Below are 56,667 nucleotides of genomic sequence, written 5' to 3' on the forward strand. Positions count from 1 at the left end.
CTGTCAGCCCCAACCACGTTGAGCACCGGGTTCGAGTAGGCCGGCGGGTCGAGATCATTGCGGGGAGTGGATGAGCTTCGCGCTACCGGAAAGCGCTCTTCGGGGGCATGTAATTTGGACATGGCTGAACTCCTTGGCTGGGGCCTTGACGGCTATGGGACAAGGAAATCAGACGCTTGAAAGGGATAGGCGTCTAGCTGTCAAAGATGACAGTGGCGACGAGAGGTAATACAGCGAGCAAAAGCGCCGTTAATACAATGTCCGCACATTCACATTTCTTCTTACATATTTTTCACGTTTTATTCACAAGCCGAGACGTAGTGTGAAGCCTCATCCGTTACAAACGTTGCATATCAAGCCCGCCGCCCCAGCGGGCTTTTTTTTGCCTGCCTTTTGGTGCTGGAAAACGCCCCGCTTTTGTAGGAGCGAGCTTGCTCGCGAAGAACGTAATGACGGCGCGGTTAACCAGAATGCCCGCGTTATCGTTGACGTTATTCGCGAGCAAGCTCGTTCCTACAGGGGTTTGAGGATTGGCTTCAGCGTGTGGCTTGTTCGCGAATGGCGCGCTGGGTATCCAGCACCTTCGCCAACGCCGTTTCAGCCTCTGCACTCTGCTGCGGCACTCGGATCGCTGCCGACACCAAGGTAATCAGCTTGGCCATCACCTCGGCATCCGTGGCGGGGCGGCCCAGGCTCATGGAGTTCATCAGCAAGCGCAGTTCGGTGCCGGCCATGACCCCGGAGATGGCCTTGAGTGCAAATTGCAGGCGCACCCCCAGTTCATTACGTGGCAAATCCGGCAAGGCCAGGGCGAAGGCTTCGAAGAACCGCTGGAACACCGGCTGGTAATGGACCTTGAGGTATTCCTGAATGAACGGCGACGTGTCGCTGTAGACCCGGCCCAGGAAGCGGATGAACGAACGCCCTTCCCCGCTGGCTGGGTCGCTGCGCTCCAGGCCCATGGCCGGGGCAAACAGCACGCCCAGTAGCGTGTCGCAGTCCAGTGGGCCATCGGATTCGGCTTCACAGCGCGCCAGCAGTTCCAGGCGCTGCTCGTTGAGCGGCTCCAGGCGCTGCATCAGCAGGGTTTTCATCAGGGAGTCCTTGTCCCCGAAGTGGTAGTTCACCGCCGCCAGGTTGACCTGGGCGCGTTCGGTTATCTGCCGTAGCAACACGGCGTCATAGCCGTACTTGATAAAAAGAGCCTCTGTCGCATCCAGCAGTCGAGTCTTGGTAACGTTTGGAGCGCTGAGTTTCTTCGCGACCATATGGATTCCACGGCGGAAATATTGTTTTAAAAAATAATTTGATTTTTTATACCGGGGCGGCCCGTCGAAAGCAAGTAGTGACACTCCGCCATATCTTCCAAAGCCTGTATAACCGGGCTTTTGAGACCAGGCATGGGATTTTTGTGAGCCACACACAGGTGACGGCGAAATCGCTTCGAGAGAGAAAACCGCTCTACCTCCGTGGCTGGCGAAGCGTCAGGAAGGCAGTTACTATTCAAACAATATTTTAAAAACAAGAAATAAAACCAGTCCGTGACGCGTACAGGCAGCTTCCGAACTTGTTACAAGGGTTTTCGGGGAGCAAGTCGGCACCGTCGAGACTGCAGGCGTAGTCATGATGACACAGACCCCCGCGCAACCCGGCTTGATTTCCCTGCAAGGCATCGGCAAGCGCTATCAGCTCGCCGGGCAAGAGTTGAACATTCTCAATGACGTGTGCCTGTCCATCGCCAGCGGTGACAGCTGCGGTATCCTCGGTGCCTCCGGCTCCGGCAAAAGCACCCTGCTCAACATCCTCGGCCTGCTGGACCTGCCCAACTGCGGCCAATACCACTTTGCCGGCCACGATATTTTCAACGCCACCCCCGATGAGCTGGCGGCGATCCGCAACCAGCAGATCGGCTTCGTGTTCCAGAGCTTCAACCTGCTGCCCCGCCTAAGTGCCCTGGACAACGTCGCACTGCCCTTGAGTTATCGCGGCGTGTCGCGGCATGAATCGGTGGAACACGCCCAGCGCATGCTCGCACAAGTCGGCCTCGCCGAACGCGCCCACCACCGCCCCGCCGACCTCTCCGGCGGCCAGCGCCAGCGCGTGGCCATTGCTCGCGCCCTGGTAGGCAACCCCTCGGTGATTTTGGCCGACGAACCCACCGGCAACCTCGACAGCACCACCGCCCAAGAGATCATGGACCTGCTGTTGAACCTCAATCGTGAACAACAGGTGACGCTGATCATCGTCACCCACGACCCCCACATTGCCGACCGCCTGGAGCGCAAGATCCTGGTGCGCAATGGCGTGGTGCGTGAGGCCGGGCGCCCATGAGCCTGCGGGTCGAGCAGAGCCTCAGCCAACTGCTGCATGAAGCGTTTATCAGCCTGCGTACCTTGGGCAAGCGCTCGATTCTGGCGCTCCTGGGGATCGTCATCGGCAGTTCCTCGGTGGTGGCGCTGATCAATATCGGCCACAACGCGGCGGTGGATGCGGCGATGATTTTCAAGGACATGGGTACCGACACCCTCATCGCCCAGTTCCCGCCCAAGGGCAGCAGCAACGTGCCGATGCGCACCCAGCTCGACCTCGACGCGGTGCGGCAGGCAGTGCCAGGCATTGCCCATATCGGCGCGCTCAGCCTGTTCAGCGGGCCCATTGTGTTTCATGGGCGGACCGCCAATGCCAACTTTGTCGGCAGTACTGCGGGCATCCAGGACGCCATGCGCCTGGCGCTGGGTGAGGGGCGCTTCCTGTCACCCTTCGATGCCAACGAAACCTACGGAGTGATCGGCGACCAACTCGCCCAGGCCCTTGGCGCGCCAGGTGACCCGCTGCAACTGGGCGACCGTGTGCGTATCAACGATTATCTGTTTCTGGTGGTGGGCATCCTGCGCAACCAGCCCAGGGCCATGCTGATGCCGGTGCAAGCCAACGAATCGTTGTTTATTCCCGCCGAGGGCATGCGCCGCATCTACGCCAACCCGCAGATCAACAACCTGATCATTCGCGCAGCGCCGGGACAGGACATGGAACGTATCGCCAAGGATGCCGCCGCCGCGCTGCAACCCCAGCTCACCGACCATAGCGTCGACATCACAGTGCCCCAGCAAATGATCGATGGCATGACCCGCCAAAGCCGCACCTTCGCCTATCTGCTGCTGGCCCTCGGCGCAATCTCACTGGTGGGCGGCGGTGTCGGGGTGATGAACGTGATGCTGATGAACGTCTCGGAACGCCGCCGTGAGATCGGCATCCGCATGGCCTTGGGCGCACGCCAGCGGGACATCCGTAATCTGTTTTTGCTCGAAGCGGTCACCCTCACCGCCGTGGGGGCCCTGTGCGGCGCAGTTCTGGGCATGACTGCCGCCTGGGTGTATGCGTGGCTGTCGGGCTGGGCGTTTTCCCTGGCGGTGGCCGCGCTGCCCCTGGGCGTGGGCAGCACGTTGCTGGTGGGGTTGTTCTTTGGCATTTATCCGGCGGTGTCGGCCTCACGCTTGCAGCCGGTTGAGGCCCTGCGCGATGAATAAGTACCTGGCACTGCTCATGCTGATCAGCCTGCCGGGCATGGCCGCCGATGTGGTGATCACCCCTCAGGCCCCCAGCACTACCCGCAGCGGCTACGAGCGTAGCGTCTCGCTGAACGCCCAAGCTACTACCATGACCCTGGGGGACGCGGTGTACCTGGGCCTGCGTAATAACCCGGCGATCCGCAGCGCCTACTTGCAACGGGTGGCGCAGAAGTTCGACCTGCGCGTGGCCGAAGACGTGTTCAACCCCAAACTCACCCTCAACAGCTACTACCGCAGCACCCGCGGCTCCCAAGACAATGCGCGCAACGCCAACGTCGCGCCCACCAGCAGCCTGCTCGGCGAATACGGCACGCGCTTGAGCATGGCCTGGACCCAGCAGTTGAACAACGCCAACCGCGCCGGCCGCTACCGCAGCGACGGCCTGGACCTGGCGATCATCCAACCGCTGATGCGCGGGGCCGGTTGGGATGCCACCACCGCACCGCTGCGCCTGTCGCGCCTGGCCGAGCAGGCCAACCGCCTGAACCTCAAAGCCACCGTGGCGCAGACCATCAGCCAGATCATCGCCACCTACCGCGAATTGTTGCGCGCTCAGGAACAGTTGGTGATCGTCCAGGAAGCGCTCAAACGCTCCACTACTTTACTGGAGGTGAACAAAGCGCTGATCAGCGCCGGGCGCATGGCCGAGTTCGAGATCGTCCAGACCGAAGCCGATATCGCCACCCAGCAATTAGGCGTGGAAGAAGCGCGCAACCAACTCGACACCAGCCGCCTGGCGTTGCTGCGCCTGCTGGCCCTGGACCTGTCGACACCGGTGCGTGCCACCGAGGCGCTGGAAGCCACCCCCCTGGAGATCGACAAACGCCAGGCCTTCAACCTCGCGCAAAACCAGCAACCGGAATACCTCGCCGCCCTGCTCGGCAGCCAGCAGGCCGACCTCAACCTGGTGATCGCCAAGGACTCCGGGCGCTGGCAAGTGGACCTGGTCGCCGGCGCCAACCAGGTGCGCGCCGCCACCGACAACGACGACGGCCATAACAATAACCGCACCTGGGACAGTTACGCCGGAGTGCAAGTGCAGATCCCCATCGGCGATATCAGCACGCGCCAGGCCGAAGTGCGTGCGCGGGTGAATGTGGAGGATCAGGAAATCCGCATTACCGACGCTCGTCAGGAACTGGAGCGTAACGTCAACAATGTGGTGCGTGACCTCGGCACCCGCTGGCGCCAATATGAAATCTCCAAGCGCGCCGTGGAGTTGTCCAGACGCAAGATCGAGATCGAGCGGGAAAAGCTCAGCGCCGGGCGCTCCACCAACTTTCAGGTGCTGAGCTTCGAGACCGACCTGCGCAACGCCGAAAATGCCCAGCTCAATGCGCTGATCGCTTATTTGAACGCCCAGACCCAGCTCGATCTGACCCTGGGCATGACGCTGGAAAGTTGGGAAATTGCCCTCAATGACTACTAACAGAAAATCCCTGCTGGCCGTTGCCTTGATCCTGCTGTTGGCCGGCGCGGCCGCCGGCCTGCTCAGTCAACGCAGCGGGGCTGAGCAAGCGGCTACAGGCGAACAATGGCTGGCCGTAAAGCCCGACCCATTGGTGCACCAGATCGGCCTGGTGGGCAAGATCGAGCCTGACACCACCGTCGTCCTGACAGCACCGTTCGACGGCAATGTGCTGGCCAACCTGGTCGAACAAGGCCAGCGCGTCGAGGCCGGCCAGGTCCTGTTGCGCATGGACCCGGCGACGCTTGAAATACAGCTGCGCGACGCCCTCTCCGCGCAACTCAAGGCCCGGCGTACCGTGCAGGAAATGCAGGACTGGGGCAGCAGCCCCACCGTCAGCCGCGCCCGTCGCAGTTTACGCACCGCTGAAATGACCGCAGGCAACACCCAACGCAAACTCACCGAGAGCGAAAACCTGTTCAAGCGCGGCATCATCCCGCGCAACGAACTGGATGACCTCAAACAGCAAACCCAGCAACAGCAATTGGACTTGGTGGCGGCGCGCAGTGAGCTGCAACAAGCCCTGGACCAAGGCCAGGGCGAATACCGGCAGATCGCCGAGATGGAGCTGACCAATGCCACGGTGAAGTACCAAGCCTTGCAAACACTGCTCGAAGGCAAGGAGGTCAAGGCGCCCTTCTCCGGCATCGTAGTACCGGCGCCCGGCAACACCAATACCGCTCAAGGTGGCGGCAATAACAACGCGCCGGTGCAGGCCGGCAGCAAGGTCAGCCAGGGCCAGGTGCTGTTCGGCCTGGCCAATATCGAACGCTTGAAAATCGTCGCCAAAGTCTCAGAGCTGGATATCAACCAGTTGCGTCAGGGTCAGGCCGTTGAAGTCATGGGCGATGGCTTTGATGGCGAGCGGCTGTCGGGTTCAGTCAGTGTGGTCAGCGGCCTGGCCATCGCCAGCGACAGCCAGGGCAGCGCGCAGTTTCCGGTGACCTTGTCGATCCCCACCCTGACGCCCCAGCAGTTGCAGCGGGTGCGTCTGGGCATGAGTGCGCGGTTGACGATTGTCACTTATAACAATGACCAGGCGATCGTGATTCCCAGCCAGGCGATCCAGGCGGACATGACGGTGGAGTATCGGGCGGCGATGGATAAACCGGTGCAGCGGGTGAAAGTGACCCCTGGGCAATCGACGCCGCAGGGGGTTGAGGTGTTTGGGCTGACATCCGGGTTTGTGAAAATCTCAAGATAAAAGGAGAACACAATGTGGGAGCGGGCTTGCCCGCGAAAGCGGTGTGTCAGTCACTGCATCTGTTACTGCACTAGCGCTTTTGCAGGCAAGCCAGCTCCCACATTCAGCGCTGTACCAGCCTGGCGGCCAGCGTCTTGGCCTGCAGGGCCACATCGGTCACCGCCGTGCTCTCCCACCACTTGCCCCGCAACGGCGGCCCCATGGCGAACAGTCGCTGGCTGACCTGGCCGCGAGCATCCAGCACCGCCCCCGTTGCATCCGCCGCAATCCCCAGCGCCAGCGGCCCAGGCTGGACCAACCCACGCTTGAGCAGTTGCTGCGGTAAAGGCCGGGCCACCCGGCGCCAGTCGTATTCGATGCCGCTGGAATTGATCAGCGCAGCGCCCAACACCTGGGTGATCACATCCTCGCCACGGTAACGCACCGCAATGGCAACTCCCTCTTGCGACGGCACCAAGCCCTTGAACGACGCCGCCTGAATCCGCAATCGCCCTTGCTCCTGCAACCGCGCCACCAACTGCGCGCTCAAGGGCGGCGAACGGTGGTGATGGCTTTCCCACCAAGGCCGTACATGCCGCACGAACTGGCGCTTGTGAGCCTCACTGGCCTGGCTCCACAGGCGTGCTATGTGCGCGCGCACCGTGTCCAGCGGTGCCTGCCAGTCAATGCCTTGCCTCAGCGCGAGCTGGCATTGGCGTCGCACCTCACGCAGCAATTGTCGGGGGCTGCTCAGGCTGTGGTCAGCGGCGAGGAAGTCGTCCCAGCTCGGCGGTTGCCGGCGTACATGGGGCAACAAGCCGTGGCGCGAAAAAACCTCGATAGGTCCGCGATGCCCGGCTTGTTCCAGGGAGACTACTGCATCGACCATGGTCAGGCCGGAGCCGATGATCAGTACGGTCGATTGTGGGTCGAGACGAGCCATCGCGGGGACATCCCAAGGGTCCAACGCGGCGGCATTCAATCCTGTGGACTCGGTCTGCGGAGTGCGCGCCGCCGCAAACATGCCGGTGGCCAATACCGCACAGGCGCCGCGCAGTTGCTCGCCAGTATCGAGGGTCAACAACGCCGAGGTGGGGTCGACTTGCAGGTCTACCCCTTCGGCGCGGATGTGCTCGACGATCGAGGTGGACACTGCCTTGGCTTGCGCCAGACGCTTCTGGGCGTACAGGCCGAAAAGCCCCCGCGGCGGGAACAGTTCGCTGATGGGCACATGCTGTTGGTACGACTCGGGCCATCCGCCGGCGCTGATGTAGTCGGTGAGCCATTGGGTCAGGTCGTCGGCGTTGTCCGGGTCAACGCTCATGCGCGCCGCATTGCCGTTTAGCGTATGGCCCAATTCGACCGCGCTGTAGGCTTCGCCGCGCCCCAGTTCCGCACGGGGTTCGACTATCAGGATGCGCCGCGTGCCCGGCAGGCGCAGCAGTTGCACGGCCAGCATCGTGCCGCTCAGGCCACCACCGATGATCAGTACGTCTGCAACGCGGGTGGATTCACTCATGCCAGTTCGCCCTTATTGTTGCTCAAATCACCACATTTCGAACAAACCGTACCGCCGCGCTCCCATCATTGCGATAAGCATGGGGCTGGTGGCTGGCGAACATAAAGAACTCTCCAGCCTCGATGACAGTTTCCTGATCACCTATCACCAGCGTCAGGCTGCCCTCGAACACAAACAGTTGCTCGCTCCACCCTTCCAAATCAGGGTCCGGGCAATAACGATCACCAGGCTCAAGCCGCCACTCCCACAATTCGACTTCACGCCGTGCCGTGGCCTTGGCCAGCAACACTGCCTTACTGCCGACAATCTCGCCCGCCCAGGCCAGCTCGTTGATACGGCTGTGGTCCCGCACATCCGGCGCCTGGATCAGGTCACTGAACGCCACGTCCAACGCTTCGGCGACACGGTCCAGGGTCGACAGGCTGACGTTCTTCTCCCCCGCCTCAATCGCCACCAGCATACGCCGGCTGACTCCGGACTTTTCCGAGAGCGCGGTCTGGCTCAAGTCGGCGGCATGGCGCAGGCGACGAACGTTCTGGCTGACGTGCTGCAGGACCGAAGCCCGTTGCGGATTTTCTTTGTGCACTATATTGCTCAATAGGTGGGTGTGCGCAGTATACTGCCCAGCGTGCGGCGCATTGTGCGGTCCGTGCTTTCCCCTTGCAAGACCGAGCCGCCATGACCGCCCCGAACTCCCCTTCGCGTTTCAACCGTTTCAGTAAAGCCGAATGCATCCTGGTGGTGATCACCATGATCTGGGGCGGCACCTTTTTACTGGTGCAGCACGCCATGACCGTCAGCGGGCCGATGTTCTTTGTCGGCCTGCGCTTCGCAGCCGCGACGATTGTGGTGGGGTTCTTTTCCTTGCGCACCCTGCGCGACCTGACCCTGTTCGAATTGAAGGCCGGAGTGTTTATCGGGGTGGCGATCATGTTCGGCTACGGTTTGCAGACCATTGGCCTGCAAACCATCTTGAGCAGCCAATCGGCGTTTATCACCGCCTTGTATGTGCCGTTCGTACCGCTGTTGCAGTGGCTGGTGCTGGGCCGTCGCCCCGGCTTGATGCCCAGCATCGGCATCATGTTGGCGTTTGCCGGGTTGATGCTGTTGACCGGCCCGGCGGGGGCCTCGCTGAATTTCAGCGCGGGTGAAATCGCCACCTTGATCGGTGCAGTGGCCATAGCGGCCGAGATCATTTTGATCAGCGCATTTGCCGGCCAAGTGGATATTCGTCGGGTGACCGTTGTGCAATTGGCCACGGCTTCAGTGCTGTCGTTCATGATGGTGGTGCCGATGGGCGAGGCGTTACCCGGCTTTTCGTGGTTGCTGCTGTTCAGCGCCGTAGGCCTGGGTTTGACCAGTGCGGTGATCCAGGTGGCAATGAACTGGGCCCAGCAAAGTGTTTCGCCAACGCGGGCGACGTTGATTTATGCCGGTGAGCCGGTGTGGGCAGGCGTTGTGGGGCGGATCGCCGGGGAACGGTTCCCGCCAATCGCGATGCTGGGTGCGGTGTTGATTGTGCTGGCGGTGATTGTGAGTGAGTTGAAGACCAAGGGGCAAAAGGCCGTTGAGCTGGCAGATGCCTTGGAACAGGAGCGTCAGGGCTAACCTGGGAACGCTGGGGTGCCAGGTCTATGGTCATCGCGGGCAAGCCCGGCTCCCAGAGGGTCGGCATTTCAGTTCAGAGGGAGGTTGAAACAGTGCCAAATGGGAGGTTTCAGCCTACTTTGTAGGATCCTGCCACATCTTGCCGTTTGGTGATCATGAAAGCGGCACGTATGATGCATCCCAAACTCCCGCAGATTAGAAGCCTATGTCCCTGATAGTTCTACTGCTTCTGCCTTTTATCGGCAGCTGTCTGGCGGCCTTGCTGCCGCATAACGCACGCAACACCGAATCCCTGTTGGCCGGCCTTGTGGCGCTGGTCGGTACTATTCAAGTCGCCCTGCTCTACCCCCAGATCGCCCACGGTGGCGTGATCCGCGAAGAATTCATGTGGTTGCCCAGCCTGGGGCTGAACTTCGTGTTGCGCATGGATGGGTTTGCCTGGCTGTTCTCGATGCTGGTGCTGGGCATCGGCACGCTGGTGTCGCTGTATGCGCGCTACTACATGTCGCCGGACGACCCGGTGCCGCGTTTCTTTGCGTTTTTCCTGGCGTTCATGGGCGCCATGCTGGGTTTGGTGATCTCCGGCAACCTGATCCAGATCGTATTCTTCTGGGAACTGACCAGCCTGTTCTCGTTCCTGCTGATCGGCTATTGGCACCACCGTGCCGATGCGCGACGCGGGGCGTATATGGCGCTGATGGTCACCGGCGCCGGCGGGCTGTGCCTGTTGGCGGGGGTGATGCTGCTGGGGCATATCGTCGGCAGCTATGACCTGGACCAGGTGCTGGCGGCGGGCGATCAGATTCGCGCGCATTCGCTGTACCCGGTCATGCTCGCCTTGGTGCTGATCGGCGCCTTGAGCAAAAGCGCGCAGTTCCCCTTCCATTTCTGGCTGCCCCACGCCATGGCGGCGCCAACGCCGGTTTCGGCCTACCTGCACTCGGCGACGATGGTGAAGGCCGGCGTGTTCCTGCTGGCCCGCCTGTGGCCGTCGCTTTCCGGCAGCGAAGAATGGTTCTGGATCGTCGGCGGTGCCGGCGCCCTCACGCTCCTCCTCGGCGCTTACTGCGCCATGTTTCAAAACGATCTCAAGGGCCTGCTGGCCTATTCCACCATCAGCCATCTCGGGCTGATCACCCTGCTGCTGGGCCTTAACAGCCCGCTGGCCGCTGTTGCCGCTGTATTCCATATTCTCAACCACGCCACCTTCAAGGCTTCGCTGTTCATGGCCGCGGGCATCATCGACCACGAAAGCGGCACGCGGGATATCCGCAAGCTCAGCGGGCTGGTGCGCCTGATCCCGTTTACCGCGACCCTGGCGATGGTCGCCAGCGCGTCCATGGCCGGGGTGCCGTTGCTCAATGGCTTCCTGTCCAAAGAGATGTTCTTTGCCGAAACCGTGTTTATCTCGTCGACTCAGTGGGTGGAAATCGCCCTGCCGCTGATCGCGACCATTGCCGGTACATTCAGCGTGGCCTATGCCCTGCGTTTTACCGTGGATGTGTTCTTCGGCCCGCCCGCCACCGACTTGCCACACACGCCCCACGAGCCGCCGCGCTGGATGCGTGCACCGGTCGAGCTGTTGGTGTTCACCTGCCTGCTGGTGGGGATTTTCCCGGCCCAGGTGGTCGGTTCGATCCTCGCCGCTGCCGCCCTGCCGGTGGTGGGCGGTACGCTACCGGAATATAGCCTGGCGATCTGGCACGGCTGGAACGCACCGATGATCATGAGCCTGGTGGCGATGACCGGCGGCGTGGTGCTGTACCTGCTGCTGCGCAAGCAACTCAAGCGTGGCCGCTTCGAATACCCGCCGCTGATCGGCTACTTCAACGGCAAGCGCGGGTTCGAGCGCTGCCTGGTGGTGATGATGCGCGGCGTGCGCCGGATCGAGAAACGCATCAGCACCAAGCGCCTGCAAACCCAGTTGTTCCTGTTGGTGCTGCTGGCGGTGATCGGCGCAATGATCCCGATGATCAACAGTGGCCTCAGTTGGGGCGACCGCCCGAAAATCCCGGGCTCCATCGTCTTCGTCACCCTGTGGTTGCTGGCGATTGCCTGCGCACTGGGTGCCGCCTGGCAAGCCAAGTACCACCGGCTGGCGGCCCTGACCATGGTCAGCGTGTGCGGCCTGATGACCTGCGTCACCTTCGTGTGGTTCTCGGCGCCGGACCTGGCCCTCACCCAATTGGTGGTGGAAGTGGTCACTACCGTGTTGATCCTGCTTGGCCTGCGCTGGCTGCCACGGCGTATCGAGGAAGTTTGGCCATTGCCCAACACCTTGCGCAAGGCGCGAATTCGCCGGGTGCGTGACTTGCTGCTGTCCACCGTAGTCGGCGGCGGCATGGCGCTGTTGTCCTACGCGATGCTGACCCGCCAGACGCCCAACGATATCTCCTCGTTCTACTTAAGCCGTGCCCTGCCCGAAGGCGGCGGCAGCAATGTGGTGAATGTGATGCTGGTGGATTTCCGTGGCTTCGACACCTTGGGCGAAATCACCGTACTCGGCGCCGTGGCGTTGACTGTTTACGCCCTGCTGCGCCGCTTCCGCCCGTCCAAGGAAAGCATGCAGTTGCCGGCGCAACAGCGCCAATTGGCACCGGACGTGGCCACCGACCTGGTCAACCCGCGCCAGGCCAGCGACACCGCCCTGGGCTTCATGATGGTACCGGCGGTGCTGGTGCGCCTGCTGCTGCCGATTGCGCTGGTGGTGTCGTTCTACCTGTTCATGCGTGGCCACAACCAACCGGGTGGTGGTTTCGTCGCCGGGCTGGTGATGTCGGTGGCGTTTATCCTGCAATACATGGTTGCCGGCACCCAGTGGGTCGAGGCGCAGATGAGCCTGCGGCCGATGCGTTGGATGGGCTTCGGCCTGCTGTCGGCCACCTTGACCGGGCTGGGTGCGCTGTTCGCCGGGTACCCGTTCCTCACTACGCATACCTGGCATTTCAGCCTGCCGTTACTGGGCGATATTCATATCGCCAGTGCGCTGTTCTTTGACGTCGGCGTGTACGCCATGGTCGTGGGCTCGACCCTGTTGATGCTCACCGCCCTCGGCCACCAGTCGGTGCGCGCGCATAAACCGAGCAACCAGCCCAAAGTGGTTGCTGCAACCGAAGGAGCCGCCTGATGGAAGAAGTCATCGCAATAGCCATTGGGGTCCTGGCGGCCTCCGGCGTCTGGTTGATCCTGCGGCCACGGACGTTCCAGGTGGTCATGGGTTTGTGCCTGCTGTCCTACGGGGTCAACCTGTTCATCTTCAGCATGGGCAGCCTGTTTATCGGCAAGGAGCCGATCATCAAGGACGGCGTGCCCCAAGACCTGCTCAACTACACCGACCCACTGCCCCAGGCCCTGGTGCTCACGGCCATCGTGATCAGCTTCGCCATGACCGCGTTGTTCCTGGTGGTGCTGCTGGCATCCCGCGGCCTCACCGGCACTGACCATGTAGACGGCCGGGAGCCCAAGGAATGACGTGGATGAATCAACTGATCGTCGCGCCGATCCTGCTGCCGCTGCTCACCGCCGGGCTGATGCTGATGCTGGGCGAGAAACGCCGCCCGCTCAAAGCCCAGATCAATCTGTGCTCCAGCATCGTCGGCCTGGGCGTGGCCATCCTGCTCTTGTACTGGACGCAACAAGGCGGCCCCGGCTCCATTGGCGTGTACCTGCCGGGCAACTGGCAGGTGCCGTTCGGCATCGTGTTGGTGGTGGACCAACTGTCGGCGATGATGCTGGTGCTGACCGGAGTTATCGGCGTCAGCGCGCTGCTGTTCGCCATGGCCCGCTGGGACCGTGCGGGCACCAGCTTCCATGCCCTGTTCCAGATCCAACTGATGGGGCTGTATGGCGCCTTCCTCACCGCCGACCTGTTCAACCTGTTCGTGTTCTTCGAAGTGCTGCTGGCCGCCTCCTACGGCCTGATGCTGCACGGTTCCGGCCGCGCGCGGGTATCGTCGGGGCTGCATTACATTGCGATCAACCTGCTGGCGTCGTCGCTGTTCCTGATTGGCGCGGCGATGATCTACGGCGTCACCGGCACGCTGAACTTTGCCGACCTGGCGTTGAAGATCCCGCTGGTGCCGGAGGCGGATCGCGGCCTGTTGCATGCCGGTGCGGCGATCCTGGCTACGGCGTTCCTGGCCAAGGCCGGCATGTGGCCGCTGAACTTCTGGCTGGCGCCCGCCTATTCCTCGGCCAGCGCGCCGGTGGCGGCAATGTTCGCGATCATGACCAAGGTCGGCGTGTACACCGTGCTGCGCCTGTGGACCCTGCTGTTCTCCGGCCAGGCCGGCGCCTCGGCGCTGTTTGGCGGGGATTGGCTGGTGTATGGCGGCATGGCGACCATCATTTGCGCGGCACTGGCGATGGTGGCGGCGCAGCGCCTGGAGCGCATGGCCAGCCTGAGTATCCTGGTGTCGGCCGGGATCCTGCTGTCAGCGGTAGGGTTTGCCCAGCCGAGCCTGACCGCGGGGGCGCTGTTCTATCTGGTCAGCTCCACCCTGGCACTGAGTGCATTGTTTTTGCTGGCGGAGTTGATCGAGCGTTCGCGTTCGGCCAACGACCTGCCGCTGGATGAGGAGATTGATGCGCTGCCCAAAGCCATGGAATCGCTGCATCCGCGCCCGGGTGTGAACCTGGACGATGAGCAAAAAGCGGTGATCGGCCAGGTCATCCCTTGGACCATGGCCTTCCTGGGCCTGAGCTTTATCGCGTGCGCGCTGCTGATTATCGGCATGCCGCCGCTGTCCGGGTTTATCGGCAAGCTCAGCCTGTTGAGTGCGCTGATCAACCCACTGGGCCTGGGCAACGCCGTGGACGAGTCCATCCGCCCGGCGGCCTGGGGCCTGGTGGCGCTGCTGATTCTCTCTGGCCTGGCCTCGCTCATCGCTTTCGCCCGCCTCGGCATCCAGCGCTTCTGGACCCCGGAAGAACGCCCATCACCGCTGCTGCGCCGCTACGAGTGTGTGCCGATCTTCCTGCTGCTGGGGTTGAGCATCGCGCTGACCTTCAAGGCCGAGGCGCTGATGCGCTACACCCAGGCCACCGCCCAAAGCCTGAACAACCCGGAACACTACGTGATGGCAGTGCTCGCGACCCGGCCAGTGCCCAGCCCTGAAGCCAAGGCCGCCGCCCTGGAGGTGCAGCCATGAAACGTCTGTTCCCGGCTCCCTGGCTGTCGTTGGCGTTGTGGGTATTGTGGCTGGTGCTGAACTTGTCGATCAGCCCCGGCAACCTGCTGCTAGGCGCACTGCTGGGCTTTCTTGCGCCGCTGATGATGGCGCCGCTGCGCCCGCTGCCGATCCGCATCCGTCGCCCTGGGGTGATCATCCGCCTGTTTTTCCGGGTCGGCCTTGACGTAATCATCTCCAACCTGCACGTCGCCTGGGGCGTACTCACTTGCGGCTCACGCCCACCGCGCTCGCGCTTTATCAAGATCCCCCTGGACCTGCGCGACGCCAACGGCCTGGCGGTGCTGGCGATGATCACCAGCGTGACCCCCGGCACCGTCTGGTCGGAACTGGCCCTGGACCGCAGCATCCTGCTGCTGCACGTTTTCGACCTGGATGACGAAGCCTCGTTTATCCAGCAATTCAAGCACGCCTACGAACGGCCCCTGATGGAGATCTTCGAATGAGCGCCCTGCTCGCCAATGCGATCCTGTTCAGCCTGTTCCTGTTCTCCCTGGCCATGGTGCTGACCCTGGTGCGCCTGTTCAAAGGCCCCTCGGCCCAGGACCGGGTACTGGCGCTGGACTACCTGTACATCCTGGCGATGCTGATGATGCTGACCCTGGGTATTCGCTATGCCAGCGACACTTACTTTGAAGCAGCGCTATTGATCGCGCTGTTCGGCTTCGTCGGCTCGTTCGCCCTGGCCAAATTCCTGCTGCGTGGGGAGGTGATTGAATGATGCCGTTATGGGTTGAGATTATCGTGGCGGCGTTGCTGTTGCTCAGCAGCCTGTTTGCCTTGATTGGCGCGATTGGCTTGCTGCGGATGAAAGAATTTTTCCAACGCATGCACCCGCCGGCACTGGCCTCGACGTTGGGGGCCTGGAGCGTGGCGTTGGCGTCGATCATCTACTTTTCAACGCTCAAATCCGGGCCGGTGTTGCACGGCTGGTTGATTCCGATTTTGCTCGCGATCACCGTGCCGGTCACCACACTGCTGCTGGCGCGAACGGCGCTGTTCCGCAAACGCATGGCCGGTGATGACGTCCCCGCCGAAGTCAGCAGCCGCCGCTGATGTTTTTGTAGGAGCGCAGATCGTTCCCACGCTCTGCGTGGTAACGCCGCTCAGGACGCTCCGCGTCCGCCCCACTCGGGCGAGCGGGCGACGCGGAGCGTCTCGGTATGCATTCCCACGCAGAGCGTGGGAACGAGAGTGCAAAAAAACGCCCCGAACCAGTCGGGGCGTTTTTTATTCAGCGTGCAGCTTTCAACGGTCAGTCAGCCAACCGCCACGTCGTCCCACCCTTGCCGTCTTCCAACACCACACCCATCGCGGTCAGTTGGTCGCGGATACGGTCGGATTCCGCCCAGTCTTTATTGGTGCGAGCCGCCAGACGCGCCTGGATCAGTGCATCTACCTCAGCGGCATCCACACGCCCTTCGGCACCCGCTTGCAGGAAGTCATCGGCTTCCATCTGCAACACGCCCAGCACGCTGGCCAGTTCTTTAAGGCGCGCCGCCAGGCCCGCCGCTGCGTCGATATCGGTCTCGCGCAAGCGGTTGATCTCGCGCACCATCTCGAACAGCACGGCGCAGGCTTCCGGGGTGCCGAAGTCGTCGTTCATCACTTCGGTGAAACGTGCCACGAAGGCTTCGCCGCCTGCAGGTGCCACCGCGGGCAGGCCTTTCAACGCGTGATAGAAACGCTCCAAAGCGCCCTTGGCGTCCTTGAGGTTGTCTTCGGAGTAGTTGATGGCGCTGCGGTAGTGGCTCGACACCAGCAGGTAACGCACCACTTCCGGGTGGTACTTTTCCAGCACGTCGCGGATGGTGAAGAAGTTGTTCAAGGACTTGGACATCTTCTCGCCATTGATGCGGATCATGCCGCAGTGCATCCAGGCGTTGGCGTAGGTCTTGCCGGTGGCGGCTTCGCTCTGGGCGATTTCGTTTTCGTGGTGCGGGAACTCAAGGTCGCTGCCGCCGCCATGAATGTCGAAGGTCTCGCCCAGGCAGCAGGTGGACATCACCGAGCATTCGATGTGCCAGCCCGGACGCCCGGCGCCCCACGGCGACTCCCAGCTCGGCTCGCCCGGCTTGGTACCTTTCCACAGTACGAAGTCGAGCGGGTCCTGCTTGGCTTCGTCGACTTCGATCCGCGCGCCGATGCGCAGGTCTTCGATCTTCTTGCGCGACAGCTTGCCGTAGCCCATGAACTTGGCGACGCGGTAGTACACGTCGCCGTTGCCTGGGGCGTAGGCGTAGCCCTTGTCGATCAAGGTCTGGATCATCGCGTGCATGCCCGGGATGTGGTCCGTGGCACGCGGTTCCATGTCCGGCTTGAGGATGTTGAGGCGCGCCTCGTCCTCGTGCATGGCGGCGATCATGCGCTCGGTCAGCGCATCGAACGACTCGCCGTTTTCGTTGGCACGGTTGATGATCTTGTCGTCGATGTCGGTGATGTTGCGCACGTACGTCAAGTCATAGCCACTGAAACGCAACCAGCGGGTCACCAGGTCGAAGGCAACCATGCTGCGGCCGTGGCCGATGTGGCAGTAGTCGTACACGGTCATGCCGCACACGTACATGCGCACCTTGTTGCCGTCCAGCGGCTTGAAGATTTCTTTGGTCTTGCTGAGCGTGTTGTAGATCGTTAGCACGATGTTTCCCTTAAATCACTGGCCCCACGAATCTCGCAAGGTCACGGTACGGTTGAATACCGGAGCACCAGGTTTCGAGTCCTTGATATCCGCGCAGAAGTAGCCTTCGCGTTCGAACTGGAAACGGTCTTCCGGCTGTGCGTCGCCAAGCGATGGCTCGGCACGACAACCAGTGAGTACTTGCAGGGAGTCAGGGTTGATGTTGTCGAGGAAACTCGCGCTGTCTTCCGCCTTCTCAGGGTTCGGCGAGCGGAACAGACGATCGTACAGGCGCACTTCGCACTCGATGCTGGCAGCGGCCGGTACCCAGTGGACCACACCCTTGACCTTGCGGCCTTCAGGGTTCTTGCCCAGGGTGTCCGGATCGTACGAGCAACGCAGTTCAACGATGTTGCCATCGGCGTCCTTGATCGCTTCGTCCGCACGGATCACGTAGCTGCCGCGCAGGCGCACTTCGCCATTCGGCTCCAGGCGCTTGTAGCCCTTGGGCGGCTCTTCCATGAAGTCGTCACGGTCGATGTAGATTTCGCGGGCGAATGGCAATTTGCGCACGCCCAGCTCTTCTTTCTGCGGGTGGCGCGGCAGTTCGAGGTTCTCGACCTGGCCTTCCGGGTAGTTGGTGATCACGACTTTCAACGGACGCAGCACGCACATGGCGCGCGGTGCATTGGCATCCAGGTCCTGACGGATGCTGAATTCGAGCATGCCGAAATCGACCACGCCGTCGGAGCGGTTGGTGCCGACCATGTCGCAGAAGTTGCGGATCGACGCCGGGGTGTAGCCACGGCGACGGAAGCCCGACAGGGTGGACATGCGCGGGTCGTCCCAGCCATGCACGTGTTTTTCATCCACCAGTTGCTTGAGCTTGCGCTTGCTGGTGATGGTGTAGTTCAGGTTTAGGCGGCTGAACTCGTACTGACGCGGGTGCGCCGGAACCGGCAGACTGTCCAGGAACCATTCGTACAGCGGGCGATGGCTTTCGAACTCCAGGGTGCAGATGGAGTGGGTGATGCCTTCGATGGCGTCCGACTGACCGTGGGTGAAGTCGTAGTTCGGGTAGATGCACCACTTGTCACCGGTCTGGTGGTGATGGGCATGGCGGATGCGGTACATGATCGGGTCACGCAGGTTCATGTTCGGCGAGGCCATGTCGATCTTGGCGCGCAGCACGCGGGCGCCGTCCGGGAATTCGCCGGCGCGCATACGGTTGAACCAGTCCAGGTTCTCTTCTACCGAACGGTCGCGGAACGGGCTGTTCTTACCCGGCTCGGTCAGCGTGCCACGGTATTCCTTGGCCTGCTCCGGGGTCAGGTCGTCCACATAAGCCTTGCCGGCCTTGATCAGCTCGACGGCCCAGTCGAACAACTGGTCGAAATACTTGGAGGCATAGCGCACTTCACCGGACCATTCGAAGCCCAGCCACTTGATGTCGCTTTCGATGGCGTCGATGTATTCCTGGTCTTCCTTGGCCGGGTTGGTGTCGTCGAAACGCAGGTGCGTGACGCCACCGAACTCCTGGGCCAGGCCGAAGTTCACACAGATCGACTTGGCGTGGCCGATGTGCAGGTAGCCGTTGGGCTCTGGCGGGAAACGGGTGACAATCTGCGTGTGCTTGCCCGAATCCAGGTCCGCCTGGATGATCGGGCGCAGGAAATTGACCGGGACGGCAGGTCCGGCCTTGGTATTCGAGGTAGGGTCGACAGTGGGCTTGCTCATAGGATCCTTGAACAGACAGGTGCATGGCCAGGTGGGGCCAGATAAAACAAAGGGCTCATAATAGCCGAAGCAGTCAAGACACATACAGAGCGCGGCCAATTAATTGCCCGGGCGGTAAAAAACCACCTCGAAATTCCCGCAGGGCACGCTAAACTGCGCGCCTTGGCCGTCGTTTAGCCAGACAGGTAAGGTGCCCAGGCGCCCACACCCACGAATTCCCTGAAAAGAGTAGTGAACATGACTCAAGTCAAACTGACCACCAACCACGGTGACATCGTCATCGAGCTGAACGCCGAGAAAGCGCCGATCACCGTCGCCAACTTCATTGAATACGTGAAAGCCGGCCACTACGAAAACACCGTTTTCCACCGTGTCATCGGCAACTTCATGATCCAGGGCGGCGGTTTCGAGCCTGGCATGAAAGAGAAGAAAGACAAGCGTCCAAGCATCCAGAACGAAGCGGACAATGGCCTTTCCAACGACAAGTACACCGTCGCCATGGCCCGTACCATGGAGCCGCATTCGGCCTCCGCGCAGTTCTTCATCAACGTCGCCGACAACGCCTTCCTGAACCACAGCGGCAAGAACGTGCAGGGTTGGGGCTACGCGGTGTTCGGTAAAGTCACCCAAGGCACTGACGTTGTCGACAAGATCAAAGGCGTATCCACCACCTCCAAGGCCGGTCACCAGGACGTTCCAGCCGAAGACGTGATCGTCGAGAAAGCCGAGATCATCGAAGCGTGATATTGCTGATTTCAGACTTGCATCTGGAAGAGGAACGCCCGGACATTACCCGGGCGTTTCTGGATCTGCTCCATGGCCGCGCCCGTGGTGCCCAGGCGCTGTACATTCTGGGGGACTTCTTCGAAGCCTGGATTGGCGACGATGGCATGACCCCCTTCCAGCGTTCCATCTGCGCGGCTCTACGCGAGCTGAGCGACAGCGGCACCCCGATTTTCATCATGCACGGCAACCGTGATTTCCTGATCGGCAAGGCGTTCTGCAAAGCGGCAGGCGCTACCTTGCTCAAGGACCCGACGGTCGTGCAGTTGTATGGCGAGCCTGTGCTGTTGATGCACGGCGACAGCCTCTGCACCCGCGACCTCGGCTATATGAAGCTGCGGCGCATCCTGCGTAACCCGGTTGTACTGTTTATCCTGCGCCACCTGCCCTTGGGCACCCGCCACAAGCTAGCGCGCAAATTGCGCAGTGAGAGCAGCGCCCAGGTGCGCATGAAGGCCAACGACATTGTCGATGTCACCCCTGAAGAAGTGCCACGGGTGATGCAGCAGTTCGGCGTGCGCACCCTGGTCCACGGCCATACCCACCGCCCCGCCATCCATAAGCTGCAGATCGGCGACCAGGCGGCCAAGCGCATTGTGCTGGGGGACTGGGACAAGCAAGGCTGGGCGTTGCAGGTGGAGGAGCAAGGCTTTCAACTGGCGGCGTTTGATTTCGTCAACCCGCAGCTCGCGCTGCCTGGCGCCTGAATCTCTGCCACAACAACGATCAACCTGTGGGAGCTGGCTTGCCTGCGATAGCATCACCTCGGTGCATCTGATACACCTAGGTGTCTGCATCGCAGGCAAGCCAGCTCCCACACTTGATTGCATTCCAACTTTTGCGGATCAGTGCCCCGATGCCGCCGGCCCGGCCTTTGCGGTAAACGGCGGCTTGGCCAGCCACACCAGCAACATCAAGCCCATGAACATCCACCCTAGCAACGTGAAGTAATCCACGGTGGACATCATGTACGCCTGGCTGGTGAGAATCTGGTCCAGTTGGGTATAGGCCTTCTGCCCTGCCCCACCCAGCGCCTGCAACGCATCGCGGGTGGTCGAGTCGTAGACGGTCATGTTCTCGCTCATGTAGGCATGGTGCTGGTCGGCCCGGCGGATCCAGATCCAGGTGGTCAGCGACGCCGCGAAACTGCCGCCTAATGTACGCAGGAAGGTCGCCAGCCCCGCGCCGTCGGCAATCTGGTGCGGCGGCAGGTCGGACATCAGAATGCTCAAGGTCGGCATGAAGAACAGCGCCACGCCGATGCCCATGAACAGCTGCACCATGGCGATGTGGGTAAAGTCCACTTCGTTGGTGAAACCGGCGCGCATGAAGCAGCTCAAGCCAATCGCCAGGAATGCCAGGCCCGCCAGCAGGCGCAGGTCAAACTTGTGCGCGTACTTGCCCACGAATGGCGACATCAGCACCGGCAAAATGCCGATGGGCGCCACTGCCAACCCGGCCCAGGTGGCGGTGTAGCCCATCTGGGTTTGCAGCCACTGCGGCAGGATCAGGTTGATGCCGAAAAAGCCCGCATAACCAAGGATCAACACAATGGTGCCGATCCGGAAGTTACGGTGCGCGAACAGCCGCAGGTTGACCACCGGGTGCTTGTCGGTCATCTCCCAGATCACGAACACCGCCAGGGCGATCACCGAAATGGCCGCACCGATGATGATGAAGTTGGACTCGAACCAGTCCAGGTCATTGCCCTTGTCGAGGATGATCTGCAAGGCTCCCACACCGACGATCAGGCTCAGCAGCCCAACGTAGTCCATCGGCTGGTAACTGGTGACCACCGGGCGCTTTTTCAGCTGCGCACGCACCACCATCACCGCGAAGATACCGATGGGCACGTTGATGAAAAAGATCCACGGCCAACTGTAGCTGTCGGTGATCCAGCCGCCGAGGATGGGCCCGGCAATCGGCGCGACCACCGTGACCATCGCCAATAACGCCAGAGCCATACCGCGCTTGGCCGGTGGATAGACCGCAATCAACAAGGTCTGGGTCATCGGGTACAACGGCCCGGCGACCAAGCCTTGCAGCACCCGAAAGCCGATCAACTCAGGCATCGAGGTGGAAATACCGCACAGGAACGACGCCAGCACAAACAGCAGGGTCGCCCACAAAAACAGCTTCACCTCGCCAAAGCGCCGGCTCAACCAACCGGTGAGCGGCAAGGCGATGGCGTTGCTCACCGCAAACGAGGTGATCACCCAGGTGCCCTGCTCCGAACTCACCCCCAGGTTGCCGGAGATGGTCGGCAACGCCACGTTGGCGATGGTGGTGTCGAGCACCTGCATAAAGGTCGCCAGCGACAGGCCAATAGTGGCCATCAACAGGCTGGGTGGCGTGAACGAGGCGTTATTGCTCATCAGCGTTGCGCAGCCTTGGGAGCGGCGACGCTGTTGTCATGGATCAACTGGTTGATCATGGCATCGGCTTCGGCCAGTTGGCGGTCATACACGTTGGTGGTGAACGAGGCTTTTTGCGGCGCTTGTTGCGCCAGCACCGGGCCGCTCTGGTCGTGCAGGTCTACATTCACCACGGTGCTCAAGCCCACGCGCAGCGGATGCTTGGCCAGCTCTTCAGCATTGATGTGGATGCGCACGGGTACCCGCTGCACGATCTTGATCCAGTTGCCGGTGGCGTTCTGTGCAGGCAACAAGGCGAACGCGCTGCCGGTGCCGGCGCCGAGGCTGTCGACGGTGCCGCTGTACTTGACGTCGCTGCCGTAGATGTCCGACTCGATATCCACCGGCTGGCCGATGCGCATATCCCGCAGTTGGGTTTCCTTGAAGTTGGCGTCGATCCACAGCTGGTCCAGCGGGATCACCGCCATCAGCGCCGTGCCCGGCTGGACGCGCTGGCCCAGTTGCACGGTGCGCTTGGCCACATAGCCGGTGACCGGCGCGATCAAGGTGCTGCGGGCATTGGTCAGGTACGCCTGGCGCAGTTGCGCGGCGGCCGCTTGCACATCGGGATGGGACGAAATCACCGTGTCATCCACCAGGGCATTGGTGGTTTTGAGTTGTTGCTCAAGGTTGGTCAAGGCGTTCTTGGCAGCGGTCAGGCTGTCGCGAGCGTGGGACAGTTCTTCCTGGGAAATCGCGCCACCCTGGGCCAGGGTTTTACGGCGGTTGTAGTTGTCCTGGGCGGTTTGCACATCGGCTTTCTGCGCATTGACTTGGGCTTTCATGCCATCGACGTTGCTGTACAAACCGCGCACTTGGCGTACGGTGCGGGCCAGGTTGGCCTGGGCACTCTGCAGGCCGACGGCGGCGTCGTTGGGGTCGAAGTTGATCAGCACCTGGCCTTCATGGACCAGGTCACCATCGTCGGCGCCGATGCTGACCACGGTGCCGGTGACCAGCGGGGTGATCTCCACCACGTTGCCGTTCACATAGGCGTCGTCGGTGCTCTCATTGAAGCGCCCGTAGAACTCATACCAGGCCCACACGCCCACCACACTGAGGATGACGATCAGCGCCAGGCCGATCAGCATCACTTTGCGTTTGCGCGGGTTGGTGTCTTTGGGTTGTTCGGTTGCGTTGGTGCTTTCGGCAGTGGCCATGACAAATACCTCAAATTATTCCGTGCGTGTAGCTGGGGTGGTCGCGGCCACGCTGTTGGCGTGATACCCGCCACCCAGGGCCTGCATCAGTTGAATCGACAGGTCGATCTGCGCCGCATTCAGGGTGGCCAACTGACGCTGGGCCTGTAGCAATTGCTGTTCGATGCTGAGCACATCCAGGTAGTTACCGATGCCTGAGCTGTAGCGTTGCACCCCGGTGTCGTAGGACTGCTGGGCGATGTCAGCGGCATGTTGCTGGGCCTGGATCTGCCGCCCGGTGTCGCGCAGTTGGGACAGGCTGTTGCCGATATCACCCAAGGCTTGCACCAGGGTTTTGTTGTACTGGGCCACGGCCAGGTCGTAGTCGGCGTCGCGGGCATCGAGGTCGGCGCGCAGGCGGCCGCCGTCAAAAATCGGCAGCGAAATCGTCGGTGCGATATTGAAGAAGCGGCTGGCCGAACCGAACATCGCATCGCCCAGCAACGACTCGGCACCGGCGCTCGCGCTCAGGTTGAGGTTGGGGTAGAAGCGGGTCTTGCTGGCATCGATGTTCTTGCTCGCGGCCTCTACGCGCCAGCGTGCGGCGACCAGGTCCGGACGACGGCCGAGCAGCTCGGCAGGCAACACCGCCGGCACGGCCACGGCGCTGGGTTTGAGCACCGCTGGGCGCGCCAACTCGTCACCGCGGTCCGGGCCTTTGCCGAGCAACACAGCCAACGCGATCTTGGCGCTTTGCAGTTGTTTTTCCGCATCAATCAGTTGCGACTGAGAACTGGCTTCCAGGCTCTCGGTCTGCTGGAACTGGTACTCGCTGTCGATACCGGAACTCAGGCGGCGCTTGCTCAGGTCGAGCATCTGGCGGGTACGCTTGAGGTCATCGACGGCCAGGTCACGCACGATATGCGCCTGGCCCAGGTCGCTGTAGGCCTTGGCCACGTTCGCGGCCAGTGTCAGGCGCGCGGCCTGCTGGTCGACTTCGGCAGCACGGGCCTCGCCCAACGCCGCTTCCCAGGCGGCGCGCTGGCCGCCCCAGAGGTCGAAGTTGTAATTGAAGCTGGCGCCGATGTTGCGCACCGTCGAATAGGCATCGCCCTGCCCGCGTGGGTCCTGATCCTTGGCCAGGCGCGAACGGCTCACGCCGGCGCTGGCATCCACGGTCGGCATACGCGCGGCGTTGGCGGCATAGGCGGCGGCTTCGGCCTGATGCGCACGGGCGTCGGCGACTTGCATGTCGGGGCTGTTTTGCAGGGCTTCCTGGATCAGGCCGTCAAGCTGAGGGTCGCCCAGGCTTTTCCACCAGTCAGCGGCCGGCCAGGCGGCGCTCGACAGCGTCACCCCGCTCAGGGACTTGCCGGTGTGCAGGGTGTTGGCGTCGAGGCGCTGGCCTTGGGTGTCGAGGCCGCTGTAATTGGCGCAACCGGCCAACGTCATCGCCGCCAGCACCAGGCTGAGTGCGCGAGTGTTCATGATCGACCTACCCGCTGGATCGTGATGGGGTCACCCGCAGCGATCAGCATTTTTTTCAGGATGCGCTCCAGGGTTTCTAGCTCGCCCGGCTCAAGCACACCGGCCAGCTGGTTGAGCGCCTTGGCGCCAATGTGCGGGAGCATGTCCGCCAGGCGCTGGCCCTCGGCGGTCAACACCAACTGCACCTGGCGCCGATCCAGCTCGGAGCGCTTGCGGCTGAGCAGGTCTTTTTGCTCCAGCCGGTCGAGCATGCGCGTCATCGAACCGCTGTCCAGGGACAGGTTGCGGCACAGCTCCGCCGGGGTATCGACGCCGAACTGGGCCATGATGATCAACACCTTGAACTGCGCGGCGGTGATGCCGTGGGGTTCCATATGGGTGTCGATGATGCGGTCCTTGAGAATCGCGGCGCGGCCCAGCAACAGGCCGAGGTGGCAGTTGTGAAAGTTGTCAGGGGTGAAGTGAGGCATCGAAAGTCACCTTATTACTGCCTAGGCAGTGAATGTGTGACGAGATGTTACTGCTTAGGCAGCGAATGTCAAATGGAATAATTAGGTTGCTTGGTAGTTGGTCGAAGGCTGGAGTGAAATGAAAACCAAAATGTGGGAGGGTGCTTGCCCCCGATAACAGTATGTCAGTCAACTTGTTTGTAGCTGACCCACCGCTATCGGGGGCAAGCCCCCGCCCACATTTTTACCGGATACCGGTCAGAAATCGCGCTTGTAGAAGATATCCAGAGAGCTTGCCACACCCGTCGCCACTTCCAGGTACACCTTCTTGCTCAGCAGGTAGCGCAAGGCAATGGTATTGGCCGGCTCGAACACCCCTACCCCATAACGCAGGCTGAGCTTCTCGTTGATCTTGCCGCTGGCCACCACCGCCGTACTGTTGCCAGTGCCTTGGGTGTCCAGATCAAAGTCCTGAATCCCCAGCTTGTTGGCAATGTCCGAGGTCACCCCCGCGCTGCCCATCAAGCCCAGGCCCAAGGCGGCTTCGGCGAGCATGTTGTTGTCTTCGCCGGTGTTGGTTCGCGAACGGCCCAGCACCAGGTATGACAACGCATCTTCTTGGGCCATGGCCGGCTCGGAAAAGATCTGCGTGGTGGGTTGTTCGGCGCTGCCGCTCAGGCGAATCCCAGCGGTCACGGTGCGCGACGATTCGACCACCACGCGCACAGCTTCGATATCCAGGAACGGTTGGTCCAGCGGCCCGGCAAACAACAGCCGTGCACGGCGCACGTTGAGGCGTTGGCCGTAGGCGCGGTAGCGGCCGTCGTTGAGCCACAGCTCGCCGCGGGTGTCCATGTTGTCGCCGATATGCACATGGCCCTGGACCTTGGCGGTGAGGCCGAAGCCGGCGAAGTTGAGCTGGTCTTCGCCTACCTCCACGTCGATATCCATGGCCATGGCCATCGGCGCTTTGCCCTCTTCGGTCTGGCTGCCGATGATCACGGTGTCGTCGGACACCTTGACCGTCGAAGGCGGCAGTTCGCGTACGGTGATGTCGCCACGGGGGATGTGGACTTTACCGGCAATCGCCAGCTTGTCGTCCTTGAGGCTGATCTTCAGGTCGGGGGCCACTTCCAGCTTGGCGTAGGGCTCCACGGCGACCGGCAGTTGCGAGCCTTTGAGGCTGAGGTCAACCACCAGGGCACGGCCCCAGTCGATCTGCCCCGTGAGGCTGCCCTGCCCGGCTTTGCCGCTGTGCCAGCCGCCGTTGAGCTGCACGCTTTCGCCGGCGATTTGCGCCTGCAGGTTCAGGCCCTCGAGGCTGATGGGCAGTTCCGGCCCGGAGACTTCGCCGTCCACAAGGTTCAGGTTGCCGTTGACCAGGGGCGCGAGCAAGCCGCCGGAGATACGGCCATTGCCGTTGAGTTTGCCGTTGAGCGTTTCCACCATCGGCACAAAGGGCCGCGCGACGGCGAGGTCCAGGCCGGTGAGGCTGAACGTGCCAGTGATCGGCTTGTTGTTCGGCAACGGGTTGATCTGCGCCTGCAACAACAGCTCGCCGAGCTTGCCGCCACGGAAATTCAGCTGGGTGTCGATGCGCTTGGGGTTGAGAGTGGTTTCCAGTTTCAGGGTGTCGTAGGGGAAATCCAGCCACTGGCCCTTGTCGCGCACGCGCAGGGTGCCGCCACTGGCGTCCACCGCGACCACACCTTTTGGGCCGCTCTGGGGCAGGTCCAGTTGCACATCGGCGTTGAGCCTGCCCTGCCAGGCGAAGTCTTTGGGCAAGAACCCCGCGAGGCTGTCGAGGGGGAATTGCTTGAGGTGGTAACGCAACTTCGGCTCGGGCATCAGGCGCTGGTCTTCGCCACACAGGCTGGCGCCGCCGGAGACCCAGCAGTGCGCGCCAAAGGTCAGCTTGCCATCGGCCAGGCGTTCGATCTTCGCCGGGGCTTGCAGCCGCCAGTCCTGGCCACCGGCTTGCACGTCGCCGCTGGCCAGGCGCCCGCGCCAGTTGTCTTTGTCGAGGTTGCCATCCAATGCCAGGGCCAGCTTGACCAGCGGGCCAGTCAGGGCCAGTTGGACCTTCTGGCTCTTGATATCGCCCTGGGCGCTGGCGGTGAGGTTGCCAACTTGCGTCTCGCCGCTTTGAATGCCGCTGGCCTTGAGGTCGAGCTTGGCGCGTTGGGCGCTATCGAGGTTGGCGTCCAGGTTGAGGCTTTGCAGGCGGTTGTCGGCAAAGGCCAGTTGCTGGCCCTTGAGGTCGAGCTTGCCTTGAGGGGCTTTCAAGGTGCCGGCCACCTCGACACGCCCGTTGACTTGCCCACGCAGTTGCGGCCAGAGCTGGGCCAGGCGCGCCAGCTTGATGTCGATCTGCCCGGCCAGACGCTGTTGCAGGCTGCCGCTGCCGTTGATGCGGTTGTCGCCCAGGCGGATGTCCAGGTTGGCGAGGGTCCATTGTTCGCCGGCGCCTTCGGCCTTGGCGGCGAGCACGGCGGTTTGGCCGCGCAGGCGACCCTTGAGGTCCAGGTCGGCGTTGAGCTTGAGCTGTTCGTTCTTGAACTCGCCTTTGCTGCGCAGCGGCCCGGCCAGGGTGCCGGGCAACTCTGCGACCCAGTAGGCGGGGTTCAGCGCCGACAGATCCAGGGCGGTGTCCCAGGCAATGCCGTCGGCAAATTGCAGGTTCAGGTGGCCTTCGGCCTTGCCTTGGCCGGCACTCAGTTTCAGCTCAGGTAGGAAGACCTGCTTGAGGTCGCCACTGAAGGGGGTGACCACATTGAACTTGCCCGCCGGGCCGTCGAGGTCAGCCTTGAGATTGCCCAGGTAGTTGCCGTCTTTATAGGAGATTTCACCGTTGAAGGTGCGCAAGGCCACTTGCGGTTCGTCGATGAGCGGATAGAGGCGGTGCCAGGGAAAATCCAGCCAGTCGATCTTGGCGTCCGCGCTGAAGCCTTGCTGCCAGTCCAGGTTGGCACTGAGCTTGAGGCTTTGCTTGTCGCCGGCCGTCAGGTCCAGACCGGCGATCTGCGCGCCCTTGGCGTCAACCTTGCCCTTGAGCAGTAAATCCACCGGGCCTTTTTCGGCCGGTAGCACGGCTTTACCCAGCAATTGGTAACCATTGCTCAGGTCACCTTCGGCGCTCAGGTCCAGTTGGTTGAGTTGCAGGGTATCTGGCAGGTCTGCGCTGGGTTTGAACGATTCGGAGGTGATGTGCACCTGCGCCGGTAGGTTTTCCACCAGGGGTTGCAGCTCGCCAGTGAGCTTGGCGGGCAGGTAGCCGCTGCTGTCGGCGTCGAGCTTGAGGGTCTTGAGCAGGTCGCCATCGATCTTGAGCGCAACGCTCCAGGGAACACCGCCTGGGGCGTAGGGCAGGCTGAGGTTGCCGGTGGCGTTCAGCGGCCAGTCGCCGGTGGGTTGCAGCAGGCCGGCGAGGTCCAGCACCAGGTCGTCGCGTTGTAAATGTACCGAGTCGATCTGCATACCGGCGCCAGTCCAATGCGCCGCCAGTTGCAGGCCCTTGAGTTCTTCGCTGCCGTTGAACAGCAGGCGACCGATGCGCACATCGCCCAACTGGATCGCAACCGGCAGCTTGAGCTCAGGCAATTGGATCGGACCGCTGCTGCTTTCGTCGGTACTGGGCGCAAATTCCAGGCTGACCTGTTCCACATCCAATTGGTCGATGCAAAGGGTCATGCGAAGCAGGCAGCCGGGCGACCAGTCAAACTTTGGCGCATTCAACTCGACGCGGCTGCCATCCTGCTGCCACAGCAGATGGTCGGCGCTCCACTGCCCGTCCAGACGCCCCTGGAAATTTTCCACGCTCAAACCTGGCACCTGGCCCAAGGCCCAGCGACTGCCCGCCTGGGTGCCAAGCACTGAACACAGCGCCAACAACAGCAAGGCGAGGATGGCGAACAGCGCCAGCCCCGCTATTTTCAAACCACGCATCACAGCTCAGGCCCCATGGAAAAGTGCAAGCGAACGCCGCCCGGATCTTCGAGGGCATGGGCCAGGTCGAGGCGAATCGGCCCCACCGGGGAGACCCAGCGCACGCCGACGCCCACGCCGGTTTTCAGGCTCGGCAGGTCGAGGTTGTTAAACGAGTTGCCCTGGTCGATAAAAGTCGCGATACGCCATTTGTCGGTGATGGAATATTGATACTCGGCGCTCAAGGCCACCATGTAGCGGCCACCGATGCGGTCGCCCCTATCGTTCTCGGGCGACAGCGTCTGGTACTCGTAACCGCGCACGCTCTGGTCACCACCGGCGAAGAAGCGCAGCGACGGCGGCACGGATTTGTAGCCATTGGTGGCACTGCCGCCAAATTGCGCACGGCCCAGGAAGCGGTGGTTGTCCCACAAGGTGGTCAGGCCTTTGACGGTGGCCGTGCCGTAAAGCAGGTTGGTGTCGGACCCCAGGCCCTCTTTGGCGACCTTGGTGTCGAACATCAGGCGGTAACCATGGTGCGGGTCGATGCGGTTGTCACTGCGCAGGTAGGAATAACTCACGCCGGGCATCAGCAGGTTACTCAGGCCCGAGTCATTGCCCAGGCGGTATTCCTCGCGTTGGTACTTGAGGGAGATCACACGCGTCCAGCCACTGGGCAACTTGCTGTGCCATTCGGGGCCGATGGTGAGCAGCTTGCTCAAGGTGTCGGTGTTGGCGATCTCTTCGTTCTGATAGCCGCCGGCAAAGCGCAGTTTGTCGGTGAGCGGCGGGTCGAGCGGGATGTCGTACCACAGCCCGACGTTCTGCCGCGGCGCCGACAGTTCAGCTTCCCAGCCATAACTGTGGCCCTGGGGGTTGACCCAATGGCGCGTCCAGTTGGCTTTGCCCCGTGGGCCGACGTCGGTGGAGTAACCCAGGCCCAGGCCCATGGTGCGCGGCTTGCGGGTGTCCAGTTGCACCGCCACCGGGATCACGTCATCGGTGGCGGCGGTGGGGCTGGCGTCGACGCGCACGCCTTCAAAGAAGCCGCTGGCTTGCAGGTTCTGATTGAGTTCGGCGACCAGTTCGGAGTCATAGGGCGTGCCGGGTTTGAACGGCACCATGCGCTGCAACAGCTCTTCATCAAAGGGCGTGTCGCCCGTAAAGCTGACCTTGCCCATGCTGTAGCGCGGGCCGCTGTCGTAAATGAGTTCGATGTCGGCCACGCCCGCTTGAGGGTCTACGGCAAGTTTCTGGCTGGTGAAGCGCCCGCTGAAAAAACCGTAGCGCGAGGCCTGGTTCTGGATCAGGCGCTTGGCGTCTTCGTAATGGCCGTGGTTGAGCACGGCGCCGGATTTGAGGTCGTCGCTGGCGGGCACGCGAAAGGCCTTGAGGCTCGCAGCCGGGCCATCGACCCGCAGAGTCACGTCGCGCAAATGCACCGGTTCGCCGGGGTCGATGGTGAGGGTCAGGCGCGGGTTCTTGCCGCCCTTCACCTCGCTGGCAATCTGTGGCTGATAGTAGCCCAAGGCCTGCGCGGCTTTGCGCGCCTGCTCCTCGGCGCCACGGCTGAACCGCAGCAAGGCTTCTTCATCACGATCGCCCACACCGCCGATATAGCCTTCGATGTTGGCTTTCAGCGCGTCGTTTGAGGGTTTGATCCGCACGTCCAGTTCGCTTTGCGCCAATGCGCCGCAGCTTGTGAACAGCAGAATCAAGCCGCTGGTAAATCTTCCTGGAAACTTCATAGGCGCGGATGCTACACGAGCGAGGGAGGAACTTTGAACCAGGATTAGTCTGAATAATTCTGTTCTAAGCCGTTGCAGGATGTAACGCCTGGGGATTGGGATGGTAAAACACATGCTCGCGCACCGGCCCTACGGCGACTTCGCCGATTTCCTCATAGCCCTGGCGCTTGTAGAAATCCAGGTAACGGGAGTTGCCGGTGTCGAGCACCACGCCGGATGAATGCGGGTCGTCGGCACACCAATTGTGTACCGCTTCCAGCAACTGCTCACCATGGTGCTTGCCCTGAAACTGCGGGTGAATGCCCAGCAACGGCAGCACATGCACAGACTCGTTGGGCAGGCACGCCATGACGGCATGATGGTATTCCAGGTAACGCCGCGTACCGCGCACGCCCGTGCTCAGCCACATGCGGATTTGCCAGGCCCAGCTTTCGGTGATGCCCAGGCGCCGTTGCGGCGGTGCAATCAGGGCGATGCCGATCAGCCGGTCGTTGACGAACAGGCCGATGGCCGGAAGTTTCTGGAAGAAATGCTGCTTGACCAGTTCGCGCACAGTGGCACGTACTCGCTGCTCATAGCCCGGCCGCTCGGCTTCGAAAATATAGGCGAAGGTCGGCTCATGGCGATACGCCTGGTACAGCAGGGATCGCGCTTCCCGGGAGTAGCCGCTATTGAGCAGGCGGATTTCGGCAGTGGCCGTCGAAGTGTCTGGCATAACAATCAATCTCCCTGGGCGCCACTCAAACATGGCGTTCTTATGGGTACGAACCTGCACAGCTCCAGTCGTTCCCACCTTAGCAGCGCATTCACCCTACCGCCACGCTGGCCCCCGTCCGACTTGTCGGCTAGCATCGCCCTTTTGCCAGACTGGACTGCCGACCATGAAAATCGTCTCCTTCAATATCAACGGGCTGCGTGCTCGCCCTCATCAGTTGGCGGCGCTGATTGAAAAGCATCAACCGGACGTGATCGGTTTGCAGGAAACCAAGGTCCACGATGATCAGTTCCCGTTGGCCGAAGTGCAGGCCCTGGGTTATCACGTGTACTACCACGGGCAGAAAGGCCACTACGGCGTGGCCCTGCTCTCGCGCAAAGAAGCGTTGAGCGTGCACAAAGGCTTTGCCAGCGATGAAGAAGACGCCCAGCGTCGGTTTATCTGGGGCACCTTCGCCGATGAAAACGGCCACCCAGTGACCATCATGAACGGCTACTTCCCCCAGGGCGAAAGCCGCGACCACCCAACCAAGTTCCCGGCCAAAAAGCGCTTCTATGCAGACTTGCAGCACTTGCTGGAAACCCAGTTCAGCAATGACCAGGCACTGGTGGTGATGGGCGACGTGAACATTTCCCCAGAGGACTGCGACATCGGCATTGGCGCCGACAACGCCAAGCGCTGGCTGAAAACCGGCAAGTGCAGCTTCCTGCCGGAAGAACGCGAGTGGATGGCACGCTTGAAGAACTGGGGCCTGGTCGACAGCTTCCGCCACCTCAACCCGGACGTGACCGACCGTTTCAGTTGGTTCGATTACCGCAGCCGTGGCTTTGAGGACGAGCCCAAGCGCGGGCTGCGCATCGACGTGATCTTGGCGTCCACCGGGTTGGTGCCACGGGTCAAGGACGCCGGGGTGGATTATGATTTGCGTGGGCTGGAGAAACCGTCGGACCATGCGCCGATCTGGTTGGAACTGAGCTGACAGTTGGCTTGGTGAAGATCTGAATGTGGGAGCGGGCTTGCCCGCGAAGGCGGTGTGTCAGTCACCGCACCTGCTGCTGCACTCACGCTTTCGCAGGCAAGCCAGCTCCCACAGTTGATTTGTGTTGTGTCAGTCATATGACTGCAATCCAACTGACTTAATCTCCCGGCACTCCCTCGGTTTGAGAAGGTGCCGGCATGATGCTGCGCGTTCTGTTCCTGTGTTTTGCAATCGCACTCCCCGCCGTGGCGGCCCCTCTGTCCATTCCCGACCAAGGCCCGGCCCTGTGCATCCAGGGCTCCAACACCATCGGCGCGGCACTCGGCCCGGCGCTGGTCAAAGGCTTGATGGAGTATCAGGGCTTGCAGGATGTGCGTGCTGAACCGGGTGCCGGGGTGAATGAGCAGCGCGTGGTCGGCAAGACACGCCAAGGCCAGACGGTCACGATCGAGGTCGCGGCCCACGGTTCCAGCACCGGCTTTGCGGCGCTGAAAAACAACCGCGCCGACCTCGCCGCAGCGTCCCGCCCGATCAAAGACAGCGAGCTGGTGGACCTCGATCCCCTGGGGGACTTGAAAAGCCCAGGCGCCGAGCATGTGATCGCCATCGATGGCCTGGCAATCATCGTCAACCCGCGTAACTCACTCAGTACCCTGAACACCGAACAATTGGCGCAGATCTTCAACGGCGAGGTCAGCACCTGGGAGGCGCTGGGAGGTACAGGCGGGCCCATTCATTTATATGCCCGGGATGATCAATCCGGCACCTTCGACACCTTCCGCGAACTGGTGCTGAGCCGCCGCGGCCAACCGCTTGCACCCTCGGCCAAGCGCTTTGAATCCAGCGAACAGCTGTCCGATGCGGTGAGCCAGGACCCCCAGGGCATCGGTTTTATCGGCCTGCCCTCTGTGCGCCAGGCCAAGGCGGTGGCGATTGTCGACGGCGACTCGCAACCGATGTTGCCGCTGACCAGCCTGATCGCCACCGAGGATTACCCGCTGTCACGTCGGCTGTTCTTCTACTTGCCGCCCTCTTCCCGCAACCCATGGGCCAAGGCGTTGGTGGAGTTTTCCCAAGGCAGCAAGGGCCAGGCGATTGTGGCTGCCAATGGCTTCATCGCCCAGCAGGTGCAAGCGATCGGTGTCGCGCCGCGCCCGCCGATGCCCGACGATTACCAGGCCATCGCCCGAGACGCTCAGCGCCTGACGGTGAATTTTCGCTTCGACGAGGGCAGCGCCAGCCTCGACAATAAAGCGCGCCAGGATGTGCAGCGGGTGGTCGCCTATATCAGAAGCCACGGCAAGCTGAATAAACAGGTGACGCTGGTGGGGTTTGGCGATACCAAGAATGATCCGCAACGTGCGGCGCTGCTATCGAAGTTGCGGGCGATGGCAGTGCGCCGAGAGCTGGTCAAGAGCGGCGTGGTGCTCAAGGATATTCGCGGGTTTGGCGCGCAGATGCCGGTGGCGGCCAATACTGCGGATGAAGGCCGGATCAAGAATCGGCGAGTGGAGGTTTGGGTGTACTGAGGACCGTTCCCACGCTCCGCGTGGGAATGCCGCTCTGGACGCTCCGCGTCCGCTCTTGAGAGGGTGACGCAGAGCGTCACGGGAGGCGTTCCCACGCAGAGCGTGGGAACGCTCATCGGCGACGCGGTGTTACTGCCCGCCGCGCATCAATTCCCGCGGCACATATTTGCCAATCTCGAACTTGCCAATCGCCGCACGGTGCACTTCGTCCGGGCCGTCGGCCAGGCGCAGGGTGCGTTGCATGGCGTACATATAGGCCAGCGGAAAATCATTGGACACCCCGGCGCCGCCGTGCATCTGGATCGCGCGGTCGATGACCTTCAAGGCCACATTCGGCGCCACCACCTTGATCTGGGCGATTTCGCTTTTCGCCACTTTGTTACCCACGGTGTCCATCATGTACGCCGCTTTCAAGGTCAACAGGCGCGCCATGTCAATTTCCATGCGTGAGTCGGCGATCTTGTCGATATTGCCGCCCAATCGCGCCAAGGGCTTGCCGAATGCGGTGCGGCTGACCGAGCGTTTGCACATCAATTCCAATGCCCGTTCGGCCATGCCGACCGAACGCATGCAGTGGTGGATACGGCCAGGGCCAAGGCGGCCCTGGGCGATCTCGAAGCCACGGCCTTCGCCCAGCAACACGTTTTCATAAGGCACGCGCACATTGTCGAACAGCACTTCGGCATGGCCGTGGGGCGCATCGTCGTAACCGAATACCGGCAGCGGCCGCAGGATTTTCACACCTGGGGTATCGACCGGCACCAGGATCATCGAGTGCTGCTGGTGACGCGGTGCATCGGGGTTGCTCAGGCCCATGAAGATCAGGATCTTGCAGCGCGGGTCGCAGGCGCCGGAGGTCCACCACTTCTTGCCGTTGATCACCCACTCGTCGCCCTGGCGTTCGGCGCGGGCGGCCATGTTGGTGGCGTCCGAGGACGCCACGTCCGGTTCGGTCATGGCAAAAGCCGAGCGAATCTCGCCGCGCAGCAAGGGTTCGAGCCAACGCTGCTTCTGTTCTTCGTTGGCGTAGCGCACCAGCACTTCCATATTGCCGGTGTCGGGAGCGGAGCAGTTGAATGGCTCCGGGCCCAGCAACGAGCGGCCCATGATTTCCGCCAAGGGTGCGTATTCCAGGTTGCTCAGGCCGGCGCCCAGTTCGGATTCCGGCAGGAACAGGTTCCACAAGCCCTCGGCCTTCGCCTTGGCCTTGAGCTCTTCCATGATTGCCGTGGGCTGCCAGCGATCACCTTCGCTGACTTGGCGTTCGAACACCGGTTCGGCTGGGTAGACATAAGCGTCCATGAACGCAGTGACGCGTTCACGCAGTTCCTGAACCTTGGGCGAATAGGCGAAATCCATGAGCAGCTCCCTTCTCTGAGAGGTTGTTTAGGTCATGCATTCGATGCTAGAACAGCGCTCATAATTTACCTAACCTATTCTCGCCGTGTATTAACATTCATCACCGATATATGATCGGCGTATGAGCACCTCACAATAAGAGCGCAACGAAATGAATCTGAGCAAGGTCGATCTCAACCTCTTCATCGTCTTTGATGCGATCTACACCGAAGCCAACCTGACCCGCGCCGGGCAGATCGTCGGTATCACCCAGCCGGCGGTGTCCAACGCCCTGGCACGGTTGCGCGAGACCTTCAACGACCCGCTGTTCGTGCGCACCGCCCAAGGCATGGTGCCCACGCCCATGGCGCAGAATATTATCGGCCCGGTGCGCAATGCGTTGTCGTTGTTGCGCGTGTCGGTGCAGGAAAGCCGCATCTTCAACCCGCAGCAGGCGGCCAAGACCTACCGCATCAGCATGACCGACCTGACCGAGGCCGTGATCCTGCCGCTGCTGTTCCAGCGCCTGCGTCGCCTGGCGCCGACCGTGGTGATCGAGAGTTTCCTGTCCAAACGCCGCGAAACCACCAAGGAACTGGCCGCCGGGCGCCTGGATTTTGCCGTGGATGCGCCGCTCAATACCGACCCGCAGGTGCGTCACGTCAAGCTGATGGAAGACCGCTACGTGTGTGCCATGCGCAAGGGCCACCCGATGGCGGGCAAGGATAAATTCACGCTGGATGATTACCTCTCACTGACTCACATCCATATTTCCAGCCGCCGCAACGGTTTGGGCTATGTGGACCTGGCCTTGGGCAAGATGGGCATTCAGCGCAAGATCGCCCTGCGTTCCCAGCATTACCTGATGGCCTCCCAGGTGCTGCAACAGACCGACATGGTGATGACCGTGCCCGAGCGTTTCGCTCGCCGTCATGAACTGCACTGGTTCCATTTGCCGGTCAACAACTTGCCGCCGGTGGAAACCCATTTGTACTGGCACGAAAGCACCGACCAGGACCCGGCGAACCGCTGGATGCGTGAACAGATGATCGAGTTGTGCCAGCAGGTGACGGCCCAGGAAAAGAAAGCCCAGCAGCCTTGACGTTTACGTCAACCTGCAATTAGCTTAGCGCCAAGACTTCCTTGAGCACCGCCATGAGCACCACCTACAGCATCTCCGACCTCGCCCGCGAGCTTGACATCACCACCCGCGCCATTCGTTTCTATGAAGAACAAGGCCTCCTGGCCCCCGAACGTCGGGGCCAGGAGCGCATTTACTCGGCGCGGGACAAGGTCAGCCTCAAGCTGATCCTGCGTGGCAAGCGCATCGGCTTCTCCCTGGCCGAATGCCGCGAACTGATCGAACTCTACGACCCCACCGGCGGCAACCAGATCCAACTCAACAGCATGCTGGCCAAGATCGCCGAACGCCGTGAACAGCTGGAACAACAACTGCTGGATATCGAACAGATGAAGCTGGAACTGGACACCGCTGAAGAGCGTTGCACCCAGGCCCTGGCGCAGACCATCAGCCAAGCCGGCCATTGAACAGAAGGTAACTGCCATGTCCCTCCCCTCCCACGTACGCCTGGTTGAAGTCGGCCCGCGCGACGGTTTGCAGAACGAAGCCCAGCCCATCAGCGTGGCGGATAAAGTCCGATTGGTAGACGCGTTGAGCGCCGCTGGCTTGAGCTATATCGAAGTCGGTAGTTTTGTCTCGCCCAAATGGGTGCCGCAAATGGCAGGTTCAGCCGAAGTGTTTGCGCAGATCCAGCGCAAGCCCGGCGTGACCTATGGCGCACTGGCACCGAACCTGCGTGGGTTCGAGGATGCGCTGGCGGCCGGGGTCAAGGAAGTCGCGGTGTTTGCGGCGGCGTCCGAGGCGTTCTCGCAGCGCAATATCAATTGTTCCATCAGCGAAAGCCTGGAGCGCTTCGCACCGATCATGGCCGCCGCCAAGCAGCACGGCGTCAGCGTGCGCGGTTATGTGTCCTGTGTGCTGGGTTGCCCCTATGAAGGCGAGATCGCCCCGGAGCAAGTGGCGGCCGTCGCCCGCGAGCTGTATGCCATGGGCTGCTATGAAGTGTCCCTGGGCGACACCATCGGTACCGGCACGGCGGGCGCTACCCGGCGCCTGTTCGAAGTGGTCGGCGCCCAAGTGCCACGGGACAAGCTGGCCGGGCATTTCCATGACACCTACGGGCAGGCCATCGCTAACATCTACGCCAGCCTGCTGGAAGGCATCACGGTGTTCGACAGCTCAATCGCAGGCCTGGGCGGCTGCCCTTACGCCAAAGGCGCCAGCGGTAACGTCGCCACCGAGGACGTGCTGTACCTGCTCAACGGCCTGGGCATCGACACGGGCATCGACCTGGAACGCTTGATTGGCGCCGGCCAGCAGATCAGCCAGGTGCTGGGACGGCCTACGGGTTCCCGCGTGGCGAAGGTGCGTAACGCAGGTGAGTAGCACAGCTGTGAGAATGTGTTACCGCTTCCCGGCATAACGGGTAACGCGGGAACAAAATCCGCCGTGCAAACTGAAAGAAAATACTGACAAAAAACCAACTCGTTGATTTTAAAGGCTTTTAAAAAGTTGGCACGCCTTCTGCTATCTCTATGGCATAACAAGAATAAAAAGCGCCAAACCTAATAAAAATAAGACGAAACGACTCTGACATAACAAAAACAACACGGCAGAGACGCAGCTAACAGATTTTTTTGGAGAAGATGTGCTTCCCAGGGTACGGCATGCCGAAACCCGCAACCGGATAGAGAAAAATAAAACTACCTCAGGTAGCTACCCACTGGTTGGATCGTTTACGAAGAAGCAGGTCAGCGTTCAAAAAAATACGTTTGCTCTTGACCCCGGATGGGGGTCGCCAAAAAAAGCGGTACGGGCCACGGCTACCAAAAACAACAACAGGCCGCCCCTCAATAATAAGAAAAGAGCACGCAACGACAAATTAAAGGGGACCTTCGGGTCCCCTTTGTGCTTTCTGGGTTTCACTATTTGGGTGGCACAGCAGGTTCGCGGGGTATCAGGTAGATGTGGGCCGGCAGTCAGGCCGCCATCGCAGGCAAGCCAGCTCCCAGGGTTTGACGTTGTCAGCGCGCTTGCAGCTCCTGGATGGAAATCTCGCGCATCCGAAATTTCTGAATCTTGCCCGTCACCGTCATCGGAAACTCATCCACGATCTTGAAATACCTGGGCGTCTTGAAATGGGCGATGCGGTCCTTGCACCAGCTCAACAACTCCAACTCATTGGCCACCTGACCGGGATGGAACTTGATCCAGGCAACAATCTCTTCGCCATAACGCTCATCCGGGATGCCAACGATCTGCACGTCCGCCACCGCCGGGTGAGTAAAGAAAAACTCTTCCAGCTCCCGCGGGTAAACGTTCTCCCCCCCACGAATGATCATGTCCTTGTTACGCCCGGCAATGCACACGTAACCCTCCTCATCCATGGTCGCCAGGTCACCGGTGTGCATCCAGCCGGCATCGTCGATGGCCTCACGGGTGCCTTCAGGGTTGTTCCAGTAACCCAGCATCACGCTGTAGCCCCGGGTGCACAGTTCACCGATCACGCCACGGGCCACGGTGTTACCGGCCTCGTCGACAATCTTGGTTTCCAGTTGCGGTTGGGTGCGGCCCACCGTGGTGACACGCCGTTCGATATCGTCATCTGCGCCGGTCTGCAGCGACACCGGGCTGGTTTCAGTCATGCCATAGGCAATCTGCACCTCTGCCATGTGCAGCTCATGAATGACCCGACGCATCACCTCGATCGGGCATGTGGCCCCGGCCATGATCCCGGTGCGCAGGCTGGACACCTCGAACTCGGCCCGGCGTGGGTGATCGAGCAGCGCGATAAACATGGTCGGCACGCCATATAAGCCGGTGGCTTGTTCTTCGGCGACGGCGCTCAGCGTCAGCAACGGGTCGAAGCCGTCATTGGGGTAGATCATGGTGGTGCCGTGGGTGATACAACCGAGGTTGCCCATGACCATGCCGAAGCAGTGGTACAGCGGCACTGGGATCACCAGGCGGTCCCCTGCCGTCAGGCCCAGGCTTTCACCGACCATGTAACCGTTATTGAGGATGTTGTGGTGACTGAGGGTGGCGCCCTTGGGGAAGCCGGTGGTGCCGGAGGTGTACTGGATATTCACAGGTTGATCGAAATGCAGGCTGGCCTGACGGCTTTGCAGTTGCTCGGGCGGCACGCCTGCGCCAAGGGCCGCCAACTGCGACCAGGGCATGAATTCAGGCGGCGGGCTGGGGTCCAGGCTGAGAAGGCCGCGCAGCTCGGGCTTCAGCGCCTGGAGCATGGCGTGGTAATCGGAGCTTTTGAACGAGCCGGCGCACACCAGCCATTGACAGCCGGATTGTTTGAGCACGTAGTCCAATTCGCTGCTGCGATAGGCCGGGTTGATATTGACCAGGATCACCCCGAGCTTGGCGCTTGCCACTTGGCAGATCAGCCACTCGGCACAGTTAGGCGCCCAGATACCCAGGCGGTCACCGGTTTGCATACCCAGGGCGAGGAACGCGCGGGCGTGCAGCTCAACCGTCTCGGCCAGCTGCCGCCAGGTGTAGCGCCGCTGCTGGTGGCGCACCACCAAGGCTTCGCCATCTGGATACTGCGCAACGGTGTGATCGAATGCCTGGCCAATGGTCATGGCCAGCAAGGTCTTGTCCTGGGAGCCACGGCTGTAGCTCGGGTGCAGTTGATCCATAACGACCCCTGTTATCTTTTTTGTAGGTTGACGTATACGTAAACTACGATTGACAGCGCCGTAACGCAAGCTTACGTTAACGTAAAGGTGAGCGCCCTCCTCCCGCGCCCCGCCCACACAACAACAAAGCTCACATTAAGGTGCCTGTCCATGAGTTACCCGTCCCTGAACTTCGCCCTCGGCGAGACCATCGACATGCTGCGCGACCAGGTGCAGTCCTTCGTGGCCAAGGAGATCGCACCGCGCGCGGCCCAGATCGACATCGACAACCTGTTCCCCGCCGACCTGTGGCGCAAGTTCGGCGACATGGGCCTGCTGGGCATCACCGTGCCCGAGGAATACGGCGGTGCCGGCCTGGGTTACCTGGCCCATGTGGTGAGCATGGAAGAAATCAGCCGTGGCTCGGCCTCGGTGGCGTTGTCCTACGGGGCGCACTCCAACCTGTGCGTCAACCAGATCAACCGCAACGGCAACCGCGCACAAAAACTCAAGTACCTGCCCAAGCTGATCAGCGGCGAGCACATCGGCGCCCTGGCCATGAGCGAGCCGAATGCCGGTTCCGACGTGGTGTCGATGAAACTGCGCGCCGACAAGCGCGGCGACCATTACGTACTCAATGGCAGCAAGACCTGGATCACCAACGGCCCGGACGCCCATACCTATGTGATCTACGCCAAGACGGACCTGGAAAAAGGCCCCCACGGCATCACCGCCTTCATCGTTGAGCGCGACTGGAAAGGCTTCAGCCGCAGCAATAAATTCGACAAGCTGGGCATGCGCGGCTCCAACACCTGCGAGCTGTTTTTCGACGACGTCGAGGTACCCGAAGAAAACATCCTCGGCGTGCTCAATGGCGGCGTGAAAGTGTTGATGAGCGGCCTGGACTACGAGCGCGTGGTGCTCTCCGGAGGGCCTACCGGGATCATGCAGGCATGCATGGACTTGATCGTGCCCTACATCCACGACCGCAAGCAGTTCGGCCAGAGCATCGGCGAATTCCAGTTGATCCAGGGCAAGGTCGCCGACATGTACACCCAACTCAACGCCAGCCGCGCCTACCTCTACGCGGTGGCCCAGGCGTGCGAGCGTGGCGAGACCACGCGCAAGGACGCCGCGGGCGTGATCCTCTACAGCGCCGAGCGCGCCACGCAAATGGCCCTGGATGCGATCCAGATTCTGGGCGGCAATGGCTATATCAACGAATTCCCCGCCGGGCGCCTGTTGCGTGACGCCAAGCTCTACGAAATTGGTGCGGGCACCAGTGAGATTCGGCGGATGTTGATCGGTCGCGAACTGTTCAACGAAACCCGCTGAAGGAGCACGCCCATGGCCACCCTGCACACCCAGCTCAACCCGCGTTCTGCGGAATTTTCCGCCAACCGCGCGGCGATGCTTGAACAGGTCGACGCCCTGCACAGCCTGCTCGCCCATGTCCATCAAGGTGGCGGCGCCAAGGCCCAGGAACGCCACACCTCACGCGGCAAACTGTTACCCCGCGAGCGTATCAACCGTCTGCTCGACCCGGGTTCGCCGTTTCTTGAGCTCAGCCAACTGGCAGCTCATCAGGTGTATGGCGAAGACGTCCCGGCTGCCGGGGTGATTGCCGGCATCGGCCGGGTGGAAGGCGTCGAATGCATGATCGTGGCCAACGATGCCACTGTCAAAGGCGGCTCCTATTACCCGCTGACCGTCAAAAAGCACCTGCGCGCCCAGACCATCGCCGAGCAGAACCGCCTGCCGTGCATCTACCTGGTGGACTCCGGCGGCGCCAACCTGCCGCGCCAGGACGAGGTGTTCCCCGACCGCGAGCACTTCGGGCGGATCTTCTTCAACCAGGCCAATATGAGCGCCCAGGGCATTCCCCAGATTGCCGTGGTGATGGGCTCGTGCACCGCCGGCGGCGCCTACGTGCCGGCCATGGCCGACGAAACGATCATGGTGCGCCAGCAAGCCACCATCTTCCTCGCCGGCCCGCCGCTGGTGAAGGCCGCCACCGGTGAAGTGGTGAGCGCCGAAGACCTGGGCGGTGCCGATGTGCACTGCAAGGTCTCGGGCGTAGCCGACCACTATGCCGACAGCGATGAACACGCCCTGGCACTGGCACGGCGCAGCGTGGCCAACCTCAATTGGCGCAAGCAGGGTGAGCTGCTGCAACGCCCGCCGGTGGCGCCGCTGTACAGCAGCGAAGAGTTGTACGGCGTGATCCCGGCGGATGCCAAGCAACCCTTTGATGTGCGCGAAGTCATCGCACGGCTGGTGGACGGCTCGGTGTTCGATGAGTTCAAGGCCCTGTTCGGCACGACCCTGGTGTGCGGCTTTGCGCACTTGCATGGCTACCCGATAGCGATCCTGGCCAACAACGGCATCCTCTTCGCCGAAGCCGCGCAAAAAGGCGCGCACTTTATCGAACTGGCCTGCCAGCGCGGGATTCCGCTGCTGTTCCTGCAAAACATCACCGGCTTTATGGTCGGCCAGAAGTACGAAGCCGGCGGCATTGCCAAGCACGGCGCCAAGCTGGTCACCGCCGTGGCGTGCGCCAAAGTGCCGAAATTCACCGTGATCATCGGCGGCAGCTTTGGTGCGGGTAACTATGGGATGTGTGGCCGCGCCTATGACCCGCGCTTTTTGTGGATGTGGCCCAACGCACGCATTGGCGTGATGGGGGCCGAACAGGCCGCCGGGGTGTTGGTGCAGGTCAAGCGCGAACAGGCTGAGCGCGCCGGCAACGGTTTCAGTGCCGAGGAGGAAGACGCGATCAAGCAGCCGATCCTCGACCAGTATGAAACCCAGGGCCACCCCTACTACTCCAGCGCGCGCTTGTGGGATGACGGCGTGATCGACCCGCTGCAGACCCGTGACGTGCTGGCCCTGGCCTTGTCCGCCGCACTGAACGCCCCCATCGAGCCGAGCCGCTTCGGCGTGTTCCGCATGTAGCCTGTAGGAGCGAGCTTGCTCGCGAAGAACCTCAGGGCAACGCGGTCATTCTGAAGCCCCGCGTTATCGTTGACGATCTTCGCGAGCAAGCTCGCTCCTACAGGAGGCCTCTCATTATTTCGGAGCTCCTTGCATGAGCGACTTCAACACCCTCGAACTGATCACTGACCGCCGTGGCTTTGCCACGCTGTGGCTCAGCCGCGAAGCCAAGAACAACGCGTTCAACGCGCAGATGATCCGCGAGCTGATCCTGGCCCTTGACCGCGTACAAGGCGACCCGTCCCTGCGCTTCCTGGTACTGCGCGGGCGTGGCAAGCACTTCAGCGCCGGTGCCGACCTGGCCTGGATGCAGCAATCGGCCGAGTTGGACTACCACACCAACCTGGACGACGCCCGGGAACTGGCAGAGCTGATGTACAACCTGTCCAAGCTGAAAATCCCCACGTTGGCGGTGGTGCAAGGCGCGGCCTACGGGGGCGCGCTGGGCCTGATCAGTTGCTGTGACATGGCCATCGGCGCCGATGATGCGCAGTTCTGCCTGTCGGAAGTGCGTATCGGCCTGGCGCCGGCGGTGATCAGCCCGTTCGTGGTGCAGGCCATCGGCGAACGCGCTGCCCGTCGTTATGCACTGACAGCCGAGCGGTTCGGCGGCCAGCGCGCACGGGAGATCGGCTTGCTGGCGGACAGTTATCCGGCCGAGAGCCTGGATCAACAGGTGGACCTGTGGGTCACCAACCTGCTGCAAAACAGCCCGGCGGCCATGCGTGCCAGTAAGGATTTGCTGCGCGAAGTGGGCAACGGTGCCCTCACCCCCGCATTGCGACGCTATTGCGAAAATGCCATTGCGCGTATTCGGGTGAGCGCCGAGGGCCAGGAAGGTTTGCGCGCGTTTCTGCAAAAGCGTGCGCCAAGTTGGCAAAATCAGGAGCCACGCTCATGAGCACACTCTCCACCGTTCTGGTGGCCAACCGTGGCGAGATCGCCTGCCGGGTCATGCGCACCGCCAAGGCCATGGGGTTGACCACCGTGGCTGTGCACAGCGCCATCGACCGCGATGCCCGCCATAGCCGTGAAGCCGATATCCGCGTCGACCTGGGCGGCAGCAAAGCCACCGACAGTTACCTGCAAATCGACAAGCTGATTGCCGCCGCCCACGCCAGCGGCGCCCAGGCGATTCACCCCGGCTACGGCTTCCTTTCAGAAAACGCCGGCTTCGCCCGAGCCATCGAGGCGGCAGGCTTGATCTTCCTCGGCCCGCCCGCCTCGGCCATCGACGCCATGGGCAGCAAATCCGCGGCCAAGGCCTTGATGGAAACGGCTGGCGTACCCCTTGTGCCGGGTTATCACGGCGAGGCCCAGGACCTGGAGACCTTCCGCGCCGCCTGTGAGCGTATCGGCTACCCGGTGCTGCTCAAGGCCACGGCGGGCGGCGGTGGCAAGGGGATGAAGGTGGTCGAGGACGTCAGCCAACTGGCCGAAGCCCTGGCCTCCGCCCAGCGTGAGGCGCTGTCGTCGTTCGGCAACGGGCAGATGCTGGTGGAGAAATACCTGCTCAAGCCGCGGCATGTCGAGATCCAAGTGTTTGCCGACCAGCAAGGTCATTGCCTGTACCTCAATGAGCGCGACTGCTCGATCCAGCGGCGCCATCAGAAAGTCGTGGAAGAAGCCCCGGCACCCGGCTTGAGTGTCGAGCAGCGCCGGGCCATGGGCGAAGCGGCCGTGCGCGCTGCCCAGGCCATCGGGTATGTCGGCGCAGGTACGGTGGAGTTTTTGCTGGATGCCCGTGGCGAGTTTTTCTTCATGGAGATGAACACGCGGCTGCAAGTCGAGCATCCGGTGACCGAAGCGATTACCGGCCTCGACCTGGTGGCCTGGCAGATCCGGGTGGCCCAAGGTGAGGCGCTACCGATCACGCAAGAACAGGTCGCGTTGAACGGTCATGCAATTGAAGTGCGGCTGTATGCCGAAGACCCGGCCAATGACTTTCTGCCCGCCACCGGGCACCTGGCGCTGTACCGCGAGTCCAGCCAGGGCCCTGGACGCCGCGTGGACAGTGGCGTCGAGCAAGGCGACAGCGTGTCGCCCTTCTACGACCCGATGCTCGGCAAGTTGATTGCCTGGGGTGAAGACCGCGAACAGGCGCGCCTGCGCTTATTGAGCATGCTGGATGAGTTTGCGGTCGGCGGGCTCAAGACCAACCTGGGCTTTTTGCGGCGCATCATCGGGCACCCTGCGTTTGCCGCCGCCGAATTGGACACCGGGTTTATCCCGCGCTATCAGGATGAGCTGTTGCCGACGCCAGGGGCCTTGAGCGATGAGTTCTGGCAGGCGGCGGGCTCGGCGTTTATGCAGAGCTTGCCGGCGGGTGACGGGCCTTGGGCCAATCGCCAGGGCTTTCGTGCGGGCCTGCCTGCCGAGGTGTCGCTGCACCTGAGCTGCAATGGGCAGGATCGGTTGGTGACACTGACCGGGCAACCGTCTCAGTTATGCGGCGAACAGTTGCTGACTGAACATCAGGGCGTGCGCCGTGCTCATCTGGCGGTGCGCAGTGAAGGCAGCCTGTACCTGCGTTGGGACGGCGAGATGCATGCCGTCAGCCTGTTCGACCCGATTGCGGCGGTCGAGGCCAGTCAATCTCATCAGGGCGGCCTCACCGCACCGATGAACGGCAGCATCGTGCGAGTACTTGTGGAGGTGGGCCAAACTGTTGAAGCCGGCGCTCAACTGGTGGTGCTCGAAGCCATGAAGATGGAGCACAGTATCCGGGCGCCCCACGCCGGGGTGGTCAAGGCGCTGTTCTGCCAGGAAGGTGAAATGGTGGCAGAAGGCAGCGCGCTGGTGGAGCTTGAAACGGCAGGCTAGAACTTCGCCGTGGCTTGCACCACCACACCCAGGAGGCGGCAGCCGTCGGTGAGCAGCACCTTGGGGTAAGTGGGGTTGAGCGGCACCAGGTAGTGCTGGCCGCTTTCTTCCTGCAATCGGCGAAAGGTGGCCTGGGGGGTGCCAGCCCATTGGGCCACCACCAGCCTGCCGGGCTCGGGCGCGATGGCCGGGTCAACCAGGATCATCATGCCAGCCGCAATGCTCATGCCCGTGGGGGCGGTCATGGCGTCTCCCGTCACCGGCAGCCAGAATGCCTCGCCTCGGGCGTGGTAATCGGTCAATTCGTAGCGCTCGGTGCTATAAGGCGCACGCTCTTCACGCAGCTCGCAGGCCTGCTTCCAGTCGCTGACCGGGTAGCGGAAATACCGGTTGTAGTGCGCTTCCCGTTCAGGCACTTGCGCGGCCCGTTCACGAATCTCCAGCGCCACCTCCAAATACCCCAACCCCAGTTCGGCCAGCACGCGGTTCATGTCCGCCAGGCTCGGCACGCGGCGTTTATTGAGCCAATGGCCGATGCCGCCCTGGGACATCCCCAGGCGCTGCGCCAGTTCATCCTGCGTGACCTTGCGGTCTTTCATGTTGGCTTTGACCAACGCTATCCAGTTATCCATGGCGCATCACAATACGGCGCCCATTTTTGCGGGCAATAAACAGTTTGTAGTAATCCATAAAACGACAGGAATACGATACGTACTATCATCAAGCCCAAAGATTTCGACACCCACCGGAGTACTGCCGCTTATGACGACCCGCACGCACCCAACGCCCGACACATCCGAACTGACTGAAGTAAACGACATGTGCAACAGTGGCGCGGCCCAGCGCGCACTGGACTACTACTTGAAAGAAAATCGGTCGACGCCGGATTCGGACGGGGCCATGTTCGCGATCAAATCCGATGTCAGCCAGGAGGAAGCCCTGATACACGCCTCGGACCTGTTGCGCAGTGCAGCGGCAACCGCCTACGAGTCGGCGTGCAGCCATCAGGGCAACCAACGCGACCTGGCGTTTTCAGTGGTGTATTTGATCGATATGGCGAAGGCGATGGTGGAGCGGTCGTTGCAAGCGCCCAGAGCGGCGGCAAACGCGTAGCAGGCATGAAAGAAAAATATTTCTATCCCACGGATAAAAACATTTGACTTGCAAATGATAATGATTATTATTGGGCTCAGCTGATCGCAAGATCAGTCGATAGACCAAGAGACCTTAGGTCGGACTCTTGGAATATCTCCTCATCAGGCTAATCACGGTTTTTGACCCGGCTCTTTGGCCGGGTCTTTTTTTTGCCAGTTTTCCTGGCGTGGCTTCAGGCTAATGAAGACTGTGTGTTGCTTGATGCCGCGCATGGTAGCAAAAGACTATCGCCCAACGAAAGTCGTCCGAGTGCTCTAGCGCGTATCTCTGCGAATTAGCGCTTGAGAATCAATCTCATAGACTCTAAGCTGCGGCGGCGTCAGGGATGACGCCCCCTCCCCCTGCAACAATTTTTGCATCCAGGTTTTACCGAACGCCTGTGTAAGATAGCCGCCACATCACTCATATTCAGGCAACCAGACTATGACCGTGGCCTTGACCTCCATCAAGATCAGCACCGACTTCGACAGCGGCAACATCCAGGTCCTGGATGCCAGCGACGCTTATCAGTTGTTGCTGGCAATCAATCCCGACACCCGCAGCGATCACTACCAATGGTTCCACTTCAAGGCCGAAGGCATGCACGTGGGGCACACCCACACCTTTCGCTTGAGCAACGCAGGGCGCTCGTCCTACAAGCATGCCTGGAGCGGTTACAACGCCGTGGCGTCCTATGACCATATCAACTGGTTCCGGGTACCGACGCGCTTTGATGGCGAGATCCTGCACATCACCCTCCAGACCCGGCAAAAGTACGCCTGGTTTGCCTACTTCGAGCCCTACAGCCGTGAACGTCATGACTGGTTGATCGAGCAAGCCCTGAAGTACGCCGGGGTCACCCTGCTAGCCACCGGCAAGAGCGCTGAAGGCCGCGATATCCAACTGCTGCGCCGTGGCAAAGGGATCGAAGGCCGGCGCAAGGTGTGGATCATCGCCCAGCAGCACCCCGGCGAGCACATGGCCGAGTGGTTTATGGAGGGCGTGATTGAGCGCCTGCAAAAGGACGGCGACGACGAACTGAAAAAACTGCTGGCCGTCGCAGACCTGTACCTGGTACCGAACATGAACCCGGATGGCGCCTTCCATGGCCACCTGCGCACCAACGCCATGGGCCAGGACCTTAACCGCGCATGGCAAAGCGCCAGCCAGGAACTCAGCCCGGAAGTCCTGTTCGTCCAGCAACAGATGGAAAAATACGGCGTGGATATGTTCCTCGACATCCACGGCGATGAAGAAATCCCCTACGTGTTCACCGCCGCCTGCGAAGGCAACCCCGGCTACACGCCGCGCATCGAAGCCCTGGAAAAACATTTCCGCAGCCATTTGAGCCACCTGACCCGAGACTTCCAGACCACCCACGGCTACACCCGCGACCTGCCTGGCCAAGCCAACATGACCCTGGCCTGCAACGCGGTGGGGGAAAAGTACGACTGCCTGTCCCTGACCCTGGAAATGCCTTTCAAGGACAACGACGACGCACCCAACCTGCGAACTGGCTGGTCAGGCGATCGTTCGAAACAGTTGGGCAAGGACGTCTTGAGCAGCGTCGCTGATATCGTCGGGCGTTTGCGCTAACCCCTGAGGCGAGCTCTGGTGACGAGCGAGCTTGCTCGCCACCAGAAGCGGTCAATCCTTGCTGCCGGTCATGCTTTGCAAGACACCATCGCGGCGGATCAAACCGTGGAATAACGCGGCTGCCAGATGCACCAGCACGGTGAGAAACAGCAGATAGGCCAAATAACCGTGAGCCTTGCGCAACAACGCAAACAACGGCGCATTCGCCCCCAGCAGCGCGGGCAGTTGCAGGTTACTACTGAGCATCACCGGGTCACCGGCCGCTGAAATCATCGCCCAACCCAGCAGCGGCAACACCAGCATCAACGCGTACAACAGCACATGAGAGGCCTTGGCTGCCAGCCTCTGCCACACCGGCAAATCCGCTGGTAACGGCGGCTGACGGGTGGAAAAACGTACCGCCAGGCGCACGATCACCAGTGCCAGAATCGCAATGCCCAGCGGCTTGTGCAGGTGGATCAGCCACTCATGGCGCTCCGACACCGACGCCGCCAGACCCGCGCCGATAAACAGCATGGCGATGATCATCAACGCCATCAGCCAGTGCAACACGCGCGCCAAGGGCGCAAAGAACCGTGGTTGAGCATTCATGGCTTCGACTCCTGAGGGGCGCTGTGCAACGGGCTGACTTCACCGGCGCGGCGCAGGTACGAACTGGCATACGCGGCCGAACGTGCGGCCAGCAAGGGGTCGTTGGAGGCTTGGATACCACTGGGCAGAATCAACGGGTCAAAGTTGATATCGCGGCAATCACCGTCTGCCTGGGGCTGGCTGCTTTGCAACACCAACGTGCCGGCGTTGAGTACCTTGTGCGCGCCGGTCCAAGTCTTGCTTGCGTCGTCCAGCGGGTCGCCGGGGTTGGCCAGGGTCATGTTCAACTGCCAACGCAAGGGCCCAGCAGCCAGGCGTCGCACCAAATCCTGCTCCAGGAAGTCACTGCCAGCAGGTGCGGTATCACCCGCCGCATCCTGGCTCTGGGGCACCACCTCCCAACGCACGGCCTGGCGCGAACCATCGGCAGCCACCAGGTAAAACGCGTTGATGCCGTTATAGGTTTCAGTCGCATAACTGGCCGATGGCCTGGCGGTCTTGACCCAGGCCAAGAATGGCGCTGTCTCCGGGTGTGCGGCAAAAAAAGCCGGCATGCTCGACGGGTTCGGCTTGCCAGTGGCCGGGTCTGGCGCGCCGGCCTTGAGCAACTGGTAGAACGCCTCGGGCGTGCCCACCGGGAACACCGGCATGCTGTTCATCCCTGTACGCCATTGCTGGCCGTTGGCCTGGCTGAACTGCACGGCGAAACTGCGAATCGGCACACTGCTGTCCGGCGCGTAGGGGTTGCCGCTGGGCAAGGCAAACCGGCCGATGATCGGGGTCTTGGCCTCGCTGAACACCTGGGCGCTGGAATAGGCACGGGCCTCGGTACGGCTCTGGAAATAACCCGCCACGCATACGCCCTTGGCATGGTTACGGCGAAAACCCGGATGCACGCCGTTATTGGTTTCCAGGGCATTGACCAAGGTTTTTGGCCGCAGGCGTTGTGGGTCGAGCGTGCCATTGACGTAGGCAAATGCGCCGGCAACAACCGCAACCACGGCACCGATGCCGGCGAGTCGTGCGATCAGGCTCGCAGTGCTCAAGGGAGGACGGGGTGGTGATGAGTGATCTACCATGCAGGAACTCCAGGGCCAGAGGCCTCAGGCTGAAACATAAGGTCGGAGCATTAAGACGAACGCCGATGGGCTCTATTCCCAGGCCCTGGATTTATTTTGCGGGACGGGGAATAACCTTCAACGCCAAACGTCTCTCTAGTCCCAGCGTAGTGATCAGCCAGACACCCATGCATGAACTCGACGAACAGTTACGCGAACTCATCCCCAGGTTGCGGCGTTTTGCCGTGTCCCTGACGCGCAACAGCAGCAGCGCCGATGACCTGGTGCAATCGACCCTGGAGCGCGCGATCGTCGCCTGGGCCGATAAACGTATCGAGGGCGACCTGCGCGCCTGGCTGTTTTCGATCCTCTACCGGCAGTTCCTCGACGCCCACCGCCGCAACCGCCGCTATGCGCGCATGCTCGAATTCTTCACCGGCCGCGATGACGTGCAACCTTCGGTAGAACGCACGGTGCTGGCCCAATCCACCCTGCAAGCCTTCGACCAACTGAACACCGAACAGCGCGCCCTGTTGCTGTGGGTGTCCGTCGAGGGCTTGAGCTACAAGGAAGTGGCCGAGATCATCAAGGTGCCCATCGGCACCGTAATGTCACGCCTGTCCCGCGCACGCCAAGCGTTGCGTCAGCTCAGCGATGGCGAAATGGCCGGCCCTGCCCTGCGGAGACTCAAATGATCAGCCTGCCCCCCAGCGAACGCGATTTACATGCCTACGTCGATCACCAATTGCCGGACACTGATCGCTGTGTGCTTGAAACCTGGCTGGCCAGCCACCCCGAAGTGGCGGCCCGGGTACAGGCCTGGCAACAAGATGCGCAGTTGCTGCGCGCGTCGTTGAGCGGCGCCCTGCAACAGCCGCACAACCCGGCATTGGACCCGGCGCTGATTCGCCAGCGCATCAAGAAACAGTCCCGTCGGCACTTGGCCACGGCGGCGTTGTTGCTGATCGCCGTGAGCCTCGGCGGGGTTGGCGGTTGGCACGCCCGTGAAGCCACCCAGCCGCCGCTGTTGCCGATGACCGACGCCATGCAGGCCTACCGCCTGTTTGCCCAGGACGGCATCATGCCTGCCGACTACAACGCTCAGGACCCTGGCACCATGCAGGCCTGGCTCGACCGTTATTTCAACCAGGCCCATCGCCTGCCCGACCTGAGCCAAGCCGGTTTCAAGCCGGTCAGCGGGCGCCTGCTCACCACCGACCAAGGCGCGGCAGCCATGGTGCTGTACCAGGACGCGCAAGGCCGGCGCATCAGCTTCTATATCCGCCCGCCGGGCCCGAACAACGGTTTCCTGCCTCGCGGCAGCCGCAGTGCCGATGGCTTGCAGGCCGACTACTGGTCGGGCGGCGGCTACAACTACGCGATGGTCAGCCCGGTGGATCAGGCCGCCGCGTTGCAGACGCCATTCTAGAAACCGACGTCCAGCACTACGTTATCCAGATAGGTGCCAGCTGGTGGCGTGGGCTGGTCGGTGTAGACCTTGGCGTTGTAGTTGTACACCTGGCTGCCATTACCCAAGCCGTTGCCGGGATTGACCTCGGCCGTGGAGCTGGCCCGCCGCGCCGCGCCGACACTGCCCCAACGCGTGGTGCCGGCACTTTTGAAAATGTCATAGGCCAGGTAATTGCCGCCGGAAACCATGCGCCGCCGGCCGCCGACACTCACCGGGTTCTGGCCATCGCTCAAGCCCACGGTATAGGCGCTGCCCTTGGTGCAGGCGATGTTGATGGTCTGCCCGCTCACCGCACTAAACCCACTGACCACCGGCGCGCTGCCGAAGCTGATATTCGGGGCGGTGATCTGGCAATCGTTGGTCACGGTCATGCTGACGGTCAGGGACGCCGTGCCGCTGCCAATGTCACGTCCCAGGCAAATGCCGCCAAGGCCGATCCCCGAGCAATAATTCCACACCCAGGCGATGCTCAATGTCTCGGTGTACACCCCGGCGGCGACGTTGCTGCCAGTGATGCTGCTCAGGTACAACGGCACAGTTTTCGCGCCGGGCCCGGCGATCAGGCCGATGCTCTGGGCGATGCCGCCAGCGCCGCCGAAATCGAATTGGCTGCCACGGGTGATGGGATAGCTGGTGCTGTTGTTGCCATAAATCGTGTAGCTGATCACATCACCGGTCGGCCCGACCATACCGGTCTGGGGCGAGGTGATCGTGGCGTAAAAATGGTCGGTGGACACCAGCAGCGATATCAGCGCCGAGGTGCAACTCAACCCTGAGTTGGCCGTAGAGCTGGTTTGCGCGGCGGTGCGCACCGTCATCGAACTGATCGAACCAAAACTGGCCGGCACGGTGGACACCACCGAACACGCCGCCATGGCCTGCCCGCAAAACAACAAACCCACGCCATACAACCCTACGCTGCCCCTCACCTGAACACTCCCTGTTCAATCCCTCATTGGCACACTAATGGCCCGATCAAGGGCACGTCCTGTTGCTGCTCGTCCATATCGAAGGTTGCCTGGCAGGTGCGGCCCTCTCCCAAAGTGACCTGCAAGGTGTTGTGGGCGCTGAGGTTTTCCAGGTACACCAGGCCATCCCAGCCGACCACCGCCTGGGTGTTGCTTTGCTCGTGCACCACCAGGCTGCCCAGCGGCAACTCCTGATGCTGGCGGTCCACCAGGGTGATGCTTGCAGCGAGCACCCGGCGCAGGGGGAATTCCAGCAGGTAGCCACTGCCTCGGCGCACCGACACGCGCTGTTCCACATTGGGGCTTTGCACATTCGCCGGCAGGTTCAACGGGTCGATCTCGTATTTGCCGCGGTAATAGGCACTGCTCCACGGCACCAGCAAATGGCCGTTGCGGTCGGTCTGGCCCACCAGCTGGTTTTCGTAGCGCACCGGAATCCCGGCAAAGCCCTGGGTGCTCACGACCACAAAGGCGTCATTGATGCGGTTGGCGGCAAAGGTTTCGCCGCCCATCCACACCAGTGAGCCGCTGGCATCGGCCCAGCGCGTCATGGCCTCGCTGCTGCCGTACGCGCCGGCCTGCAACTGCACCGACTGCAAGCGCCAGGTCAGGTCGGCCTGTCGATAGCTGGGGGCATCGCCCTGGGCATAGCCGAGGTTGTAGCCCACCCCGCCTTCGCTGGGCACCGCGCGGCTGTAGTTGATGCGCTGGCGACTGGCGCCGTCCTTGCTGCGCTCGGTACTCAAGGCCAGGCTGCCGTTGAGGTCGAACGGGATGACCAGTTGCGCCTGCATGGCCCAGTTGCTGTCACCGATTTCGCGGTTGGCTGACAGATAAAAGCTGGTGTTACGCCACAACGGTTTGCTCCAGCTCAGGTTGAGCAGGCGCGTGCGCGAGTCGTCCGCCGCCTGCACGTCGAAATAACCCAGGCCCAGGCTGCCGAAACGTTGGAGGTTGAGGCTCAGGGTCACCTGCTCGCTGCGCTTGCTGAGGCTGGCGTAAGGGGTATCGACCAGGGTCAGGTCGGCGTAGTCGTCGCGGCGCTCCACCCGTTGGTACATAAAGCTGTAGCGCGTGCTGTTGTACTGGTAACCGAGGCTCAGTTGCTGGCCCGTGCGGCTGTCGAACTGGCTCTGGCTGAGGGCGGTATTGAGCACGCCGAAGTTGCCCAGGCGCAGGTTGCCGCCGAGCCCACCGAGGGTCAGGTCGCTGGAGGCTTCGGCGTGGCTTTCCAGGGTCAGGTTATCGGAATAGCCGTAGCGGAACGTGCCACTGGCCACGCCCGGCCCGTAGCCGAAGTCCCGCAGGGTGTAGTCACGGCGCAAGGTACCGGCGGCCAGCGAAAAATCCGTCAAGCCTTGTTGCAGCAAGGTGCTGGTGACGTAGAACGGCACCGTGGTCGACACTTGGCGTCCCAGGGCATCGGTGGTGACCACCACGGCCTCGCCGGCACCGTTGATAAACGGGATGTTGGTCAGGGTGTAGGGGCCGGGTTGCAACTGTGCGCTGTCGGATTTATAGCCGTTGATAAACAGATCCACCGACGACGGCACCGCCGCCTCACCGGCAAACTGCGGCAAGGGGTACGTGACCAGGTCGGGGCGCACGGCAAAGTCCCGCGACAGTTGCACCCCGCCCAGGCGCACCGAACTGCTCCAGGGCAGCGCGCCGCTGATCACGTCGCCAGCCTCGTAGGTCAGCAGGCGCTCATCGTCGGAGAAACGCCAGGTGGTGTCGTAACGTCGGTAACCATTGTTGAGGGTACCGCCGCTGACTCCGTCGGACAGGGTCTGGCGCAGTTGCCCGGTGTTGGACAAGGTGCCCCAGGTGTCGAACAGCCGCACTTCGTTCCACGCCGCGAGGTAACTGCCGCCGTCGTCGGTGTCATTGAAATACACGTCATAGTTGAGCAAGGCGCCGAAGCTGCTCATGGCCTGGGTACGCGGATAGGTATTGCGGTTGCCGATGAACTGTTCCTGCAGCCAGGAAGGCGGCACATCCAGCAGCAGGCGCTGGCCGTTGCTGTCGTAGTCGCTGTGCAGGCCCGGCACCTGGTCCAGGGCCACACTGCCGACGGGCTCACCGGGCAGTTTCATGCCCACGTCCTGCAACGCGCTGGCCGGCACAAACAGCTGGCCGGCGCGCTGCTCGACCGCGATAACGCGGCCGGTGTCCATCTGGTTGACCACCAGTTCCAGAAACAGCTGTGCATCGGCAACTGCCTCCATGCTGCCGGGCGGCGGCGGCAAGTCGCCCGCCATCGCTGCGCCCCACAGCCCGCTTGCCACTGCCACCGACGGCCATAAAACCCGAGCCCAACCACGACTCACCATGGCGTTGTGTCCTTCAATGGACATCTCCATCCTGTGAAAACCCGGGCGTGTGCCCGTTGCGCTACATAACGGTTAGCGCTTGGGCGCCAGGCTCTCCAGTTGCGGCGCGCCGTTGACCCTGACCTGCAACGGCTGGTCGGCCGATACGGCGTCCGGCACCGGCCAACGCATGCTCGCGCCCGGCAGCACATAGCCGAGCAAACCGTCCACCAACGGCCGGGTCTGCCCGCCCTGTTTGAATGACGCATCGGTAAGCCGCGCATGCACGGCGCCCTGGTTGCGCACCTCGATGTAGTTGCGCCCTGCCACGTTGACCTTTTGCCAGCTTAACTGCGGCTTGCCAGCGCCCTTGGGATCGCGCTGCCGGGTAGCGTCATCTTTGCTCCACAAGCCGGCGCCGTAGGCAAACAGCGGCACCGAATAACGCATCTGAAAGCGAATCGCCGCCGCCGTGTTCTTGCCCTCCGGCGGCGCCGGCACCTGCAACGCCGAGGGGATTTCATCAATGATGATGCGATAGGCCAACTCCTGCCCCGGCGGCACTTCCCGGGTGCGGGTCAGGCGCACCAGTTGCTTCTGGCCCGGCTCGATCTTGGCCACCGGCGGGCTGCCGATCACATCGCGCTGGTTCTGGTACTGCTCGTCAAAGCCATTCTGGCTCCAGGCAAACACGCGGATCTGCAGGTTGGCGGTCTCGGTGCCACGGTTCTCCAGCCACAGCGCGCTGGCCTGTTGGTCAGCCTCCAGCACCGGGTCGATGGGCCAGATCAGCACCGAACTGGCCGCCTGTACAAACCCTGCCGAGCACAACGCCCCCAAGGCGAAACCCGCGGTCCATAACCGTCGCAAAGCACAACCCATGACACCCCTCCTTAAAACCGTTAGCCCTACCACGTCAGCTGCACCTGCAGCGTGTCGCTGTACGTCCCCCCAGGCTGATTGCCCGGTAAAACCACCCGCCCGTAAATCGGCAGGCTGATGTTGCTCGCATCGCTGTAGGTCACGCTGACGCTCTGGTTGATCCCCAGGCTCTGGCTGAACGCCGCATCGCGAAACAATTGGTAAGCCACCCGCGCGCTGCCACTGTTGAGCTGCAAATTGCGCCCGGTGCTGCTGTACAGGCCGCCATCCACGCTCATGCTCAGGGCCACGCCCGGTGTGCATTGCAGGGTTACGCCGCCAGTGAGAGCCGCTGTGACCGTGCTGGTGGCCAGGGCCGAATAGCTGCCGTAGGCCAAGGTGCCGTAGTTGGCGCCGCCGCCCACGATCAGACAGCCCGGCGTGATGGTCGCACTCACCTGGAAGCTCTGGTTGACCACCGCCGACAGCGGCAACGGTATCGCCAGGCCGATGGCGAGCAACACCCTGGGCCACATCGTTAGAACGTCAGTTCCACGGCCACGGTGTCGGTGTAGGTGCCCGCCGGCAGTCCCGCCTTGCCCACCGCCCGGCCGTAAAGGTTGACGGTCTGCGCCACGCCGGTACTGGTGGCGAGGGTCACCACGCCGTCAATCGCCAACAGCGCTGAACGCCCGCTGTCAGTGTAGAAATCGTAGGGCACGAAGTTACCCACGCCATCGGCCAGCG

The 56,667-nt window shown here is 62.0% G+C and carries 49 protein-coding genes (1 of these 49 only partly in view); 26 read left to right on the top strand and 23 right to left on the bottom strand.

Going from position 1 to position 56,667, the window contains the following annotated elements; genetic code table 11:
* Positions 1–337 precede the first annotated feature (337 nt).
* Both BOP96_RS30095 and BOP96_RS16745 read right to left on the bottom strand, forming a co-directional pair.
* Positions 338–505 (bottom strand): hypothetical protein, encoded by a 168-nt coding sequence (locus BOP96_RS30095; protein ID WP_155717093.1) that lies wholly within the window; start codon positions 503–505, stop codon positions 338–340.
* 31 nt (positions 506–536) lie between these two features.
* Complete coding sequence (locus BOP96_RS16745; protein ID WP_014718925.1) at positions 537–1,268, bottom strand: TetR/AcrR family transcriptional regulator; 732 nt, start codon at positions 1,266–1,268, stop codon at positions 537–539.
* 355 nt (positions 1,269–1,623) lie between these two features.
* On the opposite strand from BOP96_RS16745, the gene BOP96_RS16750 reads away from it, so the two are divergent.
* Genes BOP96_RS16750 through BOP96_RS16765 form a run of 4 tightly spaced genes read left to right on the top strand, consistent with a single transcriptional unit; the run spans position 1,624 to position 6,241 of the window.
* A complete protein-coding gene (locus BOP96_RS16750; protein WP_019819404.1) occupies positions 1,624–2,331 on the top strand; it encodes an ABC transporter ATP-binding protein in 708 nt (235 codons plus the stop codon).
* A complete protein-coding gene (locus tag BOP96_RS16755; RefSeq protein WP_073453397.1) occupies positions 2,328–3,527 on the top strand; it encodes an ABC transporter permease in 1,200 nt (399 codons plus the stop codon). Before BOP96_RS16750 ends, BOP96_RS16755 begins: the two co-directional genes overlap by 4 nt.
* The gene (locus BOP96_RS16760) at positions 3,520–4,998 is read left to right on the top strand and encodes a TolC family protein (RefSeq protein ID WP_073453399.1); all 1,479 of its coding nucleotides are present in this window, start codon (positions 3,520–3,522) and stop codon (positions 4,996–4,998) included. The genes BOP96_RS16755 and BOP96_RS16760 overlap by 8 nt, the downstream gene beginning before the upstream one ends.
* Positions 4,988–6,241: an efflux RND transporter periplasmic adaptor subunit gene (locus BOP96_RS16765; protein WP_020302322.1), complete on the top strand. Its 1,254-nt coding sequence runs from the start codon at positions 4,988–4,990 to the stop codon at positions 6,239–6,241. The genes BOP96_RS16760 and BOP96_RS16765 overlap by 11 nt, the downstream gene beginning before the upstream one ends.
* A 103-nt stretch (positions 6,242–6,344) precedes the next feature.
* On the opposite strand, the gene BOP96_RS16770 is transcribed toward BOP96_RS16765, so the two are convergent.
* Entirely contained in the window at positions 6,345–7,739 is a 1,395-nt protein-coding gene (locus BOP96_RS16770; protein WP_073453401.1) for an FAD/NAD(P)-binding protein, read from the bottom strand.
* A 22-nt stretch (positions 7,740–7,761) separates the two neighbouring features.
* Positions 7,762–8,325: a helix-turn-helix domain-containing protein gene (locus tag BOP96_RS16775; protein WP_038450543.1), complete on the bottom strand. Its 564-nt coding sequence runs from the start codon at positions 8,323–8,325 to the stop codon at positions 7,762–7,764.
* Positions 8,326–8,417: 92 nt separating this feature from the next.
* Here BOP96_RS16775 and BOP96_RS16780 point away from each other — a divergent pair, with 92 nt between their 5' ends.
* The 7 genes from BOP96_RS16780 (at position 8,418) to BOP96_RS16810 (ending at position 15,592) form a co-directional block, all read left to right on the top strand.
* On the top strand, positions 8,418–9,347 hold the full coding sequence (locus BOP96_RS16780) for a DMT family transporter (protein WP_019819413.1): 930 nt from the start codon (positions 8,418–8,420) through the stop codon (positions 9,345–9,347).
* Positions 9,348–9,552: 205 nt separating this feature from the next.
* Positions 9,553–12,474 (top strand): monovalent cation/H+ antiporter subunit A, encoded by a 2,922-nt coding sequence (locus BOP96_RS16785; RefSeq protein ID WP_003192157.1) that lies wholly within the window; start codon positions 9,553–9,555, stop codon positions 12,472–12,474.
* Positions 12,474–12,818: a Na+/H+ antiporter subunit C gene (locus tag BOP96_RS16790; RefSeq protein ID WP_003192163.1), complete on the top strand. Its 345-nt coding sequence runs from the start codon at positions 12,474–12,476 to the stop codon at positions 12,816–12,818. The genes BOP96_RS16785 and BOP96_RS16790 overlap by 1 nt, the downstream gene beginning before the upstream one ends.
* Entirely contained in the window at positions 12,815–14,497 is a 1,683-nt protein-coding gene (locus BOP96_RS16795; RefSeq protein WP_014718933.1) for a monovalent cation/H+ antiporter subunit D, read from the top strand. The genes BOP96_RS16790 and BOP96_RS16795 overlap by 4 nt, the downstream gene beginning before the upstream one ends.
* Complete coding sequence (locus BOP96_RS16800) at positions 14,494–14,982, top strand: Na+/H+ antiporter subunit E (protein WP_014718934.1); 489 nt, start codon at positions 14,494–14,496, stop codon at positions 14,980–14,982. Before BOP96_RS16795 ends, BOP96_RS16800 begins: the two co-directional genes overlap by 4 nt.
* Positions 14,979–15,257 carry a K+/H+ antiporter subunit F gene (locus BOP96_RS16805; protein WP_003192168.1) on the top strand — a complete coding sequence of 93 codons (279 nt, stop codon included), beginning with the start codon at positions 14,979–14,981 and terminating at the stop codon, positions 15,255–15,257. Before BOP96_RS16800 ends, BOP96_RS16805 begins: the two co-directional genes overlap by 4 nt.
* Entirely contained in the window at positions 15,254–15,592 is a 339-nt protein-coding gene (locus BOP96_RS16810; RefSeq protein ID WP_014718935.1) for a Na+/H+ antiporter subunit G, read from the top strand. Before BOP96_RS16805 ends, BOP96_RS16810 begins: the two co-directional genes overlap by 4 nt.
* Positions 15,593–15,791: 199 nt before the next feature.
* Here the strand turns inward: BOP96_RS16810 and cysS are convergent, their stop codons facing one another.
* Together cysS and BOP96_RS16820 are read right to left on the bottom strand one after the other, a co-directional pair.
* Positions 15,792–17,174 (bottom strand): cysteine--tRNA ligase, encoded by a 1,383-nt coding sequence (cysS, locus tag BOP96_RS16815; RefSeq protein ID WP_073453403.1) that lies wholly within the window; start codon positions 17,172–17,174, stop codon positions 15,792–15,794.
* A gap of 15 nt (positions 17,175–17,189) precedes the next feature.
* The gene (locus tag BOP96_RS16820) at positions 17,190–18,890 is read right to left on the bottom strand and encodes a glutamine--tRNA ligase/YqeY domain fusion protein (protein ID WP_003192174.1); all 1,701 of its coding nucleotides are present in this window, start codon (positions 18,888–18,890) and stop codon (positions 17,190–17,192) included.
* 237 nt (positions 18,891–19,127) lie between these two features.
* On the opposite strand from BOP96_RS16820, the gene BOP96_RS16825 reads away from it, so the two are divergent.
* Together BOP96_RS16825 and lpxH are read left to right on the top strand one after the other, a co-directional pair.
* Positions 19,128–19,634, top strand: coding sequence for a peptidylprolyl isomerase (locus BOP96_RS16825; RefSeq protein ID WP_014718940.1), 507 nt, complete (start codon positions 19,128–19,130; stop codon positions 19,632–19,634).
* Positions 19,631–20,380: a UDP-2,3-diacylglucosamine diphosphatase gene (gene lpxH / locus BOP96_RS16830; RefSeq protein WP_073453405.1), complete on the top strand. Its 750-nt coding sequence runs from the start codon at positions 19,631–19,633 to the stop codon at positions 20,378–20,380. Before BOP96_RS16825 ends, lpxH begins: the two co-directional genes overlap by 4 nt.
* A gap of 138 nt (positions 20,381–20,518) precedes the next feature.
* On the opposite strand, the gene BOP96_RS16840 is transcribed toward lpxH, so the two are convergent.
* The 7 genes from BOP96_RS16840 to BOP96_RS16870 all read right to left on the bottom strand — a co-directional run bounded on the left by BOP96_RS16840 (position 20,519) and on the right by BOP96_RS16870 (position 31,550).
* Complete coding sequence (locus tag BOP96_RS16840) at positions 20,519–22,048, bottom strand: DHA2 family efflux MFS transporter permease subunit (RefSeq protein ID WP_003192178.1); 1,530 nt, start codon at positions 22,046–22,048, stop codon at positions 20,519–20,521.
* Positions 22,048–23,247 carry an HlyD family secretion protein gene (locus BOP96_RS16845; protein ID WP_014718943.1) on the bottom strand — a complete coding sequence of 400 codons (1,200 nt, stop codon included), beginning with the start codon at positions 23,245–23,247 and terminating at the stop codon, positions 22,048–22,050. The genes BOP96_RS16840 and BOP96_RS16845 overlap by 1 nt, the downstream gene beginning before the upstream one ends.
* A gap of 15 nt (positions 23,248–23,262) precedes the next feature.
* A complete protein-coding gene (locus tag BOP96_RS16850) occupies positions 23,263–24,714 on the bottom strand; it encodes an efflux transporter outer membrane subunit (protein WP_020302330.1) in 1,452 nt (483 codons plus the stop codon).
* Complete coding sequence (locus BOP96_RS16855) at positions 24,711–25,184, bottom strand: MarR family winged helix-turn-helix transcriptional regulator (RefSeq protein WP_014718945.1); 474 nt, start codon at positions 25,182–25,184, stop codon at positions 24,711–24,713. Before BOP96_RS16855 ends, BOP96_RS16850 begins: the two co-directional genes overlap by 4 nt.
* A gap of 237 nt (positions 25,185–25,421) precedes the next feature.
* A complete protein-coding gene (locus tag BOP96_RS16860) occupies positions 25,422–29,108 on the bottom strand; it encodes a translocation/assembly module TamB domain-containing protein (protein ID WP_073453409.1) in 3,687 nt (1,228 codons plus the stop codon).
* Positions 29,108–30,835, bottom strand: coding sequence for an autotransporter assembly complex protein TamA (locus tag BOP96_RS16865; RefSeq protein ID WP_073453410.1), 1,728 nt, complete (start codon positions 30,833–30,835; stop codon positions 29,108–29,110). Before BOP96_RS16865 ends, BOP96_RS16860 begins: the two co-directional genes overlap by 1 nt.
* Positions 30,836–30,899: 64 nt before the next feature.
* Positions 30,900–31,550, bottom strand: coding sequence for a GNAT family N-acetyltransferase (locus tag BOP96_RS16870; protein ID WP_014718948.1), 651 nt, complete (start codon positions 31,548–31,550; stop codon positions 30,900–30,902).
* Positions 31,551–31,716: 166 nt separating this feature from the next.
* Between BOP96_RS16870 and xthA the strand changes: the two genes are divergently transcribed.
* Together xthA and BOP96_RS16880 are read left to right on the top strand one after the other, a co-directional pair.
* Positions 31,717–32,529, top strand: coding sequence for an exodeoxyribonuclease III (xthA, locus tag BOP96_RS16875; protein WP_073453412.1), 813 nt, complete (start codon positions 31,717–31,719; stop codon positions 32,527–32,529).
* Positions 32,530–32,726: 197 nt separating this feature from the next.
* Positions 32,727–34,058: a substrate-binding domain-containing protein gene (locus BOP96_RS16880; RefSeq protein WP_073453414.1), complete on the top strand. Its 1,332-nt coding sequence runs from the start codon at positions 32,727–32,729 to the stop codon at positions 34,056–34,058.
* A 129-nt stretch (positions 34,059–34,187) separates the two neighbouring features.
* Here BOP96_RS16880 and BOP96_RS16885 read toward each other — a convergent pair whose 3' ends face one another.
* Complete coding sequence (locus tag BOP96_RS16885; protein ID WP_014718951.1) at positions 34,188–35,417, bottom strand: acyl-CoA dehydrogenase; 1,230 nt, start codon at positions 35,415–35,417, stop codon at positions 34,188–34,190.
* Positions 35,418–35,568: 151 nt separating this feature from the next.
* Between BOP96_RS16885 and BOP96_RS16890 the strand changes: the two genes are divergently transcribed.
* From BOP96_RS16890 to BOP96_RS16900, 3 genes are read left to right on the top strand one after another with little or no spacing between them, the layout of a single operon-like run.
* Positions 35,569–36,498 carry a LysR family transcriptional regulator gene (locus BOP96_RS16890; protein ID WP_073453416.1) on the top strand — a complete coding sequence of 310 codons (930 nt, stop codon included), beginning with the start codon at positions 35,569–35,571 and terminating at the stop codon, positions 36,496–36,498.
* Positions 36,499–36,551: 53 nt separating this feature from the next.
* Positions 36,552–36,944 carry a MerR family transcriptional regulator gene (locus BOP96_RS16895; RefSeq protein WP_003192195.1) on the top strand — a complete coding sequence of 131 codons (393 nt, stop codon included), beginning with the start codon at positions 36,552–36,554 and terminating at the stop codon, positions 36,942–36,944.
* Positions 36,945–36,960: 16 nt separating this feature from the next.
* Entirely contained in the window at positions 36,961–37,863 is a 903-nt protein-coding gene (locus BOP96_RS16900) for a hydroxymethylglutaryl-CoA lyase (RefSeq protein WP_014718953.1), read from the top strand.
* A 638-nt stretch (positions 37,864–38,501) separates the two neighbouring features.
* On the opposite strand, the gene BOP96_RS16905 is transcribed toward BOP96_RS16900, so the two are convergent.
* Positions 38,502–40,133, bottom strand: coding sequence for an AMP-binding protein (locus tag BOP96_RS16905; RefSeq protein ID WP_019819446.1), 1,632 nt, complete (start codon positions 40,131–40,133; stop codon positions 38,502–38,504).
* A gap of 150 nt (positions 40,134–40,283) precedes the next feature.
* Here BOP96_RS16905 and BOP96_RS16910 point away from each other — a divergent pair, with 150 nt between their 5' ends.
* The 4 genes from BOP96_RS16910 to BOP96_RS16925 all read left to right on the top strand — a co-directional run bounded on the left by BOP96_RS16910 (position 40,284) and on the right by BOP96_RS16925 (position 45,929).
* Complete coding sequence (locus BOP96_RS16910) at positions 40,284–41,447, top strand: isovaleryl-CoA dehydrogenase (protein ID WP_073453419.1); 1,164 nt, start codon at positions 40,284–40,286, stop codon at positions 41,445–41,447.
* A gap of 12 nt (positions 41,448–41,459) precedes the next feature.
* Entirely contained in the window at positions 41,460–43,067 is a 1,608-nt protein-coding gene (locus tag BOP96_RS16915; RefSeq protein WP_014718956.1) for a carboxyl transferase domain-containing protein, read from the top strand.
* 133 nt (positions 43,068–43,200) lie between these two features.
* Positions 43,201–44,007 (top strand): gamma-carboxygeranoyl-CoA hydratase, encoded by an 807-nt coding sequence (locus tag BOP96_RS16920; protein WP_014718957.1) that lies wholly within the window; start codon positions 43,201–43,203, stop codon positions 44,005–44,007.
* On the top strand, positions 44,004–45,929 hold the full coding sequence (locus tag BOP96_RS16925; protein WP_073453421.1) for an acetyl/propionyl/methylcrotonyl-CoA carboxylase subunit alpha: 1,926 nt from the start codon (positions 44,004–44,006) through the stop codon (positions 45,927–45,929). Before BOP96_RS16920 ends, BOP96_RS16925 begins: the two co-directional genes overlap by 4 nt.
* Here the strand turns inward: BOP96_RS16925 and BOP96_RS16930 are convergent.
* Positions 45,926–46,561, bottom strand: coding sequence for a LexA family protein (locus tag BOP96_RS16930; RefSeq protein ID WP_073453423.1), 636 nt, complete (start codon positions 46,559–46,561; stop codon positions 45,926–45,928). The genes BOP96_RS16925 and BOP96_RS16930 overlap by 4 nt on opposite strands.
* Positions 46,562–46,748: 187 nt before the next feature.
* Between BOP96_RS16930 and BOP96_RS16935 the strand changes: the two genes are divergently transcribed.
* Positions 46,749–47,042, top strand: a complete 294-nt coding sequence (locus BOP96_RS16935; protein WP_014718960.1) for a DUF6124 family protein — start codon at positions 46,749–46,751, stop codon at positions 47,040–47,042.
* A 465-nt stretch (positions 47,043–47,507) separates the two neighbouring features.
* Positions 47,508–48,659, top strand: a complete 1,152-nt coding sequence (locus tag BOP96_RS16940; protein ID WP_014718961.1) for a M14 family metallopeptidase — start codon at positions 47,508–47,510, stop codon at positions 48,657–48,659.
* Between the two features lie 51 nt (positions 48,660–48,710).
* Here BOP96_RS16940 and BOP96_RS16945 read toward each other — a convergent pair whose 3' ends face one another.
* Positions 48,711–49,250, bottom strand: coding sequence for a cytochrome b (locus BOP96_RS16945; protein WP_003192209.1), 540 nt, complete (start codon positions 49,248–49,250; stop codon positions 48,711–48,713).
* Positions 49,247–50,329: a catalase family peroxidase gene (locus BOP96_RS16950; protein ID WP_073453425.1), complete on the bottom strand. Its 1,083-nt coding sequence runs from the start codon at positions 50,327–50,329 to the stop codon at positions 49,247–49,249. The genes BOP96_RS16945 and BOP96_RS16950 overlap by 4 nt, the downstream gene beginning before the upstream one ends.
* 167 nt (positions 50,330–50,496) lie before the next feature.
* Between BOP96_RS16950 and BOP96_RS16955 the strand changes: the two genes are divergently transcribed.
* Positions 50,497–51,003, top strand: a complete 507-nt coding sequence (locus tag BOP96_RS16955) for a sigma-70 family RNA polymerase sigma factor (RefSeq protein WP_073453426.1) — start codon at positions 50,497–50,499, stop codon at positions 51,001–51,003.
* A complete protein-coding gene (locus BOP96_RS16960) occupies positions 51,000–51,737 on the top strand; it encodes an anti-sigma factor family protein (protein WP_014718964.1) in 738 nt (245 codons plus the stop codon). Before BOP96_RS16955 ends, BOP96_RS16960 begins: the two co-directional genes overlap by 4 nt.
* Here BOP96_RS16960 and BOP96_RS16965 read toward each other — a convergent pair.
* From BOP96_RS16965 to BOP96_RS16985, 5 genes are all read right to left on the bottom strand, one after another.
* Positions 51,734–52,654, bottom strand: coding sequence for a Csu type fimbrial protein (locus BOP96_RS16965; RefSeq protein ID WP_014718965.1), 921 nt, complete (start codon positions 52,652–52,654; stop codon positions 51,734–51,736). The genes BOP96_RS16960 and BOP96_RS16965 overlap by 4 nt on opposite strands.
* Positions 52,655–52,731: 77 nt before the next feature.
* Complete coding sequence (locus BOP96_RS16970; protein WP_073453445.1) at positions 52,732–55,080, bottom strand: fimbria/pilus outer membrane usher protein; 2,349 nt, start codon at positions 55,078–55,080, stop codon at positions 52,732–52,734.
* A 72-nt stretch (positions 55,081–55,152) separates the two neighbouring features.
* Positions 55,153–55,941 (bottom strand): fimbrial biogenesis chaperone, encoded by a 789-nt coding sequence (locus BOP96_RS16975; protein WP_014718967.1) that lies wholly within the window; start codon positions 55,939–55,941, stop codon positions 55,153–55,155.
* A gap of 26 nt (positions 55,942–55,967) precedes the next feature.
* Complete coding sequence (locus tag BOP96_RS16980) at positions 55,968–56,456, bottom strand: Csu type fimbrial protein (protein ID WP_014718968.1); 489 nt, start codon at positions 56,454–56,456, stop codon at positions 55,968–55,970.
* 2 nt (positions 56,457–56,458) lie between these two features.
* Positions 56,459–56,667, bottom strand: the 3' portion of a protein-coding gene (locus BOP96_RS16985) for a Csu type fimbrial protein (protein ID WP_003192220.1). The gene runs 334 nt beyond the window's last position; 209 of the gene's 543 nt are visible here — the last part of the coding sequence; its start codon lies off the right edge, out of view — the gene reads right to left on this strand; it ends in the stop codon at positions 56,459–56,461.

Origin of the sequence: Pseudomonas sp. FSL W5-0203, from assembly GCF_001896155.1 — a bacterium.
In the GTDB taxonomy this organism is placed as follows: domain Bacteria; phylum Pseudomonadota; class Gammaproteobacteria; order Pseudomonadales; family Pseudomonadaceae; genus Aquipseudomonas; species Aquipseudomonas paracarnis.

What these genes read in the sequence shown, in the direction of transcription:
- BOP96_RS16745 (WP_014718925.1), bottom strand. Translation starts at nt 1,268, where the DNA reads ATGGTCGCGAAGAAACTCAGCGCTCCAAACGTTACCAAGACTCGACTG.
- BOP96_RS16750 (WP_019819404.1), top strand. Translation starts at nt 1,624, where the DNA reads ATGATGACACAGACCCCCGCGCAACCCGGCTTGATTTCCCTGCAAGGC.
- BOP96_RS16755 (WP_073453397.1), top strand. Translation starts at nt 2,328, where the DNA reads ATGAGCCTGCGGGTCGAGCAGAGCCTCAGCCAACTGCTGCATGAAGCG.
- BOP96_RS16760 (WP_073453399.1), top strand. Translation starts at nt 3,520, where the DNA reads ATGAATAAGTACCTGGCACTGCTCATGCTGATCAGCCTGCCGGGCATG.
- BOP96_RS16765 (WP_020302322.1), top strand. Translation starts at nt 4,988, where the DNA reads ATGACTACTAACAGAAAATCCCTGCTGGCCGTTGCCTTGATCCTGCTG.
- BOP96_RS16770 (WP_073453401.1), bottom strand. Translation starts at nt 7,739, where the DNA reads ATGAGTGAATCCACCCGCGTTGCAGACGTACTGATCATCGGTGGTGGC.
- BOP96_RS16780 (WP_019819413.1), top strand. Translation starts at nt 8,418, where the DNA reads ATGACCGCCCCGAACTCCCCTTCGCGTTTCAACCGTTTCAGTAAAGCC.
- BOP96_RS16785 (WP_003192157.1), top strand. Translation starts at nt 9,553, where the DNA reads ATGTCCCTGATAGTTCTACTGCTTCTGCCTTTTATCGGCAGCTGTCTG.
- BOP96_RS16790 (WP_003192163.1), top strand. Translation starts at nt 12,474, where the DNA reads ATGGAAGAAGTCATCGCAATAGCCATTGGGGTCCTGGCGGCCTCCGGC.
- BOP96_RS16795 (WP_014718933.1), top strand. Translation starts at nt 12,815, where the DNA reads ATGACGTGGATGAATCAACTGATCGTCGCGCCGATCCTGCTGCCGCTG.
- BOP96_RS16800 (WP_014718934.1), top strand. Translation starts at nt 14,494, where the DNA reads ATGAAACGTCTGTTCCCGGCTCCCTGGCTGTCGTTGGCGTTGTGGGTA.
- BOP96_RS16805 (WP_003192168.1), top strand. Translation starts at nt 14,979, where the DNA reads ATGAGCGCCCTGCTCGCCAATGCGATCCTGTTCAGCCTGTTCCTGTTC.
- BOP96_RS16810 (WP_014718935.1), top strand. Translation starts at nt 15,254, where the DNA reads ATGATGCCGTTATGGGTTGAGATTATCGTGGCGGCGTTGCTGTTGCTC.
- BOP96_RS16820 (WP_003192174.1), bottom strand. Translation starts at nt 18,890, where the DNA reads ATGAGCAAGCCCACTGTCGACCCTACCTCGAATACCAAGGCCGGACCT.
- BOP96_RS16825 (WP_014718940.1), top strand. Translation starts at nt 19,128, where the DNA reads ATGACTCAAGTCAAACTGACCACCAACCACGGTGACATCGTCATCGAG.
- BOP96_RS16840 (WP_003192178.1), bottom strand. Translation starts at nt 22,048, where the DNA reads ATGAGCAATAACGCCTCGTTCACGCCACCCAGCCTGTTGATGGCCACT.
- BOP96_RS16845 (WP_014718943.1), bottom strand. Translation starts at nt 23,247, where the DNA reads ATGGCCACTGCCGAAAGCACCAACGCAACCGAACAACCCAAAGACACC.
- BOP96_RS16850 (WP_020302330.1), bottom strand. Translation starts at nt 24,714, where the DNA reads ATGAACACTCGCGCACTCAGCCTGGTGCTGGCGGCGATGACGTTGGCC.
- BOP96_RS16855 (WP_014718945.1), bottom strand. Translation starts at nt 25,184, where the DNA reads ATGCCTCACTTCACCCCTGACAACTTTCACAACTGCCACCTCGGCCTG.
- BOP96_RS16860 (WP_073453409.1), bottom strand. Translation starts at nt 29,108, where the DNA reads ATGCGTGGTTTGAAAATAGCGGGGCTGGCGCTGTTCGCCATCCTCGCC.
- BOP96_RS16865 (WP_073453410.1), bottom strand. Translation starts at nt 30,835, where the DNA reads ATGAAGTTTCCAGGAAGATTTACCAGCGGCTTGATTCTGCTGTTCACA.
- BOP96_RS16870 (WP_014718948.1), bottom strand. Translation starts at nt 31,550, where the DNA reads ATGCCAGACACTTCGACGGCCACTGCCGAAATCCGCCTGCTCAATAGC.
- xthA (WP_073453412.1), top strand. Translation starts at nt 31,717, where the DNA reads ATGAAAATCGTCTCCTTCAATATCAACGGGCTGCGTGCTCGCCCTCAT.
- BOP96_RS16880 (WP_073453414.1), top strand. Translation starts at nt 32,727, where the DNA reads ATGATGCTGCGCGTTCTGTTCCTGTGTTTTGCAATCGCACTCCCCGCC.
- BOP96_RS16885 (WP_014718951.1), bottom strand. Translation starts at nt 35,417, where the DNA reads ATGGATTTCGCCTATTCGCCCAAGGTTCAGGAACTGCGTGAACGCGTC.
- BOP96_RS16890 (WP_073453416.1), top strand. Translation starts at nt 35,569, where the DNA reads ATGAATCTGAGCAAGGTCGATCTCAACCTCTTCATCGTCTTTGATGCG.
- BOP96_RS16895 (WP_003192195.1), top strand. Translation starts at nt 36,552, where the DNA reads ATGAGCACCACCTACAGCATCTCCGACCTCGCCCGCGAGCTTGACATC.
- BOP96_RS16900 (WP_014718953.1), top strand. Translation starts at nt 36,961, where the DNA reads ATGTCCCTCCCCTCCCACGTACGCCTGGTTGAAGTCGGCCCGCGCGAC.
- BOP96_RS16905 (WP_019819446.1), bottom strand. Translation starts at nt 40,133, where the DNA reads ATGGATCAACTGCACCCGAGCTACAGCCGTGGCTCCCAGGACAAGACC.
- BOP96_RS16910 (WP_073453419.1), top strand. Translation starts at nt 40,284, where the DNA reads ATGAGTTACCCGTCCCTGAACTTCGCCCTCGGCGAGACCATCGACATG.
- BOP96_RS16915 (WP_014718956.1), top strand. Translation starts at nt 41,460, where the DNA reads ATGGCCACCCTGCACACCCAGCTCAACCCGCGTTCTGCGGAATTTTCC.
- BOP96_RS16920 (WP_014718957.1), top strand. Translation starts at nt 43,201, where the DNA reads ATGAGCGACTTCAACACCCTCGAACTGATCACTGACCGCCGTGGCTTT.
- BOP96_RS16925 (WP_073453421.1), top strand. Translation starts at nt 44,004, where the DNA reads ATGAGCACACTCTCCACCGTTCTGGTGGCCAACCGTGGCGAGATCGCC.
- BOP96_RS16930 (WP_073453423.1), bottom strand. Translation starts at nt 46,561, where the DNA reads ATGGATAACTGGATAGCGTTGGTCAAAGCCAACATGAAAGACCGCAAG.
- BOP96_RS16935 (WP_014718960.1), top strand. Translation starts at nt 46,749, where the DNA reads ATGTGCAACAGTGGCGCGGCCCAGCGCGCACTGGACTACTACTTGAAA.
- BOP96_RS16940 (WP_014718961.1), top strand. Translation starts at nt 47,508, where the DNA reads ATGACCGTGGCCTTGACCTCCATCAAGATCAGCACCGACTTCGACAGC.
- BOP96_RS16945 (WP_003192209.1), bottom strand. Translation starts at nt 49,250, where the DNA reads ATGAATGCTCAACCACGGTTCTTTGCGCCCTTGGCGCGCGTGTTGCAC.
- BOP96_RS16950 (WP_073453425.1), bottom strand. Translation starts at nt 50,329, where the DNA reads ATGGTAGATCACTCATCACCACCCCGTCCTCCCTTGAGCACTGCGAGC.
- BOP96_RS16955 (WP_073453426.1), top strand. Translation starts at nt 50,497, where the DNA reads ATGCATGAACTCGACGAACAGTTACGCGAACTCATCCCCAGGTTGCGG.
- BOP96_RS16960 (WP_014718964.1), top strand. Translation starts at nt 51,000, where the DNA reads ATGATCAGCCTGCCCCCCAGCGAACGCGATTTACATGCCTACGTCGAT.
- BOP96_RS16965 (WP_014718965.1), bottom strand. Translation starts at nt 52,654, where the DNA reads ATGGCGGCGTGTTCGGTGGTGTCCACCGTGCCGGCCAGTTTTGGTTCG.
- BOP96_RS16970 (WP_073453445.1), bottom strand. Translation starts at nt 55,080, where the DNA reads ATGGTGAGTCGTGGTTGGGCTCGGGTTTTATGGCCGTCGGTGGCAGTG.
- BOP96_RS16975 (WP_014718967.1), bottom strand. Translation starts at nt 55,941, where the DNA reads ATGGGTTGTGCTTTGCGACGGTTATGGACCGCGGGTTTCGCCTTGGGG.
- BOP96_RS16980 (WP_014718968.1), bottom strand. Translation starts at nt 56,456, where the DNA reads ATGTGGCCCAGGGTGTTGCTCGCCATCGGCCTGGCGATACCGTTGCCG.